A 56,796-nucleotide genomic window follows, 5' to 3' on the forward strand; every position below is an offset into this window, starting at 1 on the left:
CGTGATCCAGTAGCCATAAAGTTTTGCCACACCGTAGGGTGAGCGGGGATAGAACGGCGTGGTCTCCTTCTGAGGAACCTCTTGTACGAGGCCGTAGAGTTCGGAGGTAGAGGCCTGATAGAACCGGGTCTCCTTCTCCATGCCGAGGATGCGGATGGCTTCCAGCAGCCGCAGCACGCCGATCGCATCGGCATTGGCGGTGTATTCCGGGCTTTCGAAGCTGACGCCGACATGGCTCTGGGCGGCAAGATTGTAGATCTCGGTTGGCCTGATCTGCTGCACGAGCCGGATCAGATTGGTCGAGTCGGTCATGTCGCCGTAGTGCATCAGGAACGGCACGTTGTCCACATGCGGATCCTGGTAGAGATGGTCGACGCGCGCAGTGTTGAAAGAGGACGAGCGCCGCTTGATGCCGTGTACGACGTAGCCGAGCGAGAGCAGATGTTCGGCCAAATACGCGCCGTCCTGTCCGGTCACGCCGGTGATCAAGGCGACGCGCTGTTTGGGGTCTTGAGCATTCATAGCCGTTTCCAGGCAACCACCTTTAGATTGCCGCGGTTGCGTATCCTACTTTTCCGACGGTGTCTTGTTTTCCAGTAGGGGCCGATTGTCAAGAAATGTTATCGTATATTCAAAGGGTTGCGGTGGGGGCGGTGATCCGGCAGGTGCGCGAGGTGGTTATGCGGGGCGAATCCGCCGGTTCCAGCCCTTCCTCGCCGGCGGGAGAGCGTGTCGCCTCAGGCGAGCTTCAACGTCTCGCGCACAAAGGTTGCGAGATTGCCTTCCCGGAACAGCAGCCCGCGGATGCCTGCGGCGCGCGCGGCCTCCAGGTCGCGCTCCTGATCGCCGATCAGGAAGCTTTTTTCGGTTGCGACGGGAAAGCGCTGCATCAGGTCGGTGATCATGCCCGGCCCGGGCTTGCGCCGGTGGCTGTCTCGACGATAGCGCTCGATGGGGGCCTCGGGATGGTCCGGACAGTACTCGAACGCATCGATATGCGCGCCAACCGCGGCGAGCTCTTCCGCCATCCATTGGTGGAGGGCGTCTACGTCGCTCTCCTCATAGAAGCCACGGCCGACGCCGGACTGGTTGGTGACGACGAAGGCGAAATAGCCGGCCTCATTCACGAGCTTGACCGCCTCGCGCGCGCCCTCCATCCACTTGAACTTGGAGGCCTCGGAGAGGTAACCCGCATCGTGATTGAGGACGCCGTCACGGTCGAAGAAGACAGCCGGGCGCGTTGATGTCGTCGTCATAGGGGGCCGCAATTGGAGTTTGCGACCCTTGTTCACCGTTCCGCCGGCGACTTGTCAAGGATGCCGCAAAAGCGCGGCCGGGACCGGCCTATCGTTCGTCCGCGATCACCTTGCCGTCGTTAGGCAACGTGCCCGGGCTGACCAGCTCGACATCGCCACCGATGTTTCGCCGGTTTACGAGGTCGGCGGGGTTTTGCGTTCATAGCACTCTCGACCACAGGCCGGTCCGCACGGAAGACACAACTCACGGCAGGACGATCCAGTATTTGTGCCCGGAAATGTTGGGATCGCTAGCATCACTGGACGAGAATATGATCTTGCCGGGGAGGTGCGAAAACCGACCGGCGCCGAGACTCTGAATCGCTTCGAAAGTACTGTGGCCTGGGCCGAGCTGGTGGCTATCTTCATAAATTTCTGCCGATGAGCTGTGATCGTGCTCGACTGTCGGGTTGTCGGCCTTGTCATCAATCTGCGCGGCATAAACCGGCAAGACCGCCCCCCTGAACGCGTGTCCGGCCTCGTGAACGTACGGCCCAAGGATCTGGGCGACCACGCGTCCCTTTGGACGCGGATCAACAAACGACCGCTCGAAGTACAAGGCGATTGGCAGATAAACGATCGCGATCAGCAGAATCGCAGTCTTAACGGGGCTGCCCAACATCCTGTGGCCGATCCGGTTCATTCGATAACCTCATATTCAAATGCCATGCCCTCGGGGTCGTTCTGCTCGGACTATGTCTCTGCGGCATCCTGGTTGGCGAACACCTTGATGTGGTCCTTATCGCCGACCTGCCCGCTGGCGTTGACGTAGACGGCATCGGATCACCCTGCGCCATGATTCAGCATTGGGAGGCCGCAGGCGAAGGGGCGTTCGGTAGCGAGTTTCATCGGTAACCATAGCGCAGTCGGCCTATTCCAAGCAAAAGCGGTCGGACGTCTGCGCCGCGTCTGCTGCAGGCCTGGCAGATGAAGCGCGACTCAGGCGGCCACTCTTGGGCGTTGTGTCGCGTGACCGCCGCCGGCGAGAGCGGGAGTCAAGCAAAATTGCCAAAGGTAGCAAGATTTACATCGGCCTCAATTTCTATAGAAAGCTCCCGAGAGGTCTACATGTATGTGATTGGGATAAGCTCCGGCATCAAGCACGGCCACCACGACGGAGCGGCGGTATTGCTGCGCGACGGCGAATTGATCGCGGCTGCCGAGGAGGAGCGTTTCACGCTGGCCAAGCATGCGCGCGGCGAGCTTCCGCGTGGGGCGATCGGCTTCTGCCTGAAGCAGGCCGGCATCACCATGCGCGACGTCGACTGGATCTGCTCGCCGCTGAAGACCTACACGAACTACGGCCAGCGCCTCACCGAATATTTCAAATATCAGTTTGGCCGCAGCCCGAAGATCGAGCTCTACGACCATCACCTCTGCCACGCCGCCAGCTCGTTCTATGGATCCGGCTTTTCAGAAGCGACCGTCGCCTGCTTCGACTTCTCCGGCGATTCCAGCTCCGGTCTCGTCGCCCATGCGCGCGGTAACGACTTCCGCGTGCTGACGCGGTTCGGCCGCAACAACAGTCTCGGTCTCTATTACGGGATGCTGACCCAGTATCTCGGCTATCAGATGACCAATGACGAGTATAAGGTCATGGGCTTGTCGTCCTATGGCAGCCCCGACTATCTCGATAAGTTTGCGAAGCTCTTGCGTCCAAATGGCATCAACTACGAACTCGATCCCGGGCTCGACAAGCGCAGGAGCGACGCCGAGATCTTCACCAGCGATTTCTCGACGCGGCAGGAGCGTATCTTCACCGAGAAGATGGAGGAGATTTTGGGGCCGCGGCGCCTGCGCGGCGCGCCGCTCGACCAGCGGCTGACCAACATCGCCGCGAGCGGCCAGAAGCAGCTCGAGATCGTCACCACCGAGGTGATCCGCTTCGCGATCGCCGAGACCGGCTGCGGCGACGTCTGCATCGCCGGAGGCGTCGGGCTGAACTGCAAGATGAACATGGAGATCGCTGCCGAGCCGTCGGTGAAGCGTCTCTACGTCCCGCCGGTGCCGCACGATGCGGGTGTGGCGCTGGGCGCCGCGATGATGAAGTGTGCGGAGGCCGGCCACGCGATCGCACCGCTGACCCATGCCTATTGGGGACCGGAATATTCCAACGACACGATCAAGGAGACGCTGGACAAGATCGGCGCGCGGTTCGAGCTGCTCGACGATCCCGTGGCGCGCTGCGTCACCGATCTCGCCGAGCAGAAGACGGTGGGCTGGTTCCAGGGGCGGATGGAATACGGCCCGCGCGCGCTCGGCAACCGCTCGATACTGGCCGATCCGCGCCATGCGGGCATGAAGGACCGCATCAACCTTACCATCAAGTATCGCGAGGAATTCCGGCCGTTCTGTCCGTCGGTACTCTACGAGCGCCAGGCCGAGTATTTCGAGGATACGTTCGATGCGCCCTTCATGGTGGTGACGTTTCCGGTCAATGAGAAGGTCGCCGAGACCATGCCCGCGGTGGTTCATGTCGACAACACGGCGCGCATCCAGAGCGTCCATGCGGACAGCAATCCGCTCTACAGCCGCCTGATCGGCGGGTTCGCGAAGGCGACCTCGCTGCCGGTCCTGATCAACACCAGCCTCAACATCAACGAGCAGCCGACGGTGAATGCGCCGCTGGAGGCGTTGCATACGTATTTCTGCTCGGGTCTGGACGTGCTGTACCTCGGCAACTATCGACTATCGAAGTCGAGCTGACGTTACCGCTCGTCCGCGATCACCTTGCCGTCGTTCGGCAGCGCGCCCAGGCTGACCAGCTCGACATTGCCGCCGAGTTTCGTTACCGCGCGCAAGGTGCCAGCAATTTCCTCGCGCAGGGCGTCGCTCGCGGCCGCAGTTTCCGCTCGTAGCGTCATCGCATCGGCCTCGCCCTGGCGCATGACGACGAGGCGCAGCCGGCCGAGCGCGGCGTGGCGCTTGCCGATCTCGGCGACCTGCTCCGGTCGGACGAACATGCCCTTGACCTTGGTGGTCTGGTCGGCGCGGCCCATCCAGCCTTTGATGCGCATGTTGGTGCGCCCGCATTTGCTTAGGCCCGGCAACACCGCGGTGAGGTCGCCGAGCGCGAGGCGGATCCAGGGATGGTGCGGATCGAGCGAGGTCACCACGATCTCGCCGACGTCGCCCGGCGCGACGGGATCTCCGGTGCCGGGCTTGACGATCTCTATGATCAGATCCTCGTTCACGACCATGCCCTCGCGCGCCTCGGTCTCGAAGGCGATGAGGCCGAGGTCGGCGGTGCCGAAGGCCTGGTAGGCGTCGATGCCGCGCGCCTTGATTTCGGCCTGGAGCGAGGGCGGGAAGGCCGCACCCGAGACCAGCGCGCGCTTGATCGATGAGACGTCGCGCCCCAAGCTTGCTGCGGCATCGAGCAGAATCTTCAGAAAGTCCGGCGTGCCGCTGTAGCCAACCGGACGGTAGGCCTCGATCAGCTCGAACTGCTGCTCGGTGTTGCCGGGTCCGGCCGGGATCACCGCGCAGCCGAGCGCGCGGGCCGAGGCATCGAAGATGAAGCCGCCGGGGGTGAGGTGGTAGCTGAAGGTGTTGAGCACGATGTCATTGGGGCGGAACCCGGCCGCGAACAGCGCCCGTGCACCGCGCCAGGGATCGGCCCGCCGCCCTTCAGGCTCGAAGATCGGACCGGGAGAGGTGAAGAGGCGGGCGAACGACCCCGGGGCTGCCGGCACGAAGCCGCCGAAGGGCGCAGAGGCCTTGTGCAGGGCGGGGAGCTCCGACTTGCGCAGCACCGGCAGGCCCGCTAGCGCCGCCCTGGAGGTCACGGCGGCCGGGTCTAGGCCCTTCAGTCGCTCGGCGTAGGCGGGCGCGGCCATCGCGCCCAGCAGCACGTCCGGCAGGCGGGAGAACAGCTCCGCCTCGCGCACGGCCTGTTCGCGCGTCTCGCGGGCGTCGTAATGGGCGGTCATGGCTGGTCTTTCCGGGTTGGCATCCGTTGCACGCCGCCGCTGGCATGGGTATCAGACGGCCAGTGGCGAGGCGTGGCGAGGACGCGATGGCGGACGAAGGCATCATTGTGGCGGACGAGGCGGCGGACGTCGTCGCGCGCCTGAAGCGCCGCATGATCGACGAGGCGCTGCCGCTGTGGTCGTCCGTCGGCTGGGACGATGCGGCAGGCGGTTTCGTCGACCGGCTGCACCGTGACGGCACGGCCGATGCGGCCGCACCGCGGCGCGTGCTCGTGCAGGCGCGCCAGATCTATTGTTACGCCAAGGCGGCGCAGATGGGCTGGTACCCTGGGGGGCGCGGCATCGCGCTGAAGGGGCTGGAGCATCTGCTCAGCAAAGCGAAGGCGCCCGACGGCCGGCCTGGCTACGTGCACCGGCTGACGCCGGACGGCGCCGTGCTGGACGGCCGACGCGATGCTTACGACCACGCCTTCATCCTGTTTGCGCTCGCGGCCGTCTACGGGCTCGACCAGGATGCGCAAATTCGCGCCGAGATCGACGCGCTGCTCGCCTTCCTCGACGGCCATCTGCGCTCGCCGCATGGCGGCGTGCATGAAGGCCTGCCGGTCTCGCTGCCGCGCCGGCAGAACCCGCACATGCATCTGTTCGAGGCGATGATCGCGTGCTTCGATGCGACCCACGACCTGTCGTTCCAGAACCGCGCCGGCGAGTTCTTCGCGCTGTTCCTCGCCAATCTCTACGACAAGCAGAAGCGGATCCTGACGGAGTATTTCGAGGAGGACTGGTCCAAGATCGAGCCGGTCAGCGTCGAGCCCGGCCATCAGGCCGAGTGGGTCTGGCTGCTGAAAGGGTTTGAACGCATCACGGGTTGCCCGACCGGACAGCGTCGCGCCGAACTGCTCGCGACCGCGCTGCGCTATCGCGACGAGGCCACGGGGTGCCTGGTCGACGAGGGCGATGCCAGCGGCAACATCCGTCGCAGCACGCGCCGGCTGTGGCCGCAGACCGAGATGGCCAAGGCGTGGATCGCGCAGGCCGAGTCCGGCGAGGCGGGCGCTGCGGACGAGGCGCGCGCGGCGCTGGCGCTGCTCGAACGGCATTATCTCAGCCATCCCGTGAAGGGCGGCTGGTACGACCAGTTCGATCGCGACGGCAAATCGCTGGTCGACACCATTCCTGCATCGTCGTTCTATCATGTTCTCTGCGCAGTCACGGAAGCGGAGCAGGTGCTGAGCTGAGTTTCACAGCCACCGTTTGCGCCGCTTGAAACTCTTTAGGTTCTTGAAGCTCTTGCGCTGATCGCCGGCGCCGCCGAGGTAGAACTCCTTGACGTCCTCGTTGTCGCGCAGTTCGTCCGCGGTGCCGTCGAGCACCACCTTGCCCTGTTCCATGATGTAGCCGTGGCTCGCCACCGACAGCGCGGCGCGGGCGTTCTGCTCGACCAGCAGGATGGTGACGCCGAGGTCGCGGTTGATCTTCTGGATGATCGAGAACACCTCTTTCACCAGCAGCGGCGACAGGCCCATCGAAGGCTCGTCCATCAAGATCATCTTCGGTCGCGCCATCAGCGCGCGGCCGATCGCGAGCATCTGCTGCTCGCCGCCTGAGAGATAGCCGGCAAGGCCGGTGCGCTCCTTCAGGCGCGGGAAATAGTTGAAGACCATGTCGAGATCGGCATCGACCTCGCGATCCCTGCGGGTGAAGGCGCCGAGCTTGAGGTTTTCGAGCGACGTCATGTCGGCGACGATGCGCCGGCCCTCCATCACCTGGAAGATGCCGCGACGCACGATCTTGTCGGGATCGATGCCGGCGATAGCGGAGCCTTCGAACAGGATCTCGCCGCGTGTGACCTCGCCGTCCTCGGTCTTGAGCAGCCCCGAGATCGCCTTCAGCGTCGTCGACTTGCCGGCGCCGTTGGCCCCCAACAACGCCACGATCGCGCCCTTGGGCACGTCGAGGCTGAGGCCTCGCAGCACCAGAATGACGTCGTCGTAGACGACCTCGATGTTGCGGACGGCGAGGAGGGGCGGTGCGGGCACGACGGTCGGGGAGGACCGTGTTGCGTCGATGATTTCGGTCATTGGGTATGCCGCCAATCTGCTACTGTCGTCATGCCCGGGCTAGTCCCGGGCATCCACGTTCTTCATGCCGAGTGGTCAGACGTGGATGGCCGGGACAAGCCCGGCCATGACGTCGGAGATAGCGCTCACCACCCCAGCAATTCCGGCTTGCGCGGCAGCTCGACGGTCTTGACCTTCTCGAGCTTGATCGTGCCCTTGGCCATGAGATCATTGAGGTCGCCGTCGGTCGCACCCGCGATCTTGGTGCGATAGAGGTCGACCTTCAGCGTGCCGCGGTGGTCCTTGTCGGTCCAGGTCGAGGCATTGCAGACGCCGTCCATTCCGGCCGGCACCCAGTCCTTCTTCTGGTAGAAGCCCTTGGCGACGTTCTCGCCGGTCGCCCCGCCGTTCTTGGCAGCCCAGTCGAGCGCCTCCCTCATGTAGAGCGCCGAGCAGACCGCCGCGATGTAATGCACGGGCCGGTAGACCTTGCCGGTGGGGTCGGACATCTTGGAGATCTCCATCACCGTCTTCATGCCGGGCGCATCGCCGCCCCAGCTCACCGCGGTGCGCAGCGGGAAGATCACGCCGTTGGCGGCATCGCCGGCGGTCTTGGCGGCGTTCTCGTCCATGCCCCAGACATTGCCGAGGAACTGGATGTCGACGCCGGCGGTCTTGCAAGCCTTCAGGACGGAGATGTTGGAAGCCGCGGTGTTGCCGAGATAGGCGTAGTTGGCACCCGAGGATTTCAGGCTCAGGCACTGCGCGCTGTAGTCACCCGGTGTGAGCGCGAACACCAGCGGCGGCAGCACCTCGAAGCCGAGCTCCTGCGCCATGGCTTCGCCGGCGGCCTTCGGCGCGTTTGGATAGGGGTGGTTGGCGCCCATGTGCACGAACTTCGGCTTGCCGGGCTTGCCCTTGGACTTCCAGTCCTCGGCCGCCCACATCAGCATCGCGCGGAGCGAGTCCGAATAGCTCGGGCCATAGAAGAAATTGTAGGGCGCGGGCTTGGCCTTGCCGCTGACGCCCTCGGGATCGGTGAGGGCTGCGGCATAGGAGCCGGAGAGGTCGGGGATCTTGTCCTGGGCGAGGAAGCCGGTCAGCGCTTCGGTGTCCGCGGTGCCCCAGCCCATGATCGCGGCGACCTTCGAGTCCGGCGCCGACCATTTCTTGTAGAGCGCGATCGCGCGCGGCACCTGGTAGCCGTAATCGTTGGTATCGACGCTGAGCTGCTTGCCGCCGACGCCGCCGTTCTTGTTGACCCAGGCGAAGGTGTCGGCGACGGCCTGGCCGTAGGGCGTGCCGACGTCGGAGGTGCCGCCGGAATAATCGGCGAGGTGCCCGATCGCGATCTGCGCCTGCGCGCTCGCCGAAAAGGCTGCGATCGCCAGCGCCAGCGATGCGGTGCTCAAAAGGGATTTTGTCTTCATTGGTTGCCTCCTCATGTTTTTTCGTTGGTTAGAGAGTTGCCCGCGCTCAATGCGAGAACGGGTAGAGTTTCCAGTAGGCCTTGATCTGCCGCCAGCGATGCGCGAGCCCGTCCGGCTCGAACATCAGGAACGCGATGATGATCACTCCGATCGCGATCTCGCGCAGGAAGGTGATGTTGGTGTTGAGGGACAGCGCCTTGTCGATCGCGCCGCCCTTCAGGTACAGGCTGATGAATTCCATCGTCTCAGGCAGCAGCACCACGAAGGCGGTCCCCATCAGCGTGCCCATGATCGAACCGGTGCCGCCGATGATGATCATGGCGAGGAACAGGATCGAGCGCTCGATGCCGAAACCCTCCTGCGAGACCACGAGCTGGTAGTGGGCATAAAGCGCGCCGGCGATGCCGGCGAAGAAGGCGGCCAGCCCGAACGACAGCGTGCGGTATTTGGTGAGGTTGATGCCCATGATCTCGGCGGAGAGATAATGGTCGCGGATCGCCACCAGCGCGCGGCCGTCGCGTGTGCGCATCAGATTGGTGACGAGGACGTAGCACGCGACCACATAGGCTAGCACGACATAGAAATATTGCCGGTCGCCGCGCAGCGTGAAGCCGAAGATCGAGAACGGATTGGCGCTGGCCGGCACCGAGCCGCCGGTGAACCACTCCGCGCGGGAGAAGAAGTCGAGCAGGATGTATTGCGCCGCCAGCGTTGCGATGACGAGGTAGAGCCCCTTCAGTCGCGCCGCCGGGATGCCGAAGATCAGCCCGACCAGCGCGGTGACGACGCCCGCAAGCGGGATCGCGAAGAACACCGGGATCGGCGCGTTGTTGGAGATGTAGGCCGAAGTGAAGGCGCCGAGCAGGAAAAAGGCGGCATGGCCGATCGAGATCTGGCCGGTGAAGCCGACCAGGATGTTGAGGCCGAGCGCCGCGATCGAGAAGATGCCGATCTGGATCAGGATGCTGAGCCAGTACCCGCCAAGGAGTTGCGGCACGAGGCAGAGCAACAGCACGCCGATGATCGCAAAGTTGCGGCTGGTCGTGGTCGGGAAGATCGTGGTGTCCGCCGCGTAGGAGGTGCGGAAATCACCAGCAGGGATGAGGGCAGGGCCGGCCATGGATCAGATCCGCTCGATGTCGTGGGTGCCGAACAGGCCGTAGGGCTTGATCATCAGCACGATGATGAGGACGTAGAACGGTGCGATCTCGTAGAGATTGCCCCAGTGCAGATACTCGCTGTCGACATATTGCGCGATGTTCTCGAGCAAGCCGATGATGATGCCGCCGAGCACGGCGCCGCCGACGGAATCGAGCCCGCCGAGGATCGCCGCCGGGAACACCTTGATGCCGTAGGCCGCAAGTCCCGAGGACACGCCGTTGACGACGGCGACCACCACGCCCGCGACGGCCGACACTGTCGCGGAGATCGCCCACGCCATCGCGAACACGCTCTTGACGGAGATGCCGAGCGACTGCGCGACCTGCTGGTTGAACGCGGTGGCGCGCATCGCGAGGCCGTATTTGGAGGCGCGGAAGAACCAGGCCATGCCGATCATCATCGCGACCGAGACCACGAGGCTCATGACATAGACGGTCTGGATCTGAAGCCCGAGCAGGCTCACCGACTGGCTCTCGAACACGCGCGGGAACGGTTGCGGATTGACGCCGAACATCCATTTCAGCGTGGCCTGGAGCACGGTCGAGAGGCCGATCGTCACCATGATCACCGAGATGATGGGTTCGCCGATCATCGGTCTCAGGATCAGGACCTGGATCGCGATGCCGAATACGAACATGAACACCAGCGTCATCGGCATGCCGATCCAGAACGGCACCTGGTACTTCGCAAGCAGCGCCCAGCACACCCAGGCGCCGACCAGCAGCAGTTCGCCTTGCGCGAAGTTGACGACCTGCGTCGCCTTGTAGATCAGCACGAACGACATCGCGACCACGCCATAGAGCGTGCCGACCACGAGGCCGTTGACCAGGAGCTGGATGAGGAAGGCGGTGTTCATGTCGATGTCCGCGCAAAATGCAGAAGCGATGACGGTGCACCCTCTCCCCTTGTGGGAGAGGGTGGCTTCGCGAAGCGAAGCCGGGTGAGGGGTTCTCTTGGCAGCGACGGTGCGGAGAGAGGACCCCTCACCCGGGTGAGGATGTGGCTAGCGCGGGAGATGCCCTCTCCCACAAGGGGAGAGGGCGCATCGGCTGGCAGCGCGGTCTCGGTTCGAAGCAGGTTCACTCCGCGGCCTCCGCCATGTGTCCGTGTCCGCCCAGATCCACCACGCGCAGCGTCGTTCGCACGCGCTGCGTGGTGCCGTCCTGGAAGCGGATCACGGTGTCGACGGGGATGTCGGCGTCGCCGCGGTAGATCGCGTTGATGATGCCTTCGTATTTCTCGTTGATGACGCTGCGGCGCACCTTTCGGGTGCGGGTGAGCTCGCCGTCGTCGGCGTCCAGCTCCTTGTAGAGCAGCAGGAAGCGCGAGATGCGTTGGGCCGGCGGCAATGTGGCGTTGACGGTCTCGACTTCCTTCTTGAGCAGCGCGTAGACCTCGGGCCGCGAGGCGAGGTCGCTGTAGGTCGTGAACGAGAGCCGGCTCTTCTCCGCCCATTTCGAGATGATGGAGTAACGGATGCAGATCATCGCCGCGAGCGCGTCGCGGCCGGCCCCTAACACCACGGCCTCCGCGATATAGGGCGAGAATTTCAGCTTGTTCTCGATGAACTGCGGCGAGAAGCGCTCGCCGCGCGAGGTCTCGGCGAGGTCCTTGATGCGGTCGATGACGACGAGCTGGCGGTTCGCGTTGAAATAGCCGGCATCGCCGGACAGCATCCAGCCGTCCCTGATGTCGGCAACGCTTGCTTCGGGGCTCTTGTAGTAGCCGAGAAACATGTTGGGGTGCCGCACTACGATCTCGCCGACGCCGTGGACGTCGGCATTGTCGATGCGGATCTCGACGCTGTCGGCCATCGGCACGCCTGTCGTGTCGGGGTCGACCTTGCCCTCGGGGTGCAGCGTGTAGGCTCCTAGCAGTTCGGTCTGGCCGTAGAGCGTGCGCAGCGGCACGCCCATGGCCTGGAAGAACTTGAAGGTATCGGGACCGAGTGCCGCGCCGCCGGTCGCGGCCGAACGCAGGCGGGTAAAGCCGAGGCGGTCGCGGAGCGCGCGGAACAGGATTGTGTCGGCAAAGCTCGAACGTTTGCCGTCTGCGAGCGCGGCGAGGCCGCTTTTCATGCCGATGTCGAACAGGCGCTGCTTGAAAGGCGTCGCGTCCATCACCTTGGCGCGGACGTCGGCGGCGATGGATTCCCAGACGCGCGGCGCAAACAGCACGAACGTCGGCGCGATTTCGCGCAGATCGTTCATCATTGTATCAGGCTCTTCGACGAAGTTGATCTTCATCCGGCACAAGAGGCCTTTGCCGAGCGCATAGACCTGCTCCATGATCCACGGCAGCGGCAGCACGGAGACGTATTCGTCGTCCGGCCCCTTCGGATCGAAGGCGAGATAGGTCGCGCAATGGCCGAGCACGCGGCCGGCGGCGAGCATGGCGAGCTTCGGGTGTGAGGTGGTGCCCGACGTGGTGCAGAGAATCGCGACATCCTCGCCCTTGGTGGCATCGACGAGGCGATCGTAGAGTTCCGGCTCACGCGTGGCGCGGCCACGGCCGAGCTCGGCGAACGCTTCCGCCGACATCAGTCTGGGATCGTCGTATTTCCGCATGCCGCGCGGATCGGAATAGATGATGTGCTTCAGCCGCGGCACGCGCTCGGCAAGCGCGAGCAGCTTGTCGACCTGCTCTTCGTCCTCGGCGAAAACGACCTGCGCCTCGCCATAGTTGAGGAGGTAGGAAGCTTCCTCGTCCAGCACGTCGCGATAGAGCCCAAGGCTCAGTCCACCGATGGCGTGGGTCGCCACTTCCGCCGCGACCCAGTCCGGCCGGTTGTCGCCGATGATGCCGATGACGTCCTCGCGCCCCAAGCCCAATTCGATCAGGCCGAGCGCAAAGTCGCGTACGCGGGTGTGATAGTCGTTCCAGGTGAAGACGCGCCAGAGCCCGAGATCCTTTTCGCGCAACGCGATCTCGTTGCCGTGCTCCCTGGCATTGAGTCGCAGCATCTTCGGATAGGTGTCGGCCTGCGCGACGCGGCCCGCGTAATCCATCATGCCGCACTCTCCTGCGCCGGCGGAGCATCGTCCGGATCGACCAGCACCTCGTCCTCCTCGCCGAGATAGGCGCGCCTCACGTGGGGATCGGCGAGCACGGCGGCCGGATCGCCCTCGGCGATCTTGCGGCCGAAATCGAGCACGATGACGCGGTGGGAGATGTCCATCACCACGCCCATGTCGTGCTCGATCATCACCACCGTCATCCCGAACTCCTCGTTGAGGTCGACGATGTAGCGGGCCATGTCCTCCTTCTCCTCGAAGTTCATGCCGGCCATCGGCTCGTCGAGGAGAATGAGGCGCGGTTCCAGCGCCATGGCACGGGCGAGCTCGACGCGTTTGCGCAGGCCGTAGGAGAGGGTGCCGGCTTGCACCTTTCGCACCGACTGGAGATCGAGGAAGTCGATGATCTCCTCGACCTTGCGGCGGTGCTCGAGTTCTTCCTTGCGCGCGCCGGTGAGCCAGTACAGCGATCCCGTGAGGAAATTGTTCTTCAGGAGGTGATGGCGCCCGACCATGATGTTGTCGAGTACGCTCATGTGGTGGAACAGGGCCAGATTCTGGAAGGTGCGGCCGATGCCGAGCGTGGGGCGCGCGTTCGGCGTCAGCCCTGTGATGTCGCGGCCGCGGTAGAACAGCTGGCCCTCGGTCGGCTTGTAGCGACCGGAAATACAATTCACGATCGATGTCTTGCCGGCGCCGTTGGGGCCGATGATCGAGAACAGCTCGCCGTCATTGATCGCAAAGCTGACGTCGGTCAGCGCACGGACGCCGCCGAATCGCAAGGACACGCCGCGCACTTCGAGACTGGTAGCCACCAAACAAATCCCTCCCGGTGATGGCGCATTCAGCGGCGCTCTTCGTCCGTTCCTGTCGGGTGATCCTAGTACGGCCGTGCCGGTGAGGCCATGCAGCTATTGGTCTCGACCGGCGCCGCGTCACTCTTGCTCCCGATCGGGATCAAAAGCCGCATCACCCAAGGTGGTCCTCAATAGGGGAAAGCGCTATTTTGAAATGTCTCCCGCCTGACAATTCTGCGACAAAGTTTTTTCAGGCGGGAGTGGCCTTCATCTTTCGTCGGATGGTGGTCGAAGCGGTTGTGTTGCAGTGCAGCAGAGAGATTGGGTGGCGAACGGTGCGGCTGGCTTCGGCATCATGATTTCAGAGGATCAACTGAAGCGGGTCGCCGCCTGGTCGCGCGAGCTCACGGAAGCGGAGATCGAGGTCGCTCGCACCGGGATCACGGAACGGTCCTACCGCACCGGCGAGACCGTGTTCATGCGCGGCGATACGTTCGGCTATTGGGCGGGCATGGTGAGCGGCCTGGCACGGATGGGCGGGGTCTCGCGCGATGGCAAGGAGACGAGCCTTGCGGGGCTGACGGCCGGGGCCTGGTTCGGCGAGGGCAGCGTGCTCAAGAACGAGCCGCGTCGCTACGACGTGGTCGCGCTGCGCGACAGCCGCGTCGCGCTGATGGAACGCAGCGCCTTCATGTGGCTGTTCGAGAACAGTGTCGGCTTCAACCGCTTCCTGGTGCGTCAGCTCAACGAGCGGCTGGGCCAGTTCATCGGCATGCTCGAGGTCAACCGCACGCTGGATGCCACCGCACGCCTCGCGCGCAGCATCGCCTCGCTGTTTAATCCGATCCTCTATCCGGAATCCACCGCGCATCTCGAAATCACCCAGGAGGAGATCGGCGCGCTCTCGGGCATGTCACGGCAGAACGCCAACCGCGCGCTAAACCGACTGGAGAAGGAGGGGCTGCTGCGGCTCGAATATGGCGGCGTCACCATTTTGGATGTCGAGCGGCTGCGCGGCTACGGGGACTAGCGCGCGTTTGCGGGGGCGTGGACCGGCCAGAGGTCGGCGCGCCAGCGGATCGCGATCGCCAGCATCGCGATGAAGCCCGCGGCGGCGTAGAGCGAGCCCGTCGCGGAATAGCCGATGATGTCAATCAGGCTGCCGGCCGCGAGCAATCCGAGCGGCAGTCCGTAGATCACCATCATGCGCACGCCCATCACACGGCCGCGCAGGTGCGCGCTGGCCGTCCGCATCAGGATCACGGCAGCTGATATCATCGACATACTCTGGGCGATGCCGGCGAGAACGAGGCAGGCCATCGCCACCGGCATGGTCCTGATCTCGACGAACACCAGCAGCATGGCGTACCAGGCCAGCGTCGCGCCGATGAGAAGCCGGGCAATGCGCAGTCCGCTGACGAGGCTGAGCGTGATCGAGCCGATCAGCGAGCCGACGGCGAAGCTCGCCGAGAGATAGCCGAGGCCGGTCTGGTCGGTATGAAAGATTTCGCGTGCGATGTATGGCAATAATCCGCCGGTGAACGGAAAGGCCGTGAGATTAGCGAGGAAGGCGACGCAGAGCGCCGCGCGCATTCCCGGGCCGCTCCAGGCGTAGACGATCCCTTCCTTGAGGTCGCCCAGCAATCGCGAGACCGCGTGGCTGTTGGCCGGGAGATCGCTCGTGGACACGACCCGCTTCGGCCGGGTCAGGCAGAGCATGAGAAGTGCGGCCGTGAAGTAGAGACAGGCGATCGCGACATAGACGAGCCCAATGCCGAGGACGGCGAACAGTCCGGCGCCGGTCAATGCTCCGGCGATGCGGGCGCTGTCCTGGGTCGTGCGCGCAACGCTGATGGCGCCCACCAGTTGCTCCGCCGGCATGATCTCGGCAAGCAGCGCGCCGCGAACGCCGAGATCGGAGGGGCGGATCAGGCCCATGAGCGCGACGATGATCATCACGCTCAGCGGCGACAAATGACCGGTCAGCGCCAGAATCATGATGGTCGACGAGAGCGCCGTATAGGCAAGGCGCATCACGACCAGGAGGTCGCGGTGACCCATCCGGTCGCCGATCATGCCGAGCACCGGCGCGACCAGGGTCCCGACGAACTGCAGCGATGCAAGCACGGTGAGCAGCAGCACCGAGCCGGTCTCGACCATGATGTACCAGCCGAGCACCAGCGTCTCCACTTCGAACGCCCACGAGGTGAGCAGATCGGACGGCCACTGGAAGCGATAGTTGCGGATGCGGAATGGAGCGAGTGCGGATGTGCTCAAGATGCGATGATGGGTTTCACGGCGATTCCCCCTTATTTTTGTTCTTCTGTTGGCAGGGTAGCCCGGGCCATGTCCCTGTCAATTGGCGCTACCGCATGCCGCCATGCTTGCCGACGATTTGCGGTGCGCCAGTGCGCCCGCAGCATCGCTTCGTTGCCCAGCCGATACGGAGAGGTCGACGAACCACCGCTTGCTCTTCCCGTGCGACGAGCCCATGCTTGCCAGGTTCCTGGGCCCATCCTGCAGGTCCAGGAGTTCGCGCCATCGCGGCTTCCGCGAGGTCCTGACCCATGAACTGCTCCTGCTGTGGTTTAGAGGTCCAGAGCGGCTTTGCCTTCTGCCCGAAGTGCGGCACGAAGCAGCCGAACGCGTGCCCCGGCTGCGGCTTTCCATGCGCGCCGGATTTTGTCTATTGCCCGAAATGCGGTGCCTTCGTCTCTGAGGTCCCCACAGGCGGCGAGCAGGCATCGGCGCGGACGAGCCCGACGACGCTCCCGATCCGGTCCTCCTCTCCGCCGCTCGTGCCGGCGGAGGACGCTCAAGCCGCATTTCGAGCTCCGTCGGACAAGATCGACAGCGAGGCGAACCGCCGCACCATCACGGTGCTGTTTGCCGACCTCAGCGGCTTCACTGCGATGAGCGAGCGGCTTGACCCCGAGGTCATGCAGACGCTTCAAAACGAATTGTTCGAGGAGTTGACGGCCGCGGTGCAAAGCTTTGGCGGCTTCGTGGACAAATTCATCGGCGATGCGCTGCTGGCTCTGTTTGGTGCGCCGGCGGCGCACGAGGACGACCCGGAGCGGGCGGTGCGCGCTGCCCTCGACATGATCGGCCGGACGGCGCGCCTCAGCGAACGCGCGGAGGCGTATGCCGGTTCACCGCTGCTGCTCCATGTCGGCATCAACACTGGGCACGTCGTCGCCGGCGGGCTCGGTGCGGGCGTTGCCAAATCCTATTCGGTGACCGGCGACACGGTGAACACCGCCCAGCGGCTACAATCGATGGCGGCTCCGGGCGAGGTGCTGGTCGGGCCGCTGACTCACCGCCTGACGCGGCATGCGTTCTCCTATGACTCGCTTGGCGAGGTCTCGCTCAAGGGCAAGATGGGCAGCGTGCTGGTCCACCGTCTGAAGGAGCTGCTCGACACGCCCCGTGCGGTGCGCGGTCTCGACATGCTGGGCCTCAATGCGCCGTTGATCGGGCGCGACGCCGAGCTTGCGCGCCTGATCGGCAGCCTTGATCGCGCGTGCGGCGGCGCGGCTCAACTGGTGCGGCTGGTCGGTGAAGCCGGCATCGGGAAAACGCGCCTCGTCAGCGAATTCGTCGCGCGCATCCGCGACCAGGATCGTTTCGCCGGCGTGGCGATCCGGCACGCGGCGTGCTCGCCGCTCGGCGAACAATCTTACGGCACTCTCGCCGCCGTGCTGCGCAGCGCCTATGGCATCGCGCAGAAGGCGGGCGCCGCAGAGGCGGAGGCAAAGGTCGCCGAAGCGCTGTCGGAGCTTGGCCTTGCGACCGATGAGGCCGACCGCCTGATGCCCCTCTATCTGCACATCCTCGGCCTCGGCGACCCCAACGCCGCGCTCAGGCATGTCGAGCCCGAACAGCTCCGCCGGCAGATATTCTTCGCGATTCGCACCGTCTTCGAACGCCGTCTGGCACTGTCGCCACTGCTGATCATCGTCGAGGATCTGCACTGGGCCGACGCGGTGTCGCTTGAAGCGTTGCGGTTCCTGATGGACCGGCTGGAGCGGACGCGGCTGATGCTGCTGTTTACGCATCGGCCGATGCTCGAACTGGACCAGTTCGGTTCGAGCAGGATCAGTCACACAACCCTTCGGCTGCCCCCGCTTGGCGACGCCGACGGACAAAAGTTGCTCGCGGCCTATTTCAGTCACGGTTGGCGTGAATCGCCGGGAGGTCTGTTCGGTCGAATTCTCGATCGCGCCGGCGGCAATCCGCTTTTCCTCGAGGAGATCATACGCGGCCTGATCGAAGCCGGCACCCTGGAGCGCGACGGCGCGCAGTGGCGGATGAAATCGGATGAAGCCGCCGCCGATATTCCGGCAAGCATTCAGGCGTTGTTGCTGGCGCGTCTCGACCGGTTGCCGCATCAGGTGCGCCGCCTGGCACAGGAGGCCGCCGTGATCGGCCCGCGGTTTGATGCGGCTGCTCTCGGCGCGGCGGCAACCGAGCCGGCGAGGGTTGAAGCAGGGCTCGAGCTTCTGTGCGACGCGGAGATCATCGAGGAGATCGCGGGCGCGAACTCGATTTCGCTGCGGACTTACCGCTTCACGCAGACCATGCTTCAGGACGTGATCTATCAAAACCTGCTTCTGCAGCGCCGGATCGAGCTTCATGGACGGATCGGCGGGGCGCTCGAAAGGCTCTATGGCAATGAGCCCGAGCGCCTCGAAGATCTCATCCTGCTCGGACATCACTTCAGTCTGAGTGCGAGCAAGCCGAAAGGCGCGCGCTATCTGCGCGCGGCCGGCGATCGCGCTCGCGCCAGCTATGCCAATGACGATGCCATCCGTCTCTACCAACAGGCCCTCGCCGTGCTGTTGACCGGCGGCGTGCGGGAGCCAGAACGTCTGGTCCTGTACGAGCGGATTGCGGACCTATGTGCCGCGGCTGGCCGCCGGAACACGGCCGAAGAGCAATATCAGAGCGCGTTGGAGGGGCACCGCGCGATCCAGGACCGGATCGGCGAAGCGCGAATCCTTCGCAAACTTGGCCGATTGCTGTGGGACGCCGGCAAGCGGGTCAAGGCAGAGACGCATTACGCCGAGGCGGCCAACCTGCTTGGAGGGACCGACGCGCCCATCGAGTGGGCGCATCTGTTGCAGGAGCGCGGGCGTCTCGCGTTTCGGACCGGCGATCACGTGGCCGCCGCAAGATGGGCAGACGAGGCGCTCGGCTATGCACGGTCCATACCGGCGGACGCGGACGAGCAGGTCGGTCTCGAGGCGGCACGCGCCATTGCGGAGGCCCTCAACACCAAGGGCGTCGCGCTGGCGCGGCTTGGACGACACGAGGAGGCGGTGCGCGAGGTGGAGCAAAGCGTTGCAGCCGCCGAAACCGCCGGCTTCCTCAACGTAGCCTGCCGCGGCTACACCAATCTCGGGGTGCTTTACACGATTGTCGACCCGGCGAAAGCCGTGGAGGTCTGCCGGCGTGGGCTCGATGTCGCGCGTCGGATCGGGGATCTCGGCTTCCAGGCGCGTCTTCTCGCCAATTTTGCCGTTGCCTGTTGCACCTTCACGGACAGATGTACAGAGGAAGGGGTACCGGCTGCCGAAGAGGCGATCGAAATCGATCGTGCACTCGATCAGCGCGAGCATCTCTCCGTGCCCCTGATCGTGCTCGGGCAAATCCATCAATGCCACTTCCGCCCCGATCTGGCCGCCCTCTGCTACAATGAGGCAATCGAGGTGGCGAACGAAACCGGCGAACCGCAGCAGCTCTTTCCATGCTATGATGGTCTCGCCACGCTGAGCCTTGATCGAGGCGACATGCCCGAGGCCGATCGATATTTCGCGCTGGCGCATGATGTCTGCGCCCGCCACGGGCTTGATCCCGCCGGGCTGATCGTACTGCCATTTCTTGACTAGGTCATATGAAGGAGTTCAACCATGCCGGAACTTCATGTCGATGGACCGCTTCAACCGGGCGATCGCGCACCGAACATCGTGCTGGACGCGATCACACGCGATGGAACGATCGCGCTCCAGGATTTTCGCGGGCACAGTCCGATATTGATCGGCTTGTATCGCGGCCTGCACTGCCCGTTCTGCCGCCGTCATATCGCGGCGCAGGCGCAACTCGACGCGGCTCTGCGCGACAAGGGCGTCGAAAGTCTCACGGTGGTGAATACGCCGATCGAGCGTGCGCGGCTCTACTTCCGTTATCACCCTTTGCCCAATCTGCTCGCGGCGTCCGATCCCGAGCGGGTCTCGCACCGTGCGTTCGGCTTGCCCAATCTCGAGTTCACGGAGAAGGAAACCGATTGGCCGCGCAAGGTGGGCATGGATGTGGTCATGAGCATGCAAGTGGACATTCCCGGAGAATTGCCCGGGCCGATGAATCGTTTGGCGGCTGCCGAGCAGCTCAACAAGAAGGATGGCTACGAGATGATGGAGGCCGATCAGCGCATGGCGGCAACCGGCCAGGGCCAGCTGTTCGGCCAGTTCCTGCTCGATCGGGAAGGGGTCGTACGCTGGACCTTTACCGAGGTTCCGGAAGGCGGCCAGCGCATGTTCGGGGCGCCGACCCCTCAGGAGGTGATGTTGGCCGCCTCGCAGATGGCAAGCTAGGCATCGTCGCCTGGTTGGCGCTGTAAATGCTGCGCTCAACGTGCCGCAATCCGCGGCTTCCTCTCCGCCGGCGTTGTCGCCGTTGCGGATATCGATGGTCGCGTGAACTGCGCATCAGTCTGAGGCGCAGCCATTCCTGTTCATGACGTTGCAATGACGGAGGCGCACAATGACCAGCATCCAGGAGCGGCTCCTGGAAAGTAAGATGACCGAGATTGAGCAGGCCCGATCCTGGAGCCCACGCGTGATCTCGAAATTTGAGACGCTCATCAGGAGCGGTGACGATCTGTCACTCTACCGGATCAATCCCCTGACGTTCGCGCGTGATCGCGGCATTGCCGAGGCGGATAGCATCGATCTGTTTTTGCATGCCACAAGAAACGGGTTGTTCGAGATGAGCTGGGACGTTGTTTGTCCCCAATCCGGCATGGTGCTCGACAGCTTTGGCGCTCTGCGCACCCTGAAGACCCATTACGTGTGCGGCCTGTGCGACGTCAGCGGCGAAACCGACCTCGACGATTTCATTGAGGTTACGTTTACGGTCTCGCCGCAGCTCCGGCGGCTTCCATTTCATGATCCTCATTCCCTCTCGGTCGAGGATTTCCACTGGAAACTTCGTTTCTCGGGCGACGCGCGCATGCCCGGCCAGCCGATCCGATTTCTCGATTTCCTGCATGGATTGGTTCGCGGACTTGCGTTCTTGCCACCGGGTTCGACCACCACTCTTCGCGCCGATCTCGGTCCCGGTGCTCTGGCTGGCGTCAACATTCAAACGCAGGCTGCGTTCGCGGTCTCGGTCGCAGGCGAACCCGCAATCGCGCCGACCGTCTTGCGAGTTGGATATGATGGACGGCGCTTTTCGCCGTCGCTGTCCGCCGTTCCGCCTGGCCCCATTGTGATCGACGTGGAGAACTTCGGCGCAGTGCGTGGGTCATTACTCCTGATCAATTGGCCGCCCGAAGTTCTGTCTCAGACGACCAAGCCTGCGCTCGAGTTCGAACCGTATATGTCCGGCGGCATGTTACTCGCGCGGCAAACCTTCCGCCGCCTGTTCCGCTCGGAACGCGTCGATGAGCGAGAAGGGCTCGGCATCCGGCAGGTGACCTTGCTGTTCACGGATCTCAAGGGGTCGACCGCGATGTACGAGCGTCTCGGCGATCTGAATGCCTATGCCCTGGTCCGCGAGCATTTTGCCTTGCTGGGAGCGACCGTCCAGGAGCATTCCGGCGCCATCGTCAAGACGATCGGGGACGCCGTGATGGCAGTCTTCTCCCGCCCGACCGACGCCGTCTCCGCGGCGTTGCATATGCTCCGGGAAACAGAACGCTACAATGGCGAGCATGGTGAGCCGAGCATCATCCTGAAGATTGGAGCGCATTGTGGTCCGTCGATTGCCGTGACCCTCAACGAGAATCTGGACTACTTCGGGCAGACCGTGAATGTTGCGGCGCGCGTGCAATCGTTGGCCGATGCCGGCGAAATCTGTCTCTCGGAATCGCTTTATTCCGCGCCAGGCGTCAGCGGTCTCCTCGCCGGTCACGCCATCGTTGAGTTTGATGCACCTCTCCGCGGCGTCGAAGGAAATGCATGCGTGTATCGTGTCGTGCGTAGATAGAATCCTGCTCCGGCATGACCCTGCCGAAGATCTTCACTTCACCGGCACTTTCGGCTTCTTCCCCTCCAGCGCCACGGCCATCGCCGAGATCAGCGGGCGCATGAAATAGTGGTCTTCCGCCGGTGCGATGTCCGTGCGCAGGCCATGCGCGGCGAGTTCCCCCGACACCGCAGGGCCCACCGACGCGATCAGCGTCCGCTCCAACCCTGCGCGCAATTTCGCCTCGCTGCCGTGTGCCTTTGCGGTCTCCACGAGGCGGCGGACCTGGCCAAGATTGGTCAGCGCGATGGAATCGATCCGCCCCTCGGCCATGTCGTCGATGGCGGCGACGATGTTGGCATCCGCTGCCTTGGAATCGTAGGCATAAGGCAGTACGGTATCGACATCGGCGCCTTGCGCGGCAAGCGCACCGGTCAGTACGCTGTGGTCCTTGTCCGGATAAAGCTGAAGGCCGAGGCGTCGCCCCTTCAGATCGAGCCTGCCCAGCATTTCGATCACGCCCTCGGTGGTCGGCTTCTCCGTGGTCTGCTGCGCATCGAGGGAGATCTCGCGCAACGCCTTGCCGGGCTTCGGGCCGCGGGTGAATTTTCGCGATTTGGCGAGGGCTGCGACCAGAGCCTGGTCGAGACCACGGCTCCGCGCGAGCTTCATGATCCGCCGCAGGCCTTCGCCCGTCATCAGCACGAGATCGTCAAAGGGCAGGTCGATGGCGCGGCGGATCCAGGCCTCGACCGGGGCGGGATCGGGCGCGTCGTGAATAGTGAACATCGGGCACTGCACGACATCGGCACCTTGCTCCGCCAGAAGCTTTGAAAACTGCGCCTCCTCGCGCGTCTCCAGGATCAGGATGCGGTAGCCGTTCAAGCGGTCGGCCATGGGTGTGCTCCGGCGGTAAATTGCAATGGTCCGTTCATCCTGACTCCGCGCTTTATGCTGACGCAAGTCTTTGGGATCAAGTCTTGGGATTGGCGCGAGGGCGGGGTCGGTGATAGAGCAGGGCGCAAATCGCGGGTCGTTCCGCAGTCGCTGCCCAAACCTTCATCAAGAGCCATGCCCGATCATCAATATGTCCTGACCCTGTCCTGTCCGGATCGTCCCGGCATCGTCTCAGCGGTGTCGACCTTCCTGGCCCATAACGGACAGAACATTCTCGATGCCCAGCAGTTCGACGACATCGAGACCAAGAAGTTCTTCATGCGCGTGGTGTTCACCGCGGCCGATCTCGCCGTGGAGCTGTCGGCGCTCCAGACCGGCTTTGCCGCGATCGCGGAGCGTTTCGGCATGGAGTGGCAGATGCGCGACCGTGCCGCGCATCGCAAGGTGATGCTGCTGGTGTCGAAGTCCGACCACTGCCTGGTCGACATCCTCTATCGCTGGCGCACCGGCGAGCTGCCGATGGTCCCGACCGCAATCGTCTCCAACCATCCGCGCGAGGTCTATGCCGGGCTCGACTTCGGCGGAATCCCGTTCCACCATCTGCCCGTCACCAAGGAGACCAAGCGCGTGCAGGAGGCGCAGATCCTCGATCTCGTCGCCGAGACACGAACCGATCTCGTCGTGCTCGCGCGCTACATGCAGATCCTGTCGGATGATCTTTCTGCCAAGCTTTCCGGCCGCTGCATCAACATCCACCACTCGTTCCTGCCGGGCTTCAAGGGCGCAAAGCCCTATCACCAGGCCCATGAGCGCGGCGTCAAGCTGATCGGCGCTACCGCCCATTACGTCACGCGCGACCTCGACGAAGGCCCGATCGTCGATCAGGACGTCGAGCGCATCAGCCATCGCGACACGCCGGAGGATCTCGTCCGCAAGGGCCGCGATATCGAGCGGCGCGTGCTGACCCGCGCGATCCGCTACCACCTCGACGACCGCGTCATCCTCAACGGCCGCAAGACCGTGGTGTTCATGGATTGATTGCCCGTCGTTCCGGAGCGCGCGACGCGCGAATCCGGAACCTCGAGATTCTCGGGTGCGCAATTGCGCACCATAGTTCGCCTCTGCGAGGCGTCCCGGAATGACAGCGAGATCATTGTTGTGCCTCAGCGCACCGCGCCGCCCCACGTGGACCCCGTCGCACCCTTCTGCGCCTGCTCTTCCTTCTCGCGATCCGCCGCCGGCAGCAGCCGCTTGCGTTCGCGCTCTTTCATGTAGGCGTCGTATTGCGGCGTGCCGGGCCGCGGCGGTGCGTCGGCCGGTAGGCCGCCGGCCCATTGCGGGACGTAATCGCCCATGCCGGTGGTGAGCTTTTCGTTGACGGTGCCGCAGCCGGACAGCGCCGCGGCGAGCGCAAAGAGGGTGAGGACGGAGCGGAAGGGTTTGAGCATTGTGCGCGCGCGAATTCAGTCAGGTTGGACGCCGGGTTAGGCTGGCGCGGGAGGAGTAGTCTTCAACAAGGTAAAATAGACTTATTCGAGGTGGGTAATTAGCTACCGATTTGCGCTGAACCGAAGACTCGCCGGTGTCCGAATTCTGCAAAAGAAAGACGAAATCCTCCATCCACGCGTCCGGTCGCTTTCTAGACTGTGGCAAGGGGCACGCGACAAACTGGCTTGGTCGGCGGCGGGGCTTTTTCGTTGACAGGTCCATTTTATTTGTACAATCGTACAAATAGGAGCGGCCAGGATCGGGGGCTCGGGTTACCCCGACGTAACCACGGCATCGCTCCCGTCGTCGGCAATTGGGACGCGCGGCTTGCGCCGAATGGTCGCCAAACGTCCGATTGACAATAAGGGCGCGAAAGACGCCATGTGGCGCGACATCGCGCGTGCGTGAGCTAAGGTTGAGCCAAGGACCGGGCACTCGGTCCGGCGCACAAGAGGTCAGGAATGAAGGGGAGGGACATCTGATGTTCGAACGGAAGACGTTTTCTTACAAGGTCTCTTGGACCGCAGCAGCGGCCGCCATCGCCGGCCTCGCGGCCATCGTGCCGGCCAAGGCCGAGGACACCGTTAAGGTCGGCCTGATCCTGCCGATGACCGGCGGCCAGGCCTCGACCGGCAAGCAGATCGAGAACGCGATCAAGCTCTACATGCAGCAGAAGGGCGACACCGTCGCCGGCAAGAAGATCGAGATCATCCTCAAGGACGACGCCGCGATTCCGGACAAGACCAAGACGGCCGCGCAGGAGCTGATCGTCAACGACAAGGTCAATTTCATCGCCGGCTTCGGCGTGACGCCGGCCGCGCTCGCGGCCGCGCCGCTCGCAACCCAGGCCAAGATCCCGGAAGTCGTGATGGCGGCCGGCACCTCCATCATCACCGAGCGCTCGCCCTACATCGTGCGCACCAGCTTCACGCTGGCGCAGTCGTCGACCATCATCGCCGACTGGGCAGTGAAGAACGGCATCAAGAAGGTGGCGACGCTCACCTCCGACTACGCGCCGGGCAACGACGCGCTGAACTTCTTCAAGCAGAATTTCACCGCCGGCGGCGGTGAGGTGGTCGAAGAGGTGAAGACGCCGCTCGCAAATCCGGATTTCGCGCCGTTCCTCCAGCGCATGAAGGACGCCAAGCCCGACGCGATCTTCGTGTTCGTGCCGGCCGGCCAGGGCGGCAACTTCATGAAGCAGTATTCCGAGCGTGGCCTCGACAAGGCCGGCATCAGGGTGATCGGACCGGGCGACGTCACCGACGACGACCTGCTCAACAACATGGGCGACGCCGTGCTCGGCACGGTCACCGCGCATCTGTATTCCGCGGCGCATCCCTCGCAGATGAACAAGGATTTCGTCGCGGCCTACAAGAAGGCCTTCGGCAACCGCCCGGGCTTCATGGCCGTGAGCGGCTATGACGGCATCCACCTCATCTACGAGGCGCTGAAGAAGACCAACGGCGACACCGATGGCACCAAGCTGGTCGAAGCCATGAAGGGCCAGAAGTGGGAAAGCCCGCGCGGCCCGATCTCGATCGACCCCGAGACCCGCGACATCGTGCAGAACATCTACATCCGCAAAGTCGAGAAGGTCGACGGCGAGCTCTACAATGTCGAGTTCGCGACCTTCGAAGCCGTCAAGGATCTCGGCAAGACGAAGAAGTGACGCGCGAAAAGCGCGTCATCCCCGTGCGCGCTTAGCGCGCATCGGGGATCTCGACGTGATGGAAATGGATTCCGGGTTCAGCGCTGCGCGCTGCCCCGGAATGACGAGTGATTACCAGGGTTCACCCGCATCCGATGACCTCTATCCTCACCAACCTGTTCGATGGCGTTGCCTACGGCATGCTGCTGTTCGTGCTCGCTTGCGGGCTTGCGGTCACGCTCGGCCTGATGAACTTCGTCAACCTCGCCCACGGCGCCTTCGCCATGGCCGGCGGCTATGTCTGCATGGTCCTGGTCAATCGGATGGGCTGGCCGTTCTTCGCCGCGCTGCCGCTCGCCTTCGTCTCGTCGGCTGCGATCGGCATCGTGCTGGAGCGAACGCTCTACCGCCATCTCTATGCGCGCAGCCATCTCGACCAGGTGCTGTTCACGATCGGTCTCACGTTCATGTCGGTCGCGGCCGTCGACTACATCCAGGGCTCGTCGCGGGTGTTCATCAATTTGCCGGCTGCGCTCCAGGGCCAGTTCGACGTGTTCGGCGTCGGCATCGGCCGCTACCGGTTGATGATCATCGTGATCTGCGGCCTGCTCACCATTGGTCTCCAGATGGTGCTGGCCAAGACCCGGTTCGGCAGCCGCCTGCGCGCCGCGGTCGATGATCCCCGTGCTGCGAGCGGCCTTGGCATCAACGTGCCGCAGGTGTTCGCCTTCACCTTCGCTTTCGGTTGCGGGCTCGCCGGCCTCGGCGGCGCGCTGAGCGCCGAGATCCTCGGCCTCGATCCGTATTTCCCGCTGAAGTTCATGATCTACTTCCTGATCGTCGTCACCGTCGGCGGCTCGTCCTCGATCACCGGGCCGTTCCTGGCCTCGCTCCTGCTCGGCATCGGCGACGTCGCCGGCAAATATTACGTGCCGAAGATGGGCCCCTTCGTGATCTACACCATGATGATCGTGATCCTGATCTGGCGCCCGAACGGCCTGTTCGGCCGCACGGCCGCGCGTTGAGGCCGCCGATGAGCGCTTCCTCCGACGTCGGTTATCACGCCCAGCGCCAGGCGCGCTGGCACTATGGCGAAGTCGCCTTCTGGCTGGTCGTGCTGGCCTGCGGCTTCGCATTTCCCACGCGCTATCTGATCATGACCGACATCCTGCGGCTGGCGCTGTTTGCGATGTCGCTGGATCTCATCCTTGGTTATGCCGGCATCGTCTCGCTCGGCCACGCCGCCTTCTTCGGCGTCGGCGCCTACGCCGCGGGGCTTCTCGCCTTGCATGGCATCATCAACGAGCCCGTGCTCGCGCTGATCGTCGCCGGCCTTGCCGCGATGGTGCTGGGTTTCGCCACCAGCTTCCTGGTGATCCGCGGCGTCGATCTGACCCGGCTGATGGTCACGCTCGGCATCGCGCTGCTGCTTGAAGCGCTCGCCGAGCGCTTCTCTAACATCACCGGCGGCACCGACGGCCTTCAGGGCATCGAGATGCAGCCGATCTTCGGCGAGATTGCGTTCGACATGTTCGGCAAGACCGGCTTTTTCTACTCGCTGGCGGTGCTGTTCCTGTTGTTCCTGTTCGCCCGCCGCGTCGTGCATTCGCCGTTCGGCCTGTCGCTGCGCGCGATCAAGAACAATCCGCTGCGCGCCGCCGCCATCGGCATCCCCGTCAACCGCCGCCTGATCGCGATCTACACGCTCGCGGCGTTCTATGCCGGCATCGCGGGCGCGCTGTTCACCCAGACCACGGCGATCGCCTCCCTCGACGTGTTCGCCTTCGAGCGTTCGGCCGATTTGATGCTGGTGCTCGTGATTGGCGGAACCGGATATCTCTATGGCGGGCTGGTCGGTGCGGTGGTGTTCCGTATGCTCCAGGAATTGTTCTCCACCATCACCCCGCAATATTGGCAGTTCTGGATCGGTCTCGTGCTGGTCGTGATCGTGCTGGTCGGCCGCCAGCGCCTGCATCGCTGGGTGCTGTACGTGCCGAACCTGGTCATCAAGCAGGTTGCCGGACGCAAGGCCGTCGTTGCCGTGCCGGAGAGCGACGCATGACCATCGCGCTCGAAACCCAAAATCTCGAAAAGCAGTTCGGCGGTCTGCGCGTGACGCGGGACCTGTCGCTCAAGATCGAGCAGGGCGCCCGCCACGCGCTGATCGGCCCGAACGGCGCCGGCAAGACCACTGTGATCAACCAGCTCACCGGCGTGCTCAAGCCGAACTCGGGCCGGATCCTGCTCGAAGGCCAGGACATCACGGATTTGCCGGTGCACAAGCGCGTGCTGCGCGGCCTGTCGCGCACCTTCCAGATCAACCAGCTCTATCCCGACCTGACCCCGCTCGAGACCATCGGCCTCGCCGTCTCCGAGCGCCTCGGCCATGGCGGCGACTGGTGGCGGCGGATGGGCACGCGGGGCGACGTCAACGGCGAGATCGCCGATCTCCTGAGGCGCTTCCATCTGCTCGACGTCATGAACGAAGAGACCGTGACGCTGCCTTACGGCAAGCAACGCCTGCTCGAGATCGCGGTCGCGATCGCCGCCAAGCCGCGCGTGCTGCTGCTCGACGAGCCCGCCGCCGGCGTGCCCGAGAGCGAACGCCACGACATTCTCGCCGTCGTAGGCAGCCTGCCGCGCGACGTCACCGTGCTGCTGATCGAGCACGACATGGACCTCGTCTTTTCCTTCGCCGACCGCATCTCGGTATTGGTCTCGGGCGCGCTGCTCACCGAAGGTCCGCCCGACGTGGTCGCGCGCGACCCGCAGGTCAAGGCCGTCTATCTCGGCGAGGAGGCGGTCAATGTCTGACCTGCTCGCAATCGACGCACTTCGCGCCGGCTATGGCGAGGCGGTGGTGCTGCCCAACATGTCCCTGCGCCTCGCCGAGGGGCAGGTGCTCGCGTTGCTGGGCCGCAATGGCACCGGCAAGACCACGCTGATCAACTCCATCGTCGGTGTCACCCGCCGTTTCTCCGGTTCTGTCGCGCTGGCCGGCACCGATGTCACGAGCTTGCGGCCCGATCAGCGGGCGCGGGCCGGCATTGGCTGGGTGCCGCAGGAGCGCAACATCTTCCGCTCGCTGACGGTGGAAGAGAACATGACCGCGGTGGCGCAGCCCGGCCCCTGGACGGTCGAGAGGGTCTACGAGATGTTCCCGCGGCTGAAGGAGCGGCGGAGCAATTTTGGCAACCAGCTCTCCGGCGGCGAGCAGCAGATGCTGGCGATCGGCCGGGCGCTGACCCTCAACCCGAAGGTTCTGCTGCTGGACGAGCCGACCGAGGGTCTCGCCCCCATCATCGTCGAGGAGCTTCTGAAGGCGATCGGCGCCATCACCCGGGCGGGCGGCATCTGCTCGATCATCGTCGAGCAGAACGCGCAAAAGATTCTGGGGCTCGCCGACCGTGTTGTGATATTGGAGCGCGGAACGATCGTCCACGACGCCCCGAGCGCCGCGCTGAAGGCCGACCCGTCGGTCCTCGAGCGCCACCTCGGCGTCGCAGGGGCGGCGGCCCACTAAAATATCCCGGGAGTAGAAAATGCAGCGAACCAAAGCCCCCTTCCGCGCCGACGAGGTCGGCAGCCTCTTGCGTCCCGCGAAGATCAAGGAAGCCCGCGCCAGGCTCGAGAAGGGCGAGATCTCGGTCGACGATCTGCGCAAGATCGAGGACATGGAGATCGAGAAGGTCGTGCACAAGCAGGCCTCGATCGGCTTGAAGCTCGCGACCGACGGCGAATTCCGCCGCTCCTGGTGGCACTTTGACTTCCTGGCCAAGCTCACGGGCTGCGAAATGTTTCACCCGGACACGGGCATCCAGTTCGCGGGCGTCGAGACGCGGCATGACGCGGTCCGCGTGATCGGCAAGCTCGATTTCCCCGACGACCATCCGATGCTGGATCACTTCCGCTTCTTGAAGAAGTCCGCCGACCAGGCCCACGTCACCGCCAAGATGACGATCCCCTCGCCGGCGGTGCTGCACTTCCGCGGCGGCCGCAAGGCGATCTCCAAGGACGTCTATCCCGATCTCGACGCGTTCTACGAAGACCTAGGCAAGACCTACCGCAAGGCCGTGAAGGCGTTTTACGATGCCGGCTGCCGCTATCTTCAGTTCGACGACACCGTGTGGGCCTATCTCTGTTCGCAGGACGAATTGAAGAAGGCGCGCGAGCGCGGCGACAATCCCGAGGGTCTCCAGCAGATCTATGCGCGCGTCATCAATTACGCGCTGGCCGAGAAGCCGGCCGACATGGTGGTGACGACGCATGTCTGCCGCGGCAATTTCCGCTCGACCTGGATTTCTTCGGGCGGCTACGAGCCCGTGGCCGAGACCATGCTGGCCGGTACCAATTACGATGGCTACTTCCTCGAATACGACAGCGACCGCGCCGGCGGCTTCGAGCCGCTGCGCTTCCTGCCCAAGGGTAACAAGGTCGTCGTGGTCGGCGTTATCACCTCGAAGTTCGGCGAGCTCGAGAAAAAGGACGACATCAAGCGTCGCCTCGAAGAGGCCGCCAAATTCGCGCCGCTGGAGCAGCTCGCGCTGTCCCCGCAGTGCGGCTTTGCCTCGACCGAGGAAGGCAACATCCTCTCCGAGGAAGAGCAGTGGGCCAAGCTCGGCCTCGCGGTCGAGATCGCCAAGGAAGTGTGGGGCAACTAAGCGCTGCGCAGTCCGTCACGTGAGTGACGGCGAGGCCTCACCACACACTCACTGTCATTCCCCGCGAAAGCGGGGAATCCAGTACACCGCGGCCTATCGATTCAACCACAACTGTCTCGGAGTACTGGATCGCCCGGTCAAGCCGGGCGATGACACCTGAGTGTTGAGCGAATAGCGCGGCGTTCAAAACCGGTGCGCTCACCCGCCCTCACTTCTCCGCCAGATAGACCTCGCCCAGCAGCGACGAGTTCGACCACGGCACCTGCTTGTTCTTCGTGCTCGAGACCACTTCCGCCCGCACGCGCGTCAGCATCTGCTGCACCTCCAGCCCTGGCGTGCCGAGATGGCGGGAGAGGGCGGCGGAGAACGGCGAGTTGGCGCCTTCGCCATCGAGCGCGACCTGGCCCGGCGCGGTGGCGAACGCGATCAGCGTCCCCGCGCCCAGCGTTGCACCGGCGCCCAGGCTCGTTGGCGCTGCGAGGCCCGAAGCGCCCTCGATGCCTCGGTTGGTGCCGGCGGCTGCGACCTGCTGCGCCATCGGATTGTTGCGGCAGGCATCGAAGATCAAAATATTGGTGCGGACCTGGTCGTCGAGGCCGGCCATGATCGTGTCCATGTCGATCATCGCCTCCGTCATGCCCGCGCCGGGCTTGAGCTCGACGTCGACGGGGATGAGATAGTTGCGGCCGTCGACCTGCACGCCGTGGCCGGCATAGTACACCAACGCGACCTGTGCCCGCGCCGCCTCGCGCAGGAAGTCGCGCGTCACTTTCTGCATCGCTGCGCGGTCGAGATCGATGCCCTCCGACACCGTGAAGCCGATGTCGCGCAGGCTCCTGGCAACGGCGCGCGCATCGTTGGCCGGATTGGGCAGCGCCTTGACATGCGCGTAGGCGCCATTGCCGATCACCAGTGCGAGGTGCTTGCCAGGCGTCGCCGGGGTAGGCGAGGGCGCAGGTGCCGCGCCCGTTTGCTGCGGGGCCGGCTGCGTCACCGGTGACGGCGCATCGCGCGGGATGGGAGTGAGCGCATCCGTCACCAGCGATAGCCGCACCTTGGCGGTCGCCTGGTTGGCCTTGCTGCCGGCATCGGACGCCACGATCGCCAGCGTCGCCTTGTAGTCGTCGCGCGCATGGGCGTAGTCGCCCTTCGCCTCATAGGCCAGCGCGCGGTGGATATAGCCGGAGATCAGCACGCTGTTCGGCGGCGTCATGATGTTGACGGGCGGTTTTTCCTTCGCAAGCCGGATCGCCTCGCTGCCATCGGCAACGGCGCGATCGAGATCGCCTCGCACGCGCCAGATCGCGGTGCGGTTGATCAGCGGCTGCGGCAGTGTCGGGTCGAGCCGGATCGCCTGGTTGATGTCGGCAAGCGCGCCGTCGAGATCGCCGAGCGCCTCCTTCGCAATGCCGCGATTCTGGAACGAGAACGTCGATTTGGGCTGCAGCTTGATCGTGGCATCGTAATCGGCAATGGCCTTGGCGTAGTCGCCCTTGCCGCGCCAGGCGTTGCCGCGATTGTGGAAGATGGTGCCATCAGGCGGGCCGAGCTTCAGCGCGTCGTCGAAATCGGCGATCGCGATGTCGTAGTCGCCCTTGTCGTAATAGGCCGATCCCCTGAGATTGTAGACCGCCTGGCTCGGCTGGAGCCGGATCGCCTCGGTGGTGTCGGCGATGACCTTCGAATAGTCGCCCTTCTTGTTCCAGCCCACCGCGCGCCAGAAATAGATCGTCGCGAGCTGCTCGCCTTTGAACACCTTCAGCGCGACGATCTTGTTGCAGGCGTCGATCATCTGGTCCGGCGGCGTGGCGTCGGTCGTGCAGAGCGGCCCGAGCTGGCTGCGCGCCTGCGCGAAGGCGGGCGCGGCCCACATGGGCGCTGTGAGCAGGCAGAGCGCGACGAGCACGCGGCGCATGGTGATGGTCCCTTGAAGGAGAAGCGCTTGTTTGTTGCCCGGCGGTCCGCCGGGGTTCACGCGCTCGTCATTGGTGGGGTAAAGCCAAGAGAGGGTATTCCCTCAGTGGGCAGATTTTGCTACGACGCTGGTCCCAACAGTTCTGCCCACCGCTTTCCCACTCATGAAGAACGACGAAATCCTCAGCCAAATCACCGAGTTCTGCCGCAAGGCGGACATGGCGGAATCGACGTTTGGCCGGCGCGCGGTGAACGATGGGAAGCTGGTCCATCGCCTGCGCGAGGGAAAGCGCATCACGATCGACACGCTGGAGCGGATCCAGGCCTATATCGCCGCATCGACGACGGGCGGCCTGCCGCCGCCGCGGGGGCTCCAGGTGCCCCCGGAAAAACGCGATCCGCGTGGCAATTTCCGTTTCTTCGAGAACCGGCAAAAATACCTGCTGTTCGTCCATACCTGCAGCGAGAAGCGGGTGGTCGCCGAGCGCGTCGCGCTGGAGCTCGCCAGCATCCATCCGCGCCCGCCGGCGCTGCGCATCTTCGACGCAGGCGTCGGCGACGGCACGGTGCTGGCCCGGGTGCTGCGCGCAACGCACCAGCGCTACCCGCACATGCCGTTCTACGTCGCCGGCAAGGAGCTCAGCCTCGAGGACTTGCGGCTGACGTTGGAGAGGGTCCCGGACCGCATTTTCGAGCATCCGGCGTCGGTGTTCGTGTTCACCAACATGTTCTACTCGGAGGCGCCCTGGCTCACGCCGGCATCGCCTGCGGCGGCGGCCGCCACCGTCTGGCACGAGGTTCCGTTACGGGGCGCCTCGTCAGGCGAGTTCGAGCAGCAGATCGCCGAGTTGAGGCCGTTCCTGGAGCAGAATTGGCGCGCCGCGATCAGCCCACGCACGGCCATGCCGCTCTACGAGCGGCCCGTCGTCCTGGTGCTGTACCGCGAGGACCACAGGTTCCTGCTGGATTCGACCATTCCGCGGCCGGGCCAGACCGAGGCCAATTTCGACCTGGTCATTGCGTCCCAGCCCTACCGCGCCCTGTCCTCGGTCAATTTCCGGGCAAAGCGGATCATTGCACCGCTGGCGCGGGCGCTTCGGCCGGGCGGGCGCCTGATCGGTATCCACTCCCACGGTCACGATCCCGGCATGGAAATGATCCAGGCGATCTGGCCTGGAGAAAATCCTTTCGCGGTCAGCCGTCATGAGCTATTGCGCGCGGTAAAGTATGAGCTCGGGTCGTTGGGCCGCGACCTAAATTTTAATGCTTATGCGGACAACCGTTCGATCTTCAGGTATGATATGGAAGCGCTGCCCAACGAGGTGACGGGTATCATCGGAACCTCGACGGCCTTTGCAGCGTGGAATGCGGCGGTGTATGTGGCGCAGATCGAGGACGACCGATTGACAGAAATGACTCAAAACGGCCGCACTCTGGATGCCGCCCGGGACGTGCTGCGGAAGTACAACGGGCTCTGGTTTCTCGACGAGTCCTACGTCATCTCGCGACGGCGTGATTGACATAATCCAAGGTTAAACATCGCAAACGCCCGCCAGGTTAACGGCGGAACAAGGGGTTACTGATGCGCGCGTCCTATCTCTTCACCAGCGAATCCGTGTCCGAGGGTCATCCCGACAAGGTTTGTGACCGGATCTCCGATGAAATCGTTGATCTGTTCTACCGCGAAGGGCCGAAGGCCGGCATCGATCCGTGGCAGATCCGCGCGGCCTGCGAGACGCTGGCGACCACCAACAAGGTGGTGATCGCTGGTGAGACCCGCGGTCCCGCATCCGTCACCAACGACCAGATCGAGAGCGTTGTGCGCGCCGCGATCAAGGACATCGGCTACGAGCAGGACGGCTTCCACTGGGAGAAGGCCGACATCGAGATCCTGCTGCATCCGCAGTCGGCCGACATCGCGCAAGGCGTCGATGCGCTGCAGCCGGGTGAGGTCAAGGAAGAGGGCGCAGGCGACCAGGGCATCATGTTCGGTTACGCCACCAACGAGACGCCTGACCTGATGCCGGCGCCGATATTCTATGCCCACAAGATCCTGCGTCTCATCTCGGAAGCGCGTCACTCCGGTCGCGAGAAGGTGCTGGGTCCGGACTCCAAGAGCCAGGTCACCGTGCAGTACGAGAACGGCAAGCCGGTCGGCGTGCGCGAGATCGTCGTGTCGCACCAGCATCTGGTCGAGGACATCTCGTCGAAGCAGATCCGCGACATCGTCGAGCCGTATGTCCGCGAGGCGCTCCCGAAGGACTGGATCACGTCGAAGACCATCTGGCACATCAATCCGACCGGCAAGTTCTACATCGGCGGTCCGGACGGCGATTCCGGCCTGACCGGCCGCAAGATCATCGTCGACACCTATGGTGGCGCGGCCCCGCATGGCGGCGGTGCGTTCTCCGGCAAGGATCCGACCAAGGTCGACCGTTCGGCGGCTTACGCGGCGCGCTACGTCGCCAAGAACATCGTCGCGGCCGGTCTCGCCGATCGCTGCACCCTCCAGATCGCCTACGCCATCGGCGTCGCGCGTCCGCTGTCGATCTACATCGACACCCACGGCACCGGTAAGGTGTCGGAGGACCAGCTCGAGAAGGCCGCCGCCAAAGCGATGGATCTCACTCCACGCGGCATCCGCAGCCATCTCGACCTCAACCGTCCGATCTACGCGCGCACCTCGGCCTACGGCCATTTCGGCCGCACGCCCGACAACGAGGGTGGCTTCTCCTGGGAGAAGACCGACCTGGTCGAAGCGCTCAAGCGCGCAGTCTAAGTACCAACGTCATTCCGGGGCGCCGCGACAGCGGCGAACCCGGGATCCTTATCCATCATGTCGAGATTTCGGGGCGCCCCTCCAGGGCGACCCGGAACGACCAATTCAACAACAGGACCTCCGCTATGAATGCGAAGCCCGGCTTCACCGACTACATCGTCAAGGACATTTCGCTGGCCGACTTCGGCCGCAAGGAACTCTCGCTGGCCGAGACCGAGATGCCGGGCCTGATGGCCACCCGCGAGGAGTTCGGCCCGAAGCAGCCGCTGAAGGGCGCGCGCATCGCCGGCTCGCTGCACATGACGATCCAGACCGGCGTGCTGATCGAGACGCTGGCAGCCCTCGGCGCCGACATTCGCTGGGTCTCCTGCAACATCTACTCGACCCAGGACCACGCCGCCGCGGCGATCGCCGCCGCCGGCATTCCCGTCTTTGCCGTCAAGGGCGAGACGCTGGCCGAATACTGGGATTACACCGCCAAGCTGTTCGACTGGCACGGCGGCGGTCACCCGAACATGATCCTCGATGACGGCGGCGACGCCACCATGTACGTCCATCTCGGTCTGCGCGCCGAGAACGGCGACACCGCGTTCCTTGACAAGCCCGGCTCCGAGGAAGAGGAAGTCTTCTTCGCGCTCCTGAAGAAGCAGCTCAAGGAGAAGCCGAAGGGCTACTTCGCCGAGATCGCCAAGAGCATCAAGGGCGTTTCCGAAGAGACCACCACGGGCGTGCATCGTCTCTATGACATGCAGAAGGCCGGCACGCTGCTGTGGCCGGCGATCAACGTCAACGACAGCGTCACCAAGTCGAAGTTCGACAACCTCTATGGTTGCCGTGAATCGCTGGTCGACGGCATCCGTCGCGGCACCGACGTGATGATGTCGGGCAAGGTCGCGATGGTCGCGGGCTTCGGCGACGTCGGCAAGGGCTCGGCCGCCTCGCTGCGCCAAGCCGGCTGCCGCGTGATGGTGTCGGAAGTCGATCCGATCTGCGCGCTCCAGGCCGCGATGGAAGGCTACGAGGTCGTGACCATGGAAGACGCCGCGCCCCGCGCCGACATCTTCGTCACCGCGACCGGCAACAAGGACATCATCACGATCGAGCACATGCGCGCGATGAAGGATCGCGCCATCGTCTGCAACATCGGCCACTTCGACAACGAGATCCAGATCGCGGGTCTGCGTAACCTGAAGTGGACCAACATCAAGCCGCAGGTCGACGAGATCGAATTCCCCGACAAGCACCGCATCATCATGCTGTCGGAAGGCCGCCTCGTGAACCTCGGCAACGCGATGGGCCATCCGTCCTTCGTGATGTCGGCCTCCTTCACCAACCAGACGCTGGCGCAGATCGAGCTGTTCGCCAACAACAAGGACGGCAAGTACAAGAAGGAAGTCTACGTGCTGCCGAAGTCGCTGGACGAGAAGGTCGCGCGCCTGCACCTCGCCAAGATCGGCGTCAAGCTCACCGAGCTGCGCAAGGACCAGGCCGACTACATCGGCGTGAAGCAGGAAGGTCCGTACAAGTCGGACCACTACCGCTACTGAGATCGCATCCAGCTGCGACACGAAGGCCCCGGAGCGATCCGGGGCCTTTTTTGTAGACTCATTGTGCTACGCTCGGAGGTAGAGCCAGAACAAGCCCGCCACTTCTGAAGCGGGTGGCCGCGTTTCCCACGTTCATTGTCAAATGCATATGGAGGGAATGCGATGTCCAGCGAAGCCAACGTTCAGTTGCTCAAAGAAGCCTATCGTCGGTGGAACGACAGCAAGGGCGGCAGCGTCGACTATTGGTTCGACAGCGTCATCGGCCCGCAGATCAAATTCGACTCGCTTCCGCAGGGGGCTCCGGCCGTGCCCTTTGCCAAGTGTTATGACAACCGCGCGCAGCTGCGTGGCTATTTCGACGGTCTGCTGGCTGACTGGAGCATGCAGTACTACACGATGAATGAATACGTCGCGCAGGGCGACGTTGTTTTCGCGCGCGGCTCATGTGCCTGGACCAACAAGAGGACCGGGAAGATCGCTGAGACCCCGAAGGTCGATTTCTGGCGTTTCAAGGATGGCAAGGCAGTGGAATTCTACGAGTATTTCGACACAGCCCTTGTCTACGGCGCTGCCACCGCCTGACGGTTGCAATTCGGCACGGCGTCGCCCATCCTGTGCCGGGGAGAACGCCATGGCTAAAGCCGCAGAACATTTCGACGTGCTCATCGTCGGTGCCGGCCTGTCCGGCATTGGCGCGGGCTATCATCTTCAGAGCAAGTGCCCGGACAAGAGCTACGTCATCCTCGAAGGCCGCGACTGTATCGGCGGCACCTGGGACCTGTTCCGCTATCCCGGCGTCCGCTCCGACAGCGACATGTTCACGCTCGGCTATTCCTTCAAGCCGTGGACCGATCCGAAGGCGATCGCCGACGGGCCGCAGATCTTGAATTACGTGCGCGAGACAGCAGCCGAGAACGGCACCGAGAAGCACATCCGCTTCCGTCATCGCGTCAAGCGCGCGGCGTGGTCGACGCAGGAGGCGCGCTGGACCGTCGAGGTCGAGCGCATCACGGGCGAGGGCGCAACCGAGCTCGTGCGCTTCACCTGCAATTTCCTGTTCATGTGCTCGGGCTATTACAAATACGAGGCGGGCTATACGCCGGAGTTCGCGGGCGTGGCGGATTTCGCCGGCCGCATCGTGCATCCGCAGAAATGGACCGAGGACATCGACTACGCGGGAAAACGCGTCGTCGTGATCGGCTCGGGTGCGACCGCGGTGACACTGGTGCCTGAGCTCGCCAAGAATGCGGCGCAGGTCACCATGCTCCAGCGCTCGCCGACCTATGTGGTGTCGCGTCCTGCGCAGGACCCCGTTGCCAACAAATTGCGCCGCAATCTGCCGACGCGGCTTGCCTATCATGTCATCCGCTGGCGCAACGTGATGTGGGAGATGTTCTTCTTCCAGCTCAGCCGGCGCCGGCCTGCCAAGGTGAAGGAGCTGGTGCTCAAGGGCGTGCAGATGGCGCTCGGCCCCGACTACGACGTCGCGACTCATTTCACGCCGCGCTACAATCCCTGGGACCAGCGGCTCTGCCTCGTGCCCGACGGCGATCTGTTCAAGGCGATCCGCGAGCAGCGCGCCGCCGTCGTCACCAACGAGATCGACACCTTTACGCGCGACGGCATTCGCCTGAAGGACGGCAGCGAGCTTGCGGCCGACATCATTGTCACCGCGACGGGGCTGGTGCTTCAGGTCGTCGGCGGTCTCGAGGTAAGTGTCGACGGCCGCGCCGTCGATTTCGCCAACACGCTGACCTACAAGGGCATGATGTATGCCGACGTGCCGAACATGGCGTCGGCCTTCGGCTACACCAACGCGTCCTGGACTCTGAAGTGCGATCTCACCTGCGAATATGTCTGCCGTCTCATCAACTACATGGACCGGCACAATTTCCGTCAGTGCATGCCGCACAATGACGACCCTGAAATCACCGCGCAGCCGTCGCTCGATTTCACCTCGGGCTATGTGCAGCGCTCGGTCGCGAAGATGCCGAAGCAGGGCTCGAAGCAGCCGTGGCGGCTGTACCAGAACTACGCGCTCGACATCGTCTCCTTGCGCTTCGGCAAGATCGACGACGGCGTGATGCAGTATTCCTGATCACGCAGCCGCCCGCTTTAATGCCTTGCGCGTGGTGAGCGCGAGCCCAAGATCGATCGCAAGCGCGAGCACCACGGCGGCGCCGCCAAGTCCGAACAGGACCAGATAGTCGCCGCCGGTCTGCGCGTAGATCCAGGAGAAGCCGTAGGCTGCCGCCGCCTGGAACATCGCAAAGCTGGTGGTGGCGTGGCTCCATGTCGCGCGCTGCTGCTCGGTCGAGTGCGGCACGAGCTCATGAATGCGCCCGAGCACTAGCGGTACGATACCGGGTGTGAAGCCGCCGACCACGACGCTCGACACGATCAGCGAAACCGGCGCGGTGCTGACGGTGGGCAGCAGCACGGCGGCCGCCTCGATCAGGAAGGCCGCGCGCAAGGCCGGTCCAAATCCCGAGCGGTCACCGAGATGGCCGGTGACGAGCGGGCCGACGATGGCGCCGAGACCGTACAGCACCCAGTAGCGCGAGCCCGCGGCAATGCCCTGGCCGAGGCCACGCGCCACGAAGTCGACGATGAAGACCATGTGCGGCACCAGGGCCACCGCGTTGAGGCCATACTGGACCAGAAGCGCGCGGACGGCGGGCGAGGCCTGATGGGACTTCGCGTGATGCGAAGGCGCGGCATCGCTCCTGGCCTCCGCAGGCCAGTTCCACCAGCTCGCGAGTGTGAGCACGGCGGAGAGCACGCCGAGGCCATACCAGCTCTGCTGCAAGCCCTGTTGAAGGAGCAACGGCACCAGCGTACCCGATGCTGCGACGCCAAGGCCGACGCCGGCAAAGATCACGCCGCCGACGATGCCGCGCCTCGCGGCCGATACGTGCGGCAGAATGACGGAGGCCGCCAGCACCATGATGATTCCGCCGGTGAGGCCCGACAGAAAGCGCCAGGCGAAAAACCAGGTGAACGACACCGGATAAGAGCTCGCGAAGAAGGAGAGGGTGGCAAGCAGCATCATCGCCCGCAGCGCGCGGACTGCGCCGACGCGGTTGGCCAGGGCGCGTGCCGCGAGCGCGCCGGCGAGATAACCGGCGAGGTTGGCAGCGCCGAGATAAACGACGTCGGATGCGCTGAACCACTTTGCCGCGATCAGCGCCGGGATCAGCGGCGTGTAGGAAAAGCGGGCGAGGCCAAGCCCGACCAGTGATGCGGACAATCCCGCCACGGCGTACCGCCAAGCCTGCCGCGAAGTCGATTGCGATTCCGATCCCGACCGCTGATGTGGCCGGGCGTGGTGCCCAGTGTTTGCATTGAGTTCGGTCATGTCATCCTCCTGCGCACACAATGGCGCGCGGATCATCCAGTCTTTGCGGCGCGGCGGCGCCGGAAGTCCTGCACGGGCAGGCCACCCCAGCCCCAATTGTCGGTGTCGACTTCCTAGATCACGACGAAGGTGGACTCGAGCGGCTTGCCGAGCACGTTGAGCAGCAACTGGCTCGATCCCTTGATCAGCGCGGCCTTCTGCTCCGCTGTGAGCGACGCCGCTCCCGGCGTCGTTCGTTCGCGGGTCACTTGAATGGTGACGATCGGCATGGTCTTTCTCCGCGCTCAGTGGCCGGCGCTCTGGCCGCCGTCGACGTGCAGGATCTCGCCGGTGACGAAGGAGGCACTCTCGAGATAGAGCACGGCGCCAACGATGTCGGACATCTCGCCCATGTGGCCGACCGGATGCAGCGCGCCGAGCTGGGCATGCGTCGCAACGGTATGCATCGGCGACTTGATGATGCCGGGCGCGACCGCGTTCACGCGGATGCCACGCTTGGCGTATTCGATCGCAAGCGACTTGGTCGCTGCATTCAGTCCGCCCTTGCTCAGCGAGGCCAGCACCGACGGCACGTTCGAATTGGCCTGATCGGCCAGCGTGGTCGTGATCTGAACGACGTGACCCGAACCCTGCTGCTCCATCTCCGCAATGGCGAGCTGCGTGATGTGGAAGAAGCCCGCGACGTTGGTGCCCATCACCGCCGCATAGTCCTCGGCCGTGTACTGCGTGAACGGCTTTGCGACGAAGATGCCGGCATTGTTGACCAGCGTGTCGACCCGGCCAAAGCGCGCGACTGCCTGCGAGACCACGCGTTCGGCGGTGGCGCGGTCCGCGATGTCGCCGGGAACGGCGAGGATGTCATCGTCTCCCGACGGCTTGATGGAGCGCGCCGTTGCGACGACGCGATAGTTGCGATCGCGAAAGCCCTGGACCAGGGCGGCGCCGATACCCTGCGATGCACCGGTGATGATGGCGACCTTCTGCTCGATACCCATGACGGACTCCTGTTGTTGGCTTTCAGAACCTGCGCCAGCAGCGGCTGGCTTGCGTGATGAGGTACGCCGCGGCGGCCCGGCTGCGAATACACGTTGTCCGGCAGACACTGTTACGTGGCGCGAACGAATGCCGGACCGGCCTTTGGCGGCGGTTGTCGCGGCGGGGGCGAACGCTTAGCTTGTCACTGGAATTTGATGGGGCGACGGGTAGGCATGGATCGTCTGGATGCGATGAAGGTGTTCGTCCTTGCGGTGGACGAGGGCAGCTTGGCCGCTGCAGGGCGCAAGCTCGGCCGCTCGCCGGCGGCGGTCAGCCGCGCCATCGCCTTCCTCGAGGAGCGGGTCGGCGCCGAGCTGCTGCACCGGACGACGCGATCGATCAAGCTGAGCGAGGAGGGCGAGCGCTATGTTGCGATCTGCCGTCGCGTGCTCACCGAGCTGGAGGAGGCCGACGACATCGTGGCCGGACCGCGCACGGCGCCCCGCGGCCTGGTCACGATAACTGCCCCCGTGGTGTCGGGCGAGATGGTGCTGCGGCCGATCCTCGACGCATTTCTCGATGCCTATCCGACGGTGTCGGCAAAGCTCCTGCTGTTCGATCGTTCGGTCAATCTGATCGAGGAGGGCGTCGACATCGCGCTTCGCATCGGACCTCTCGCGGATTCGGCGATGGTGGCGATGCGGGTCGGCGAGATCAGCCGCGTCGTCGTCGCAGCGCCGCGCTATCTGAAGCAGCACCCGCGCATCGCTGAACCCGGCGATCTCGCTAAGCACCAGATCGTGGCGATGGCGCACCTGCCCAATTCCTGGACCTTTGCGCCACCGGCCGGCTCATCGGCAGCCAGGACAGTCCAGTTCACGCCGCGGCTCGTCGTCAACAGCACCTATGCGGCGGTGGCGTCAGCGGTCGCCGGGCGCGGCGTGGCGCGGATGTATTCGTATCAGGTGGCCGAGCAGGTCGGGCGCGGCGAGCTCGAGATCGTGCTGGCCGGCGATGAGGATCCGGAGATGCCCGCGCATTTGATCTGCCCGCAGGGCCGGCTCGCGGTGCCCAAGGTACGGGCCTTCACCGACTTCGCCGTGCCCCGGCTGAAGAAGCACTTTGCGCAGCTCAAGAAGAGCCTCGGTGCACGCTAGACATTGCGGCCGCACAGCGACTGCCAATGAGTTGTTTTGCGTATACGGCCGCCGGGCTGAAGCGGCGATGTTTCCAGAACGGTTAACGCCGATTTAACGGATGAGTCCTAGCCTGTCTGGGCCGGGGTTACTCGCAAGGCCGAGGTGAGCCCAATGGAAGCCCAGAAGATTGCGGTCGACGCCGTCGTCGCGCTGACCGATTGCGACCGCGACGCCGTCATCGCCTTCATCCGCCGGCTCTATCTCGCCGGTGTCACCGACCCCAAGCGCCTCACCTTCAAGGGGCTCCAGGCGCTGTCGCGGGTGTGACCGGCACGCGCCCAATCGAACCTACTTTGCCCCGGTCGGAGTGAGGCCTCCGAGATGCCGGCCCCAAGCGCGCCCATGCGCTGGCATGCAAAGCTGAGTATGTCCGGATCGGGCGGGGTGATGCGCTTACCGGCTTCGACCTCGCAGGCAAATGTCTGCCCGACCCGCAGCCACTGGCCGCGTTGCGGCGAAGTGCCTTGGCCGTTTAGGGATGCGGATATTCCAAGCAGAAACAACGCGAGCGCGGAGTCCGCCAACGAGCGCCATATCCCCAAGACGCACCCTGACTTTCCAACCCTGGAACCAGGATAGCATGCCGCTGACCGACCGCAACGCGGGGATTGGTGGCGCGTCAGCCAAATTGTGCGCAGCACGGCTGGGGACGTCCCAATCACAACCCGCGGAACAGCCTCAGGATGCACGCCAATATCTTGCAGCTCGGGCCGGGTCGGAGTAGATCACGTTCCCGGCTGGGTCACTCGGGATTTGGGGAAATGCTGAAACAGCTTTTTGCGCCGCAACTTGTCGTTCTCTATGTGCTTGCGGCATCGACGATCTACGTTCACTTCCGCGGCAAGCAGCGACTGCGCTTCGCGCGCCAGCTCGGCGATCACTCGACCTATCTCGCGCCCTACAATGTGCTGATGTATGCGGGCTCGGCCGTGCCGAACAAGCCGGTGATCCCGGTCGAGCAGTTTCCCGAGCTGAAGCCGCTCAGCGAGAATTGGGAGACCATTCGCGACGAGGCGGTACGCCTGTTCGACGAAGGTTTCATTCGCGCAGCGGCGAAGAACAACGACTGGGGCTTCTACTCGTTCTTCAAGAGCGGCTGGAAGCGGTTTTACCTGAAATGGTACGACGACTTCCTGCCATCGGCGCGCACGTTGTGCCCGAAGACGGTGGAGTTGCTCAACGCGATCCCGAGCGTGCACGGCGCGATGTTTGCGATGCTGCCGCCGGGCGGCAAGCTCGGGGCGCACCGCGATCCCTTCGCGGGCTCGCTGCGCTACCACCTTGGGCTCGTCACGCCGAACTCGAACAAGTGCCGCATCCTGGTCGACGGCGTCGAATGCGTCTGGCGCGACGGCGAGGCTTTCATGTTCGACGAGACCTTCATCCACAGCGCCGAGAATGCGACCGACGTCAACCGCATCATCCTATTCTGCGACGTCGAGCGCCCGATGAAGTACGGCTTCATGACCGCGATCAACCGGTGGGTCAGCCATCACATCGTCAAGGCATCGGCGACCCAGAACGTGGATGGCGAGAGTGTCGGCGTGCTCAACAAGGTCTTCGGCAAGCTCTACGAGATCCACCTTGGCAGCCGCAAGGTCAAGGAGTGGAACCGCAACGTCTACTACACGCTGAAATATTCGCTGACCGCGTTGGTCCTGGGCCTGATCGTGATGTCGGCGTTGCGGTGATCGTCGCGCCGCGATGAAAAGCCCCGGAGCTGAGCTCCGGAACGCGACAAAAAAGCCAGGCATCAACTCGATGCCCCACATCACGCGAAGACCGGAAGAAGCGACCCACCCAGGTGTTCTTCTCACTCACGCGTAATGCAGGTTCCGGTCCGCATCTCACGGTTTGACGTAGCTCCAACCCTGCTCCTGCCGTTCCATGACGCGGATGACACCGGATTTCACGATCGTTGCCTGGGAAATTAGGTTGATATCTTTGTTCTCGGACTTACGCATATTGTCTTGAGTGTTACCGCAGGCCTTGAAGGAGATTTCCGGATTGCTCAACGCGAGTACCTCGATGCGCGCCTTTACGGGGGAGGTGTCATCGCGCAACATGTGAAGCCCGGGGCCAAATGCGACGACTTCGATCTCCACTCTTTCACCGAGATCGCGATAATATTGCGTGACGTTTGTTGCATTGTTAAGTGCGAGATTCATCGTCGCAGGGTCGTTGGAATTGACCTGCAAGATCAGTCGATGCGGCTTCCCGGCGGGCTCCGCCGGCTTTGTTGCCGGGTCTCGGTGCTCGATTGCCTGATTCTGCCTGTTATATTTATATTGCCTCTTGCTAACCTGGCTCGGCTTATTCGATTGTGCGCTCGCCTGATCGTCCATCTTCGCTTGCGCGGTCGGTGCGATCACGAGCGCCATAACCAAACCTGCGATGGTTGCTGTCGCCAAACGTCCAATTCTGATCATATTGTTTTTCCTTCATTCCATGACTATCAGTGCCTTGGGCTGCTGACGGGATGTGGCCACTTGCACGCCGTCGCGAGTTTTTCTCGCACGACCTTTAATCCGTCGAGCAGAAAATGCCCCTCCCGAGTCGAGCCGGCGCGAGTGGAAAGACGGACAACGATGCTGCCCTCCTCAGGTAACGATTGCAGTAAGCCGACGACGTCGCCCCGGAAGACGGCGCCGTACCCCAATGGCGACGCGGCGGCGGCAAGCTGCACCGGCGGATCCGCATTGACGCGATAGGAGATGGCGTATGCTTCGGCGCTGCGCGGCATCGTTGCTCCCGTGAGCACGAGTTCAGAGCGGCCTCGGCGGCAATGGATAACGAGCTGCATTGCGGCGTCATCCGCGTCGCCGCGCGAGCGTGTGGTGGCAGTTACGATCGGCGAATAGTCAACGGGGGACGTGGTCTCGCTGAGCAGCCAGTTGTCGTAAGGTCCCGACTTGGCAGGCGAGGCAATTTTCCGTGATTGAATCTCTAGGCATTTCAGTCGGGCGGGTTCTTCCACCATTGAACAAGTCCGAAGATTGTCCATCGGATCGTTCGCACTCTGCGCATAGGCGATGCCGCAGGCGAAATTGAGCGTAACGGCTAGAGGAAATACCGCGGACTTCATGGTGGCGCCTGTGCGCTGCGCGCCTTGCGATCCAACCATTCTTGCGCGGGTTGGAAGCGGGTTAGTCCGGGAACGGTCGCTGCGAGATTGATGGACTTCCATTTCTGGTCAAAGCCTGGCGCCTGCAGGCGATCTATCCTGGAAAACAGGTAGTCGACCAGGCGCGCAACGCGTTGATAACGGTTCGACTGCGGTGTCCAATTGAATGAGACAAGCGCGGTTGGCACCGCGATGGTTGACACCCGCTCGCCCTGCTTGATGAGGTTGGGATATTCATTTGCCTCCAACGTCGCAGGCAGGTAGTAGTCCTCAAATCTGCTGTCGTAGTTGACCGGGAGAAATTTAAATCCCGCGTCCCAGCGGCCGCGCACGAAAGCGTCGACAGGTTTTGACGTGATGAACACCACGGCCGCCGTTTCGCCTTTACGCAGTTGTTCCAGCGCGACCTGATGCGGAATGAACGTCTGCTCGACCTGGATGCCAAGGCGGCTGAAGATCAGCGGCCCCGAATAGGCGGCTGCGGTGCCCTGTGTGTTGAAGTTCACTATTTTTCCGGCGAGATCCTGCAGGTTTGTAATCTCCGGTCTTACGAAAATATGCAGCTCGGACGGGAAGAGATTGAGAAGGTACGTTATGTGGCTTCGGATCCCCGGCACTTGAATCTTATACTCTTCGAGCGCATCGGAATTGATAATCGCCGTATCGACGCCGCGCAGATAAAGCAGTGAGTTCAGATTTTCCGTGGCTCCTCGGGTGACGATTGGTATCAAATGCAGATTCGCTCCGTCATCGACGACGCGGGCCATTTCCGCGGCAAGGCGAATTGGCGCTCCCTCCAGCAAGCCGCCAGCCAATCCAACAGTCCAGGCGTTCATTCGATCTTTTTCGGTCTGCTGGGGCTGGGGTAGGGGCCCTCGAGCAGCTGGTCCATTACCCTTGGTGGGGCGCGCTGTCTGTGCTCCCAGACCGGATGGCGAAACCGCCATGGTCGCCAAGACTAGCGCGGCGAGCAGCAGCAACAAGCATGGCCTTGGTAGCGTTTTCATGTCAGCCCCTTCTTGATTGCCAGTTGCAGGCCTCTTCAGCGCTCACAGCGGGTGAACGCAGGTCTTTCAACGACCCAACGCTTCGAGCCGATCCTTGGCCTCGCGAATACCGCCGCTCTGTGCTTTCGCGTAGAGCTCTCGCGCCTTAGCCGCTTCGCCCCGCGTTCCATAGGTGCCCCAGGCCGATAAAACGACGGGATCATACGTCTCCGCGAGCATAAAACGTGCCCGCGCATTGTCGTTCTCCGCGGCACGCTCAAGCACGATCCTCGCCGCCCCGATATTGCCCTGGCCGAGCAAAGCACTCGCGCGTGCGATTAGTCGGGCCGCTTCTGCCTTGTCCTGGTCTGCGGTTACCGGCCGTTCCGCTGCCGCTGCCGCGGTCGGTGTCATCGGCACGATCGGGACTTCAATTGCGCGCTTCGCTGTCACGGGCTCGCCAATGGGGCGTTGCGCAGATGCGGGGGCACGCGCCATGCCATCCATCCTGCTCGGCCCCTGCTGCAAAAGTATTTCGCGCCCCGCGGCCTGTTTCTGGTGCGCCGCCTCCTCTTGGGGGTTGCGCGTAGCGGCAAGTTCGCTTGCGAGCGACGCGACGCGAGCTTGTGCCTCTTCAAGCGCGCGACCCTGTTGCTGAGCGCCGGCCGTTGCAGCCTTCGCCTCGTTGTTTACTTTAATGAGGGCGGCAGACTTTTCCTGCTCCTGCTGCAGAGATTGTCGCAATTCTGCGATCTCGCGTTCCGCCGCCTGTTTCTGCTGCGCGGCGGCCTCGTCGGCCTTGCGCGTAGCGGCAAGTTCGCTCGCAAGCGATGCTGTACGGGCCTTTGCCTCCTCAAGCGCGCGATCCTGTTGTTGAGCGCTGGCCGTCGCAGCCTTCACCTCGTTGTTCATCTTAACGAGGGCGGCAGACTTTTCCTGCTCTTGCTGCAGAGATTTCCTCAGTTCCGCGATCTCGCGTTCCGCGGCCTGTTTCTGCTGCGCGGCGGCCTCGTCGGCCTTGCGTGCAGCGGCAAGTTCGCTCGCAAACGATGCTGTACGGGCCTTTGCCTCCTCAAGCGCGCGACTCTGTTGCTGGGCACTGGCCGTCGCAGCCTCCACCTCGTTGTTCACCTTAACGAGGGCAGCCGACTTTTCCTGCTCCTGCTGCAGAGATTGCCGCAATTCCGCGATCTCGTGTTCCGCCGCCTGCTTCTGCTGCGCGGCGGTTTCGTCGGCCTTGCCCGCTGCAGCAAGTTCGCTCGCGAGCGACGCGACGCGAGCTTGTGCCTCTTCAAGCGCGCGGCTCTGTTGCTGAGCGCTGGCCGTCGCAGCCTTCACCTCGTTGTTCACCTTGACGAGGACGGCAGACTTTTCCTGCTCCTGCTGCAGGGATTGCCGCAGTTCCGCGATCTCGTGTTCCGCCGCCTGTTTCTGCTGCGCGGCGGCCTTGCCCGCTGCGGCAAGTTCGCTCGCGAGTGACGCGACGCGAACTTTTGCTTCTTCGAGCGCGCGACCCTGTTGCTGGTCGCTGGCCGTTGCTGCCTTCACGTCGTTGTTCATCTTAACGAGGGCGGCGGCCTTTTCCTGCTCCTGCTGCAGAGATTTCCTCAGTTCCGCGACCTCGCGTTCCGCCGCCTGTCTCTGCCGCGCGGCCGCCTCGTCCGTCTTGGCCTGTTCTTGTTGTAAGGACTGCCGGAGAACTTCCGCTGTATCTTCCGCTGCCTTTCTTTGCCGTGCCGCATCGTCTTGGGACTTGCTCGACAGGGCCAATGTCGTTTCTAAGTGGCTGCGCAGTTTGGTAAGTTCAATCGTCAGTGCGGCGGAGATTTCTCGCTCTTGGTCCAGAGATCGCCGTAATTCAGCGGGCGGCGTCGTCAACTTGCCTCCCTGTGCGTCGATGTCCGAGGCTTGCTCTTCGAGCACTTGGCGGCCCTGTATTATGCCCGCCGACAATGCCTGTGCCGAGGCTCCGGTGTCCTGCGCGAAGACCGCAGTCGTCTCGCGCTGAATGGGCCTTTGCGAGGCGACTGGCTTTAAATTGTCGGTCGATTTTGAAGCCTCGTGTTCGCTGAATCGGTCGAACACACCGAACTGTGTTGCCGCAACGACGACTGAAACCATCAGACAAGCAGTCAACCATTTTTCCAAACGCATTCGACCGCCTCAAAATAACTAAATCGGATCACACTTGATCGGAATGAGTCCGCCGTTAGGCTTACGCGGCGCCGCAGCAAATCATTAAAATTATGTTAATTGGACAATAATATATTTTAAATTAATATTAAAGCGAAATTAAATGGTGATATTCCAGCTCTAAACGATTGCGTGAGGCCTTCGAGTGCGACCGACCCGTATTGTGTGCCGGGTCCGCTCACCAAGAGCAGATGGAACCTCGATCCCGAGTTTCGGTCGACCCGCAAAGAATTCTATCGGATCGACAGCCGGGCTCTGGATTTGGAGAAGCGCGTCGAAATAACCCGGATCAGGGTGATCGAAGAGCGCTTGTTGCAATGGGTTCTATTGGTTTCGGCGTATTTCACCGAACGCCACAGATATAGATCGTGTGGACCTGGCCGGGACGTCACGCCGGCCGGGCACCCGTGTGGATGATTGACCCCACATGTTGGCCGCGCAGCGCCGCCGCGATGCGGCCCGGCACGAGGCCGTTCACGATCTGCACGTGCGCGATGTGCCGCGCGTTGGCCATCACCTCCAGCAGTGCCGGATCAAACGGCAGCGTGCCCTTGAGTTTCGCAAGCTCGGCAAAGCTCGTCTCCTTCAGCAGCTCCGCCTTCTTGCCGTCGACGCCGTTGGGATCAGTGGTGTGGACGCCGTCAACGTCCTCCACGATCGTGAGGCCCGCGGCTCCCAGCGCGTCGGCGAGCAGGAAGGCGCCGGTGTCGGCCCGATGCAGCGGGATGCGCGAGGTCGGGAATTCATGATGGTGGTAAGGTGGGAAGGCGCTGCCGACGACTGCCCGCGCGGCGGTGAGGTGGATCGCGAGCTGACTCGCAATGGTCGGATGCTCGACATAGGAGACACCTTCCGGCGCGAGCAGGCTCGCCAGGATGTGGCCGTTCTGGCCGGCCTCGCTGGCGGCGAGCGGCGCGAGCGATCCGACCGGCAGGCCGAGGTCGAGGCCGACGCTGTAGAGATGGCGGGCGCGGATGCCGGCGCCGGTCAGGATGAGCAGCCGATGCTCCGGCAGCAGCGCGCGCAGCTCGTCGACGAGCGGCAGGATCGCTTCATGTCCACGATCCATGATGCGGCCGCCGATCTTGATGACCTGCAGCCAGGGCAGCAGCTTGATCGGGCGGTTGCCGGCAACGGGGCGGGTGAGATCGCTGTCGAGCAGGGTCTGGCGCGCGAGCGGCGAAGCGACGTGCTTGATCTGGTTGGTATCAGCCATGACGGTGCTCTCTTCAGCTCGCGGTGATGATGGTGCCGACATGCTCGCCCGCAAGCGCGCGGGTGAGATTGCCAGGGACGAGGCCGTTGATGATCTGCACCTGCCGGACATGGCGCGCCGAGGTGAGGAGATCGAGCACCGGGAACTCGAGAATGGAGTCCTGCAGGCCCTTGGCTTTCATCTCCGCGACAGAGATCTTCGGGATGAAGGTGGCGTTCTTCGACGTCTTCGGGTTCGCGGTGTAGAGGCCGTTCTCGTCCTTCACATAGATCATCGCCTTGCAGCCGAACTGCTCGGCGACGAGGAAGCATCCGGCATCGGTGCGATAGGGCGGGATCACGCCCTCGGCCGCGGGCCGCATCCACAGGCTATAGGGCGGCATGCCGCTGAAGATCACCGCGTTCACTTCGGCGAGGAACAGCGGCACGGACGACAGCCCGGCGCTGGCGACGGCGGAGATGCCGTGCTTGGCAAGCAGCTGTCCGAGCATCGCGGCATTTTGATCGGCAACGGAAGCGCCGAGCTGCGACAGCACGCCGGCCGGCAGGCGAAGTCCGGCTGCGATCGAATACAGATGCCGCGCACGGGTGCCGGCGCCGGTTCCGATCAGGAGCTTGTGGGCTTTGCGAGCGGCGACGATCTCCTCGACGACCGGATAGACCGCGGCCCGGCCGCGATCGATCATGCTCTGGCCGCCGATCTTGATGACGGTTGCGTCCGGCAGGATGCGGAAGTCCGCCGCTTTCTCTGCTGCGGCCACAAGCTGCGGGTCGGTGAGCGAGCGCTGCATCATCAGCCCTTCGAGCTCCGTGATCGTGTTCGACATCCGAGATATCCTCTCGTTTTCTGATGCAGTCTCTGCGGCGGACCCTTCGGCCTCGACCGCGAATCTTGCCGCACACTTCAGTCCATGGCAACAAGGTCGCCGCGATTTAGCGGCCAAACATGGAGCAGGCAATGGCCCCGTTGCCAGTTGCGAACACCGAGATCGTGCAATTCTTTCGTGCGTGGCTGGAAGCCTTCGCTGGCTATGTCCGCGAGGTCGATTACGCTTCGGCGCGGCCGCTCTTTCATCCGGACGTGCTGGCCTTCGGCACGCATAATGATGTCATCCCGGGCCTCGATCAATGGGTCGCGACGCAATGGGACAATGTCTGGCCGAAGACGTCCGACTTCCGCTTCGTCCTTGACCAAACCTCGATCCTGGCATCCCCCGACGGCACGATGGCGACGGTGGTCGCGCCGTGGACGAGCACGGGCTACCATCCCGATGGCAGCGCGTTTCCGCGCCCCGGCCGCGCGACGATGGTGTTTTCAAAAAATGGCGATGGCTGGCTGTGCGTGCATTCCCACATGTCGCTCAATCGCGGTGTGCCGCAGGCGAGCCACGCCAATCGGCCGGTGAAGGCCTGGTAGAAATGCAAAAGGCCCCGGACATGTCCGGGGCCTTTCGATTTCCAGATGTCGTTCAGCCTATTCCGGCTGGCCGATGCTCACCTTCAGCGTGCCGACGCCGTCGACGCCGCATTCAAGTTTGTCGCCCGGCTGGAGCTGCGACACGCCGGCCGGCGTGCCCGTCATGATGATGTCGCCGGCGGCGAGCTTCACCTGCTGCGAGAGCTGCCAGATGATCTCGGGCACGTTCCAGATCAGCTCGGTGAGATCGCCCTTCTGGGCTTCCTTGCCGTTGACGGTCAGCCAGATCTTGCCCTTGGCGGGATGGCCGATCTTCGAGGCCGGCTGCACTGCGGAGCAGGGCGCCGAGCCGTCGAACGACTTGCCGATCTCCCACGGGCGCTCCTTCTTGCGCGAGGCGATCTGGAGGTCGCGGCGGGTCAAGTCGATGCCGACGGCATAGCCGTAGACATGGTCGAGCGCCTTGTCGGCGGGGATGTTGAGGCCGCCGCTCTTCATCGCGACGATCAGCTCGACCTCGTGATGCAAATCCTTGGTCAGCGGCGGATAGGGAATGGTGGCGCCGTCGGGCACCAGCATGTCGGCATGCTTTGCGAAGAAGAACGGCGGCGCGCGCTCGTCGTTACCCATCTCGCGGATGTGCTCGAGATAGTTGCGGCCGACGCACCAGATGCGGCGCACCGGGTAGCGGCCGCTCTCTCCGACGACGGGAAGCGAAGCCTGGGGCGGAAGCGGAATGACGTAGGAGGCGGCGTTCATGGAGCGGTCTCGCTGCTCTTGGTGGGGTGAAGGAAACTCTATGCGGTTGCGCTGATCGGCGCCAGAGCGCCGGCGGAGTGATGCTGCAGGCGGAAGAACGAGGCGTAGCGACCCGAGCGGCGGAGCAGCTCGTCATGCCGGCCCTGCTCGACGATCTCGCCGCCCTCGACCACCAGGATCGCGTCGGCGTGCATGATGGTGTGCAGGCGGTGCGCGATCACGATGGTGGTGCGGTTCTGGCAGAGATGCTCGATCGCCTCCTGTACCTGCCGCTCGGACTCGGAATCGAGCGCGGCGGTGGCTTCATCGAGCAGGATAATCGGCGCGTTCTTGATCAGCGCGCGCGCCACCGCGATGCGCTGGCGCTGGCCACCGGAAAGCTGCGTGCCGTGCTCGCCGACCGGCGTGTCGTAGCCGAGCGGGAAGCTCATGATGAAATCATGCGCGCAGGCGGCTTTCGCAGCATCAACGATTTGCTCTTCGCTCGCGCCGGGCTTGCCGAAGGCGATGTTGCTGCGGATGGTGTCGCGGAACAGATAGACGTCCTGGCCGACATAGGCGGTCTGCGCGCGCAGCGATTTGCGCGAGACCGCGGCGATCGACTGGCAGTCGATCACGATGTCGCCTTGCGCCACCTCGTAGAAACGCAGCAGCAGCCCCAGCACGGTCGACTTGCCGCCGCCGGAGGGGCCGACCAGCGCGGTGACCTTGCCGGGCTCGGCAACGAAGGACATGCGGTTGAGGACGGTCTCGCCAGTCCGGTAGGAGAAGCTGACGTCGCGCAGCTCGATCTTCGCTTCGGACAGCTTCAGCGCCGGCTTGTCGTCGTCGGAATGCTCGCTCGCCGGGCTGTCGACGACCTCGAGCAGCATGCGCGCGCCGACGAGTTGGCTGTTGAGATCGATGTTGAGCCGCGCCAGCCGCTTGGCCGGCTCGGTCGCCATCAGGAACGCGGTCATAAAGGAGAAGAACGCGCCGGGCGTGGCGTTGAGCGCGACCACGCTGTAGCCGCCGTAGAGCAGGCAGCCGGCGACCGCGAAGCCCCCGAGCATCTCCATCAGCGGGTTGGAACGGTTGGCGACGCGGGCCATCTTGTTGGCATTGCGCTCGACGATCGCGATGTTCTCGTCGATGCGCTTCTGCATGGTGTCTTCGAGCGTGAATGCCTTCACCGTGCGGATGCCCTGGAGCGATTCCTGCATCGTCTCCAAGATGTCTGCGGTGCCGGTGAACTGGTTGAAGGCGAGGCCCTTGATGCGCTTGACCAGCTTGCGCAGCACCAGCATCGCCGGCGGCACCACGACGAGGCCGATGAACGACATCACCGGGTCTTGCCACACCATCACGCCGACCATGGCGAGCAGCATCAACAAGTCGCGCCCGACGGCGTTGACCAGCATGTTGAGCACGTCGGTGATGGATTTGGCGCCGGCGGTCAGCCGCGCCAGGAATTCAGACGAATGCCGTTCGGAGAAGAAGCCGACGCTCTCGCGCATCAGCTTGGCGAACAGCTGGCGCTGGTTGGTGGCGAGGATCGCGTTGGAGATCTTGGTCAGGATCACCATGTGGCCGTAGGTCGCCACGCCCTTGATGAACAGCAGGATCACCGTGATGCCCGAGAACATCGCGATGCCCGGGATGTTCTTGTCGACATAGGCCTGGTTGATGACCTGGCCGAGCACGTAGGTCGCGCCCGCGGTCGATCCGGCGGCAAGCGCCATCAGCGCGAAGGCGACGAGGTAACGCCGCCAGTAGATGATCCCCTGTTCCGTGACCAGGCGGCGAATCAGGATTGCCGCCGTATAGGGATCGTCGGTGATTTTCTTTGGAAACTGGGCCATCCGGTGTCCATTGACGGGGCAAGGAAAAGCCTGCCCGCGCGTCAGGGATCGAAGGGCCTCTGTGCCCGCTAAAGCCGCGCTTTTCAAGCCCAATTAAGGGCTTGCGCTGGGATGGAATCTAGGCCGAGACGGCGTGGCGGAGCTCGCCATGGCGCTCGCGGAACAGCTTGTCCTCCCAGGCCAGCGCGTGGGCCGCGATGGTCTCGAGGTCGTCGTATTGCGGCTTCCAGTCGAGCAGGCCGCGGATGCGGCTGGTGTCGGCAACCATGGTCATGATGTCGCCAGGCCGGCGTGGGGCGTATTGCACGGCGAAGCTGCGGCCCGAAACCCGGCGCACGGCGTCGATCGTCTCCAGCACCGAATAGCCGCGGCCATAGCCGCAATTGAGCGTCGTCGAGGCGCCGCCATTGCGCAGGTAAGCGAGTGCCGAGCGGTGCGCCTGCGAAAGGTCCGAGACGTGGATGAAGTCGCGGATGCAGCTGCCGTCCTGGGTCGGGTAGTCGGTGCCGAACACGTCGATCTTGGCGCGCTGGCCGGTCGCGGCCTCGACCGCGATCTTGAGCAGATGCGTGGCGCCGACGGTGGCCAGCCCAATGCGCGCCTGCGGATCGGCACCCGCAACGTTGAAATAGCGCAAGGTCACGTATTGCATGCCGTAGGCGGCGGCGACGTCGTGCAGCATGATCTCGGTCATCAGCTTCGACGAGCCGTAGGGCGACAGCGGCCGCGTCGGCGCGTGCTCCGGCACCGGTACCAGGTCCGGATTGCCGTAGACGGCCGCGGTCGAGGAGAAGATGAAACGGCTGATGCCGCGCTTGACCGCGACGTTGAGCAAATTGCGCGCGGTCATGAAGTTGTTGCGGTAGTAGCCGAGCGGATCGCGCATCGACTCCGGCACGACGACGGAGCCCGCGAAATGGATGATGCTCTCGATGTTGTGCTGGGCGATCACGCCCTCGACCAGGTTCTCGTCGCCCGCGTCGCCGATGAACAGCGGCACGCCCTCGGGCAGATAGGCCGAGAAACCGGTGGAGAGATCGTCGATCACGACGACGTCCTCGCCGGCTTCCGCCAGCGCCAGGACCGTGTGACTTCCGATATAGCCGGCGCCGCCGGTGACTAGCACAGTCATGATCTCACCCGTCTTCGATCAACGCGCCAAGTTAACGTTTGCGCGGTGAAGAGGGGGTTTCGGCAGCCCTGAACTGGTCACTATGCTTAATGTTGCGTATAGGGGGCTTCCGTAACGGAGCATGACGTGGCGAATTCCCCGGGCGATCTCGAAGTGATCGTGCCAAATCTGCACAAACGCTATTCCGGGGTCACCGCGACCAACCGGATGGTGGCGCCGCGGCTGGCAAAGCTCTATCGCGCGGCGTGGTTCGGCTCGGATGGGCCGGAGGGGATTTCGCGCTTGAGCGCTGCCGATTTCCTCAAGCTATGGGGCCGCAAGGCACCATTGATCTGGCATGCGCGGCGCAACAACGAGATGATCGCAGGCGTGCTCCTGCGCGCGCTCGGCTGGCCGCTCAAACTCGTGTTCACGTCGGCTGCACAGCGGCATCACAGCTGGATCACGCGCTGGCTGATCCGGCGCACGGACGCGATCATCGCGACTTCGGACATCTCGGCCTCGTTCCTGAAAGTGAAGGCGACGGTGATCCCCCATGGCGTCGACACCGACGTTTACGCGCCGCCGGACGATCGCGCCGCGGCGTTTGCGGAAGCCGAGCTGCCGGGCCGCTACGCGATCGGCTGCTTCGGCCGGGTGCGCGCGCAGAAGGGCACCGATGTGTTCGTCGACGCGATGTGTCGCCTGCTGCCGCGCTATCCGGATTTCACCGCAATCATCGTCGGCCAAGTCACGCCGGAGCAGACTCCCTTTGCGAACGATCTGAAGAAGCGGATCGAGGCCGCCGGCCTGCAGTCGCGCATCGTCATCACCGGTGAACTGCCGATCGAAGCGGTGCAGCGCTGGTATCAGCGGCTGACGATCTACGCCTTCACCTCGCGCAACGAAGGTTTTGGTTTGACGCTGATCGAGGCGATGGCGGCCGGCAGCGCGCTCGTCGCCGCGCGCGCCGGTGCGGCCGCGCTCGTGGTCGAGGACGGCTCGACAGGTGTGCTGATCCCGGCTGGTGACGCCGATGCGTTGGCCGCCGCGCTCGAACCGCTGATGCGCGACCCGGACGCCGCGCTCGCCATGGGCGCGCGGGGGCGGGCACGGGTGCTGGCGAAGTTCAGCCTCGATGCCGAAGCGGCGCGGATCGGCGACGTTTATCGTCCGCTGCTCTGAACTGTCGTTTTTGCGACCGCAAACAAAAATCGCGAAAACAACCCAAAGTAGCCGGCGCCAGCGGAATCAACGGGTTGACGGACGGTGCGGCGCTTGCGGATTTTACGAATCCGTTTGACACGTCGGGCAAAACAGCGGCACGATGTCATCATCGGCCGCAGTTGCGATACCCGGATCATCCATCCAGGTTCCTTCAAACCGTCGCGGTCGACATCACATTGGGCAGCGCACATACGGCATTTGCACTGGCACCGGCTCCTTGGAGCTGAGTGTGATCTCATTCTCTCCGGAGAACGTCAGGTCGAATGCCATCTCTGAAATCGAGACGCCGTCCGAGCACGAGGCGATTATTCGCATATTCGGCCCGTCATCGCGCAACGATTTGACGGTGCATTTTTCAAATGTGCCGGTTACTTGCCTTCCCTGGACGATTAAACCGCCCGCGTGGAGATCAGCATCTTTCTTGAAGACAATCCTGTTGTTCTCTTTGGAGAACATTTGGCCACAGGCCGAGGCGTCGATTGTCCAAGCTCCGTTCAAATCCGCGGCCTGAATCGAGGCCGTTTGCATGACGAGAAGTACCAACGTCGCCAAAGGATTGAAGGTCCTCATGAAACTCT

General features: G+C 63.7%; 49 protein-coding genes and 1 pseudogene (1 of these 50 cut by a window edge). 23 read left to right on the forward strand and 27 right to left on the reverse strand.

From position 1 onward, the window contains the following. The 3 genes from gmd to CT676_RS09675 form a co-directional block, all read right to left on the reverse strand. A protein-coding gene (gene gmd, locus CT676_RS09665; RefSeq protein ID WP_135214477.1) for a GDP-mannose 4,6-dehydratase crosses the window boundary here: on the reverse strand, positions 1-522 show its 5' end (the start). It extends 564 nt beyond the left edge of the window; the window shows 522 of its 1,086 coding nt (coding positions 1-522); the start codon lies at positions 520-522; its stop codon lies off the left edge, out of view. 215 nt (positions 523-737) lie between these two features. Then, positions 738-1,256 carry an HAD family hydrolase gene (locus CT676_RS09670; RefSeq protein ID WP_135214478.1) on the reverse strand — a complete coding sequence of 173 codons (519 nt, stop codon included), beginning with the start codon at positions 1,254-1,256 and terminating at the stop codon, positions 738-740. Between the two features lie 244 nt (positions 1,257-1,500). Continuing rightward, positions 1,501-1,938, reverse strand: coding sequence for a hypothetical protein (locus CT676_RS09675; protein WP_135214479.1), 438 nt, complete (start codon positions 1,936-1,938; stop codon positions 1,501-1,503). A gap of 425 nt (positions 1,939-2,363) precedes the next feature. Between CT676_RS09675 and CT676_RS09680 the strand changes: the two genes are divergently transcribed. Continuing rightward, a complete protein-coding gene (locus CT676_RS09680) occupies positions 2,364-4,001 on the forward strand; it encodes a carbamoyltransferase C-terminal domain-containing protein (RefSeq protein WP_135214480.1) in 1,638 nt (545 codons plus the stop codon). Between the two features lie 2 nt (positions 4,002-4,003). On the opposite strand, the gene CT676_RS09685 is transcribed toward CT676_RS09680, so the two are convergent. Beyond that, positions 4,004-5,227, reverse strand: a complete 1,224-nt coding sequence (locus tag CT676_RS09685; RefSeq protein WP_135214481.1) for an AMP-binding protein — start codon at positions 5,225-5,227, stop codon at positions 4,004-4,006. 86 nt (positions 5,228-5,313) lie between these two features. Here CT676_RS09685 and CT676_RS09690 point away from each other — a divergent pair, with 86 nt between their 5' ends. After that, entirely contained in the window at positions 5,314-6,465 is a 1,152-nt protein-coding gene (locus CT676_RS09690) for an AGE family epimerase/isomerase (protein ID WP_167768004.1), read from the forward strand. Positions 6,466-6,468: 3 nt separating this feature from the next. Here the strand turns inward: CT676_RS09690 and CT676_RS09695 are convergent, their stop codons facing one another. The 6 genes from CT676_RS09695 to CT676_RS09720 form a co-directional block, all read right to left on the reverse strand. Then, positions 6,469-7,308, reverse strand: coding sequence for an ABC transporter ATP-binding protein (locus CT676_RS09695; RefSeq protein ID WP_135214483.1), 840 nt, complete (start codon positions 7,306-7,308; stop codon positions 6,469-6,471). 125 nt (positions 7,309-7,433) lie between these two features. Next, positions 7,434-8,717 (reverse strand): ABC transporter substrate-binding protein, encoded by a 1,284-nt coding sequence (locus CT676_RS09700; protein ID WP_135214484.1) that lies wholly within the window; start codon positions 8,715-8,717, stop codon positions 7,434-7,436. A 46-nt stretch (positions 8,718-8,763) separates the two neighbouring features. After that, entirely contained in the window at positions 8,764-9,837 is a 1,074-nt protein-coding gene (locus CT676_RS09705; RefSeq protein ID WP_135214485.1) for a branched-chain amino acid ABC transporter permease, read from the reverse strand. A gap of 3 nt (positions 9,838-9,840) precedes the next feature. Next, positions 9,841-10,734 (reverse strand): branched-chain amino acid ABC transporter permease, encoded by an 894-nt coding sequence (locus CT676_RS09710; RefSeq protein ID WP_014493866.1) that lies wholly within the window; start codon positions 10,732-10,734, stop codon positions 9,841-9,843. Positions 10,735-10,957: 223 nt separating this feature from the next. Next, positions 10,958-12,889, reverse strand: coding sequence for a long-chain fatty acid--CoA ligase (locus CT676_RS09715; protein WP_135214486.1), 1,932 nt, complete (start codon positions 12,887-12,889; stop codon positions 10,958-10,960). Next, entirely contained in the window at positions 12,886-13,707 is an 822-nt protein-coding gene (locus CT676_RS09720) for an ABC transporter ATP-binding protein (RefSeq protein ID WP_135214487.1), read from the reverse strand. Before CT676_RS09720 ends, CT676_RS09715 begins: the two co-directional genes overlap by 4 nt. Before the next feature lie 337 nt (positions 13,708-14,044). Between CT676_RS09720 and CT676_RS09725 the strand changes: the two genes are divergently transcribed. Beyond that, the gene (locus tag CT676_RS09725) at positions 14,045-14,719 is read left to right on the forward strand and encodes a Crp/Fnr family transcriptional regulator (RefSeq protein ID WP_135214659.1); all 675 of its coding nucleotides are present in this window, start codon (positions 14,045-14,047) and stop codon (positions 14,717-14,719) included. On the opposite strand, the gene CT676_RS09730 is transcribed toward CT676_RS09725, so the two are convergent. After that, positions 14,716-15,966 carry an MFS transporter gene (locus CT676_RS09730; protein ID WP_135214488.1) on the reverse strand — a complete coding sequence of 417 codons (1,251 nt, stop codon included), beginning with the start codon at positions 15,964-15,966 and terminating at the stop codon, positions 14,716-14,718. The genes CT676_RS09725 and CT676_RS09730 overlap by 4 nt on opposite strands. 290 nt (positions 15,967-16,256) lie before the next feature. Here CT676_RS09730 and CT676_RS09740 point away from each other — a divergent pair, with 290 nt between their 5' ends. The 3 genes from CT676_RS09740 (at position 16,257) to CT676_RS09750 (ending at position 21,897) form a co-directional block, all read left to right on the forward strand. Further along, the gene (locus CT676_RS09740) at positions 16,257-19,580 is read left to right on the forward strand and encodes an adenylate/guanylate cyclase domain-containing protein (protein ID WP_135214489.1); all 3,324 of its coding nucleotides are present in this window, start codon (positions 16,257-16,259) and stop codon (positions 19,578-19,580) included. Positions 19,581-19,601: 21 nt separating this feature from the next. After that, positions 19,602-20,282: a redoxin domain-containing protein gene (locus CT676_RS09745; protein ID WP_135214490.1), complete on the forward strand. Its 681-nt coding sequence runs from the start codon at positions 19,602-19,604 to the stop codon at positions 20,280-20,282. A gap of 169 nt (positions 20,283-20,451) precedes the next feature. Further along, positions 20,452-21,897 (forward strand): adenylate/guanylate cyclase domain-containing protein, encoded by a 1,446-nt coding sequence (locus tag CT676_RS09750; RefSeq protein ID WP_135214491.1) that lies wholly within the window; start codon positions 20,452-20,454, stop codon positions 21,895-21,897. A 33-nt stretch (positions 21,898-21,930) separates the two neighbouring features. On the opposite strand, the gene CT676_RS09755 is transcribed toward CT676_RS09750, so the two are convergent. Further along, a complete protein-coding gene (locus tag CT676_RS09755; RefSeq protein WP_135214492.1) occupies positions 21,931-22,773 on the reverse strand; it encodes a uroporphyrinogen-III synthase in 843 nt (280 codons plus the stop codon). Between the two features lie 174 nt (positions 22,774-22,947). On the opposite strand from CT676_RS09755, the gene purU reads away from it, so the two are divergent. After that, positions 22,948-23,811, forward strand: a complete 864-nt coding sequence (purU, locus tag CT676_RS09760; RefSeq protein ID WP_135214493.1) for a formyltetrahydrofolate deformylase — start codon at positions 22,948-22,950, stop codon at positions 23,809-23,811. Positions 23,812-23,936: 125 nt separating this feature from the next. Here the strand turns inward: purU and CT676_RS09765 are convergent, their stop codons facing one another. Beyond that, a complete protein-coding gene (locus tag CT676_RS09765; protein WP_135214494.1) occupies positions 23,937-24,221 on the reverse strand; it encodes a hypothetical protein in 285 nt (94 codons plus the stop codon). Positions 24,222-24,742: 521 nt separating this feature from the next. On the opposite strand from CT676_RS09765, the gene CT676_RS09770 reads away from it, so the two are divergent. The 6 genes from CT676_RS09770 to CT676_RS09795 all read left to right on the forward strand — a co-directional run bounded on the left by CT676_RS09770 (position 24,743) and on the right by CT676_RS09795 (position 30,573). Beyond that, a complete protein-coding gene (locus tag CT676_RS09770) occupies positions 24,743-25,933 on the forward strand; it encodes an ABC transporter substrate-binding protein (RefSeq protein WP_135214495.1) in 1,191 nt (396 codons plus the stop codon). A 134-nt stretch (positions 25,934-26,067) separates the two neighbouring features. Beyond that, a complete protein-coding gene (locus CT676_RS09775; protein ID WP_007612509.1) occupies positions 26,068-26,937 on the forward strand; it encodes a branched-chain amino acid ABC transporter permease in 870 nt (289 codons plus the stop codon). Between the two features lie 8 nt (positions 26,938-26,945). Continuing rightward, a complete protein-coding gene (locus CT676_RS09780) occupies positions 26,946-27,974 on the forward strand; it encodes a branched-chain amino acid ABC transporter permease (RefSeq protein ID WP_135214496.1) in 1,029 nt (342 codons plus the stop codon). Further along, entirely contained in the window at positions 27,971-28,726 is a 756-nt protein-coding gene (locus CT676_RS09785) for an ABC transporter ATP-binding protein (protein ID WP_135214497.1), read from the forward strand. Before CT676_RS09780 ends, CT676_RS09785 begins: the two co-directional genes overlap by 4 nt. Further along, complete coding sequence (locus CT676_RS09790; RefSeq protein WP_071912048.1) at positions 28,719-29,435, forward strand: ABC transporter ATP-binding protein; 717 nt, start codon at positions 28,719-28,721, stop codon at positions 29,433-29,435. The genes CT676_RS09785 and CT676_RS09790 overlap by 8 nt, the downstream gene beginning before the upstream one ends. A gap of 19 nt (positions 29,436-29,454) precedes the next feature. After that, positions 29,455-30,573: a cobalamin-independent methionine synthase II family protein gene (locus CT676_RS09795; protein WP_038957542.1), complete on the forward strand. Its 1,119-nt coding sequence runs from the start codon at positions 29,455-29,457 to the stop codon at positions 30,571-30,573. A gap of 208 nt (positions 30,574-30,781) precedes the next feature. Here CT676_RS09795 and CT676_RS09805 read toward each other — a convergent pair whose 3' ends face one another. Then, positions 30,782-32,488, reverse strand: coding sequence for a caspase family protein (locus CT676_RS09805; RefSeq protein WP_135214498.1), 1,707 nt, complete (start codon positions 32,486-32,488; stop codon positions 30,782-30,784). A 163-nt stretch (positions 32,489-32,651) separates the two neighbouring features. On the opposite strand from CT676_RS09805, the gene CT676_RS09810 reads away from it, so the two are divergent. The 5 genes from CT676_RS09810 (at position 32,652) to CT676_RS09830 (ending at position 38,911) form a co-directional block, all read left to right on the forward strand. Further along, positions 32,652-34,007 carry a hypothetical protein gene (locus tag CT676_RS09810; RefSeq protein WP_135214499.1) on the forward strand — a complete coding sequence of 452 codons (1,356 nt, stop codon included), beginning with the start codon at positions 32,652-32,654 and terminating at the stop codon, positions 34,005-34,007. Positions 34,008-34,069: 62 nt separating this feature from the next. Beyond that, entirely contained in the window at positions 34,070-35,266 is a 1,197-nt protein-coding gene (gene metK / locus CT676_RS09815) for a methionine adenosyltransferase (RefSeq protein WP_135214500.1), read from the forward strand. A gap of 125 nt (positions 35,267-35,391) precedes the next feature. Continuing rightward, positions 35,392-36,813, forward strand: coding sequence for an adenosylhomocysteinase (gene ahcY / locus CT676_RS09820; RefSeq protein ID WP_063982186.1), 1,422 nt, complete (start codon positions 35,392-35,394; stop codon positions 36,811-36,813). Positions 36,814-36,975: 162 nt separating this feature from the next. Continuing rightward, entirely contained in the window at positions 36,976-37,395 is a 420-nt protein-coding gene (locus CT676_RS09825; RefSeq protein ID WP_135214501.1) for a nuclear transport factor 2 family protein, read from the forward strand. A gap of 49 nt (positions 37,396-37,444) precedes the next feature. Then, entirely contained in the window at positions 37,445-38,911 is a 1,467-nt protein-coding gene (locus CT676_RS09830) for an NAD(P)/FAD-dependent oxidoreductase (RefSeq protein ID WP_135214502.1), read from the forward strand. Here CT676_RS09830 and CT676_RS09835 read toward each other — a convergent pair whose 3' ends face one another. From CT676_RS09835 to CT676_RS09845, 3 genes and pseudogenes are all read right to left on the reverse strand, one after another. Continuing rightward, positions 38,912-40,171: a YbfB/YjiJ family MFS transporter gene (locus CT676_RS09835; protein WP_167768005.1), complete on the reverse strand. Its 1,260-nt coding sequence runs from the start codon at positions 40,169-40,171 to the stop codon at positions 38,912-38,914. A 32-nt stretch (positions 40,172-40,203) separates the two neighbouring features. Further along, positions 40,204-40,440, reverse strand: a pseudogene (locus tag CT676_RS09840) (4-oxalocrotonate tautomerase family protein). A 15-nt stretch (positions 40,441-40,455) separates the two neighbouring features. After that, positions 40,456-41,166, reverse strand: coding sequence for an SDR family oxidoreductase (locus CT676_RS09845; RefSeq protein WP_135214504.1), 711 nt, complete (start codon positions 41,164-41,166; stop codon positions 40,456-40,458). A gap of 213 nt (positions 41,167-41,379) precedes the next feature. Between CT676_RS09845 and CT676_RS09850 the strand changes: the two genes are divergently transcribed. The 3 genes from CT676_RS09850 (at position 41,380) to CT676_RS09860 (ending at position 44,036) form a co-directional block, all read left to right on the forward strand. Next, complete coding sequence (locus tag CT676_RS09850) at positions 41,380-42,303, forward strand: LysR family transcriptional regulator (protein WP_135214505.1); 924 nt, start codon at positions 41,380-41,382, stop codon at positions 42,301-42,303. Positions 42,304-42,456: 153 nt separating this feature from the next. Further along, positions 42,457-42,612: a hypothetical protein gene (locus CT676_RS43940; RefSeq protein ID WP_167768006.1), complete on the forward strand. Its 156-nt coding sequence runs from the start codon at positions 42,457-42,459 to the stop codon at positions 42,610-42,612. Positions 42,613-43,106: 494 nt separating this feature from the next. Then, positions 43,107-44,036 (forward strand): aspartyl/asparaginyl beta-hydroxylase domain-containing protein, encoded by a 930-nt coding sequence (locus tag CT676_RS09860; protein ID WP_135214506.1) that lies wholly within the window; start codon positions 43,107-43,109, stop codon positions 44,034-44,036. Between the two features lie 156 nt (positions 44,037-44,192). On the opposite strand, the gene CT676_RS09865 is transcribed toward CT676_RS09860, so the two are convergent. The 6 genes from CT676_RS09865 to CT676_RS09890 form a co-directional block, all read right to left on the reverse strand. Next, positions 44,193-44,774, reverse strand: coding sequence for a DsrE family protein (locus tag CT676_RS09865; RefSeq protein WP_135214507.1), 582 nt, complete (start codon positions 44,772-44,774; stop codon positions 44,193-44,195). A 26-nt stretch (positions 44,775-44,800) separates the two neighbouring features. Continuing rightward, complete coding sequence (locus tag CT676_RS09870; RefSeq protein WP_135214508.1) at positions 44,801-45,430, reverse strand: hypothetical protein; 630 nt, start codon at positions 45,428-45,430, stop codon at positions 44,801-44,803. Continuing rightward, entirely contained in the window at positions 45,427-46,449 is a 1,023-nt protein-coding gene (locus CT676_RS09875; RefSeq protein WP_244623145.1) for a TAXI family TRAP transporter solute-binding subunit, read from the reverse strand. Before CT676_RS09875 ends, CT676_RS09870 begins: the two co-directional genes overlap by 4 nt. A 93-nt stretch (positions 46,450-46,542) precedes the next feature. Beyond that, entirely contained in the window at positions 46,543-48,609 is a 2,067-nt protein-coding gene (locus CT676_RS09880; RefSeq protein WP_135214509.1) for a hypothetical protein, read from the reverse strand. Between the two features lie 427 nt (positions 48,610-49,036). Further along, positions 49,037-49,864, reverse strand: a complete 828-nt coding sequence (locus CT676_RS09885; protein ID WP_135214510.1) for a molybdenum storage protein subunit alpha — start codon at positions 49,862-49,864, stop codon at positions 49,037-49,039. Positions 49,865-49,877: 13 nt separating this feature from the next. Beyond that, positions 49,878-50,690 (reverse strand): uridine kinase, encoded by an 813-nt coding sequence (locus tag CT676_RS09890; RefSeq protein WP_135214511.1) that lies wholly within the window; start codon positions 50,688-50,690, stop codon positions 49,878-49,880. 131 nt (positions 50,691-50,821) lie between these two features. On the opposite strand from CT676_RS09890, the gene CT676_RS09895 reads away from it, so the two are divergent. Beyond that, the gene (locus CT676_RS09895; protein ID WP_135214512.1) at positions 50,822-51,280 is read left to right on the forward strand and encodes a nuclear transport factor 2 family protein; all 459 of its coding nucleotides are present in this window, start codon (positions 50,822-50,824) and stop codon (positions 51,278-51,280) included. A 57-nt stretch (positions 51,281-51,337) separates the two neighbouring features. Here the strand turns inward: CT676_RS09895 and CT676_RS09900 are convergent, their stop codons facing one another. From CT676_RS09900 to galE, 3 genes are all read right to left on the reverse strand, one after another. Further along, positions 51,338-52,039: a fumarylacetoacetate hydrolase family protein gene (locus CT676_RS09900; RefSeq protein ID WP_071912070.1), complete on the reverse strand. Its 702-nt coding sequence runs from the start codon at positions 52,037-52,039 to the stop codon at positions 51,338-51,340. A gap of 38 nt (positions 52,040-52,077) precedes the next feature. After that, positions 52,078-53,880, reverse strand: a complete 1,803-nt coding sequence (locus CT676_RS09905; protein WP_135214513.1) for an ABC transporter ATP-binding protein — start codon at positions 53,878-53,880, stop codon at positions 52,078-52,080. Positions 53,881-53,998: 118 nt separating this feature from the next. Then, entirely contained in the window at positions 53,999-55,012 is a 1,014-nt protein-coding gene (gene galE / locus CT676_RS09910) for a UDP-glucose 4-epimerase GalE (protein ID WP_028153516.1), read from the reverse strand. 126 nt (positions 55,013-55,138) lie between these two features. Between galE and CT676_RS09915 the strand changes: the two genes are divergently transcribed. Then, the gene (locus CT676_RS09915) at positions 55,139-56,176 is read left to right on the forward strand and encodes a glycosyltransferase family 4 protein (protein WP_135214514.1); all 1,038 of its coding nucleotides are present in this window, start codon (positions 55,139-55,141) and stop codon (positions 56,174-56,176) included. Positions 56,177-56,389: 213 nt separating this feature from the next. On the opposite strand, the gene CT676_RS09920 is transcribed toward CT676_RS09915, so the two are convergent. Beyond that, the gene (locus tag CT676_RS09920) at positions 56,390-56,788 is read right to left on the reverse strand and encodes a hypothetical protein (RefSeq protein WP_135214515.1); all 399 of its coding nucleotides are present in this window, start codon (positions 56,786-56,788) and stop codon (positions 56,390-56,392) included. Between the last annotated feature and the right edge of the window lie 8 nt (positions 56,789-56,796).

It is taken from the genome of Bradyrhizobium sp. MOS001, from assembly GCF_004634465.1.
GTDB classification, from domain to species: Bacteria; Pseudomonadota; Alphaproteobacteria; order Rhizobiales; family Xanthobacteraceae; genus Bradyrhizobium; species Bradyrhizobium barranii.

Bases quoted from the DNA above. Each gene is read 5' to 3' on its own strand.
- CT676_RS09670 (WP_135214478.1), bottom strand. From the start codon at position 1,256: ATGACGACGACATCAACGCGCCCGGCTGTCTTCTTCGACCGTGACGGC.
- CT676_RS09675 (WP_135214479.1), bottom strand. From the start codon at position 1,938: ATGAACCGGATCGGCCACAGGATGTTGGGCAGCCCCGTTAAGACTGCG.
- CT676_RS09680 (WP_135214480.1), top strand. From the start codon at position 2,364: ATGTATGTGATTGGGATAAGCTCCGGCATCAAGCACGGCCACCACGAC.
- CT676_RS09685 (WP_135214481.1), bottom strand. From the start codon at position 5,227: ATGACCGCCCATTACGACGCCCGCGAGACGCGCGAACAGGCCGTGCGC.
- CT676_RS09690 (WP_167768004.1), top strand. From the start codon at position 5,314: ATGGCGGACGAAGGCATCATTGTGGCGGACGAGGCGGCGGACGTCGTC.
- CT676_RS09695 (WP_135214483.1), bottom strand. From the start codon at position 7,308: ATGACCGAAATCATCGACGCAACACGGTCCTCCCCGACCGTCGTGCCC.
- CT676_RS09700 (WP_135214484.1), bottom strand. From the start codon at position 8,717: ATGAAGACAAAATCCCTTTTGAGCACCGCATCGCTGGCGCTGGCGATC.
- CT676_RS09705 (WP_135214485.1), bottom strand. From the start codon at position 9,837: ATGGCCGGCCCTGCCCTCATCCCTGCTGGTGATTTCCGCACCTCCTAC.
- CT676_RS09710 (WP_014493866.1), bottom strand. From the start codon at position 10,734: ATGAACACCGCCTTCCTCATCCAGCTCCTGGTCAACGGCCTCGTGGTC.
- CT676_RS09715 (WP_135214486.1), bottom strand. From the start codon at position 12,889: ATGATGGATTACGCGGGCCGCGTCGCGCAGGCCGACACCTATCCGAAG.
- CT676_RS09725 (WP_135214659.1), top strand. From the start codon at position 14,045: ATGATTTCAGAGGATCAACTGAAGCGGGTCGCCGCCTGGTCGCGCGAG.
- CT676_RS09740 (WP_135214489.1), top strand. From the start codon at position 16,257: ATGAACTGCTCCTGCTGTGGTTTAGAGGTCCAGAGCGGCTTTGCCTTC.
- CT676_RS09745 (WP_135214490.1), top strand. From the start codon at position 19,602: ATGCCGGAACTTCATGTCGATGGACCGCTTCAACCGGGCGATCGCGCA.
- CT676_RS09750 (WP_135214491.1), top strand. From the start codon at position 20,452: ATGACCAGCATCCAGGAGCGGCTCCTGGAAAGTAAGATGACCGAGATT.
- CT676_RS09755 (WP_135214492.1), bottom strand. From the start codon at position 22,773: ATGGCCGACCGCTTGAACGGCTACCGCATCCTGATCCTGGAGACGCGC.
- purU (WP_135214493.1), top strand. From the start codon at position 22,948: ATGCCCGATCATCAATATGTCCTGACCCTGTCCTGTCCGGATCGTCCC.
- CT676_RS09765 (WP_135214494.1), bottom strand. From the start codon at position 24,221: ATGCTCAAACCCTTCCGCTCCGTCCTCACCCTCTTTGCGCTCGCCGCG.
- CT676_RS09770 (WP_135214495.1), top strand. From the start codon at position 24,743: ATGTTCGAACGGAAGACGTTTTCTTACAAGGTCTCTTGGACCGCAGCA.
- CT676_RS09775 (WP_007612509.1), top strand. From the start codon at position 26,068: ATGACCTCTATCCTCACCAACCTGTTCGATGGCGTTGCCTACGGCATG.
- CT676_RS09780 (WP_135214496.1), top strand. From the start codon at position 26,946: ATGAGCGCTTCCTCCGACGTCGGTTATCACGCCCAGCGCCAGGCGCGC.
- CT676_RS09785 (WP_135214497.1), top strand. From the start codon at position 27,971: ATGACCATCGCGCTCGAAACCCAAAATCTCGAAAAGCAGTTCGGCGGT.
- CT676_RS09790 (WP_071912048.1), top strand. From the start codon at position 28,719: ATGTCTGACCTGCTCGCAATCGACGCACTTCGCGCCGGCTATGGCGAG.
- CT676_RS09795 (WP_038957542.1), top strand. From the start codon at position 29,455: ATGCAGCGAACCAAAGCCCCCTTCCGCGCCGACGAGGTCGGCAGCCTC.
- CT676_RS09805 (WP_135214498.1), bottom strand. From the start codon at position 32,488: ATGCGCCGCGTGCTCGTCGCGCTCTGCCTGCTCACAGCGCCCATGTGG.
- CT676_RS09810 (WP_135214499.1), top strand. From the start codon at position 32,652: ATGAAGAACGACGAAATCCTCAGCCAAATCACCGAGTTCTGCCGCAAG.
- metK (WP_135214500.1), top strand. From the start codon at position 34,070: ATGCGCGCGTCCTATCTCTTCACCAGCGAATCCGTGTCCGAGGGTCAT.
- ahcY (WP_063982186.1), top strand. From the start codon at position 35,392: ATGAATGCGAAGCCCGGCTTCACCGACTACATCGTCAAGGACATTTCG.
- CT676_RS09825 (WP_135214501.1), top strand. From the start codon at position 36,976: ATGTCCAGCGAAGCCAACGTTCAGTTGCTCAAAGAAGCCTATCGTCGG.
- CT676_RS09830 (WP_135214502.1), top strand. From the start codon at position 37,445: ATGGCTAAAGCCGCAGAACATTTCGACGTGCTCATCGTCGGTGCCGGC.
- CT676_RS09835 (WP_167768005.1), bottom strand. From the start codon at position 40,171: ATGACCGAACTCAATGCAAACACTGGGCACCACGCCCGGCCACATCAG.
- CT676_RS09845 (WP_135214504.1), bottom strand. From the start codon at position 41,166: ATGGGTATCGAGCAGAAGGTCGCCATCATCACCGGTGCATCGCAGGGT.
- CT676_RS09850 (WP_135214505.1), top strand. From the start codon at position 41,380: ATGGATCGTCTGGATGCGATGAAGGTGTTCGTCCTTGCGGTGGACGAG.
- CT676_RS43940 (WP_167768006.1), top strand. From the start codon at position 42,457: ATGGAAGCCCAGAAGATTGCGGTCGACGCCGTCGTCGCGCTGACCGAT.
- CT676_RS09860 (WP_135214506.1), top strand. From the start codon at position 43,107: ATGCTGAAACAGCTTTTTGCGCCGCAACTTGTCGTTCTCTATGTGCTT.
- CT676_RS09865 (WP_135214507.1), bottom strand. From the start codon at position 44,774: ATGATCAGAATTGGACGTTTGGCGACAGCAACCATCGCAGGTTTGGTT.
- CT676_RS09870 (WP_135214508.1), bottom strand. From the start codon at position 45,430: ATGAAGTCCGCGGTATTTCCTCTAGCCGTTACGCTCAATTTCGCCTGC.
- CT676_RS09880 (WP_135214509.1), bottom strand. From the start codon at position 48,609: ATGCGTTTGGAAAAATGGTTGACTGCTTGTCTGATGGTTTCAGTCGTC.
- CT676_RS09885 (WP_135214510.1), bottom strand. From the start codon at position 49,864: ATGGCTGATACCAACCAGATCAAGCACGTCGCTTCGCCGCTCGCGCGC.
- CT676_RS09890 (WP_135214511.1), bottom strand. From the start codon at position 50,690: ATGTCGAACACGATCACGGAGCTCGAAGGGCTGATGATGCAGCGCTCG.
- CT676_RS09895 (WP_135214512.1), top strand. From the start codon at position 50,822: ATGGCCCCGTTGCCAGTTGCGAACACCGAGATCGTGCAATTCTTTCGT.
- CT676_RS09900 (WP_071912070.1), bottom strand. From the start codon at position 52,039: ATGAACGCCGCCTCCTACGTCATTCCGCTTCCGCCCCAGGCTTCGCTT.
- CT676_RS09905 (WP_135214513.1), bottom strand. From the start codon at position 53,880: ATGGCCCAGTTTCCAAAGAAAATCACCGACGATCCCTATACGGCGGCA.
- galE (WP_028153516.1), bottom strand. From the start codon at position 55,012: ATGACTGTGCTAGTCACCGGCGGCGCCGGCTATATCGGAAGTCACACG.
- CT676_RS09920 (WP_135214515.1), bottom strand. From the start codon at position 56,788: ATGAGGACCTTCAATCCTTTGGCGACGTTGGTACTTCTCGTCATGCAA.